The organism is Amycolatopsis sp. NPDC034160 (assembly GCF_055575355.1).
Genome location: NZ_JBVISU010000002.1, coordinates 673,604 through 729,334 on the forward strand (window position 1 = coordinate 673,604; position 55,731 = coordinate 729,334).

55 protein-coding genes, 2 tRNA genes and 1 other RNA gene (2 of these 58 only partly in view) are annotated in these 55,731 nt (G+C 67.9%); 27 read left to right on the top strand and 31 right to left on the bottom strand.

The annotated features are described in order from the left end of the window. Both ACZ54P_RS08095 and ACZ54P_RS08100 read left to right on the top strand, forming a co-directional pair. Positions 1-142, top strand: the 3' end of a protein-coding gene (locus tag ACZ54P_RS08095) for a DMT family transporter (RefSeq protein ID WP_465460779.1). Its footprint begins 755 nt before the window's first position; only the last 142 of its 897 coding nucleotides appear in the window; the start codon falls outside the window, past its left edge; it ends in the stop codon at positions 140-142. A 5-nt stretch (positions 143-147) separates the two neighbouring features. Then, entirely contained in the window at positions 148-1,176 is a 1,029-nt protein-coding gene (locus ACZ54P_RS08100) for a 3-deoxy-7-phosphoheptulonate synthase (RefSeq protein WP_465460864.1), read from the top strand. A 75-nt stretch (positions 1,177-1,251) separates the two neighbouring features. Here the strand turns inward: ACZ54P_RS08100 and ACZ54P_RS08105 are convergent, their stop codons facing one another. From ACZ54P_RS08105 to ACZ54P_RS08125, 5 genes are read right to left on the bottom strand one after another with little or no spacing between them, the layout of a single operon-like run. Next, positions 1,252-2,469 (bottom strand): acyl-CoA dehydrogenase family protein, encoded by a 1,218-nt coding sequence (locus ACZ54P_RS08105; protein WP_465460780.1) that lies wholly within the window; start codon positions 2,467-2,469, stop codon positions 1,252-1,254. Next, the gene (locus ACZ54P_RS08110) at positions 2,466-3,335 is read right to left on the bottom strand and encodes an SDR family oxidoreductase (RefSeq protein WP_465460781.1); all 870 of its coding nucleotides are present in this window, start codon (positions 3,333-3,335) and stop codon (positions 2,466-2,468) included. Before ACZ54P_RS08110 ends, ACZ54P_RS08105 begins: the two co-directional genes overlap by 4 nt. 11 nt (positions 3,336-3,346) lie before the next feature. Continuing rightward, on the bottom strand, positions 3,347-4,192 hold the full coding sequence (locus ACZ54P_RS08115) for a MaoC/PaaZ C-terminal domain-containing protein (protein ID WP_465460782.1): 846 nt from the start codon (positions 4,190-4,192) through the stop codon (positions 3,347-3,349). After that, entirely contained in the window at positions 4,189-4,620 is a 432-nt protein-coding gene (locus tag ACZ54P_RS08120; protein ID WP_465460783.1) for a type II toxin-antitoxin system Rv0910 family toxin, read from the bottom strand. The genes ACZ54P_RS08115 and ACZ54P_RS08120 overlap by 4 nt, the downstream gene beginning before the upstream one ends. A gap of 17 nt (positions 4,621-4,637) precedes the next feature. Beyond that, positions 4,638-5,831 carry a lipid-transfer protein gene (locus ACZ54P_RS08125; RefSeq protein WP_208616216.1) on the bottom strand — a complete coding sequence of 398 codons (1,194 nt, stop codon included), beginning with the start codon at positions 5,829-5,831 and terminating at the stop codon, positions 4,638-4,640. A 182-nt stretch (positions 5,832-6,013) separates the two neighbouring features. On the opposite strand from ACZ54P_RS08125, the gene ACZ54P_RS08130 reads away from it, so the two are divergent. The 3 genes from ACZ54P_RS08130 (at position 6,014) to ACZ54P_RS08140 (ending at position 8,741) form a co-directional block, all read left to right on the top strand. Continuing rightward, a complete protein-coding gene (locus ACZ54P_RS08130) occupies positions 6,014-6,961 on the top strand; it encodes a hypothetical protein (RefSeq protein ID WP_465460784.1) in 948 nt (315 codons plus the stop codon). A 9-nt stretch (positions 6,962-6,970) separates the two neighbouring features. Beyond that, positions 6,971-7,678, top strand: coding sequence for an RraA family protein (locus ACZ54P_RS08135; RefSeq protein WP_465460785.1), 708 nt, complete (start codon positions 6,971-6,973; stop codon positions 7,676-7,678). A gap of 178 nt (positions 7,679-7,856) precedes the next feature. After that, entirely contained in the window at positions 7,857-8,741 is an 885-nt protein-coding gene (locus tag ACZ54P_RS08140; protein WP_465460786.1) for a LysR family transcriptional regulator, read from the top strand. Positions 8,742-8,814: 73 nt separating this feature from the next. Here ACZ54P_RS08140 and ACZ54P_RS08145 read toward each other — a convergent pair whose 3' ends face one another. Together ACZ54P_RS08145 and ACZ54P_RS08150 are read right to left on the bottom strand one after the other, a co-directional pair. Further along, the gene (locus ACZ54P_RS08145) at positions 8,815-9,612 is read right to left on the bottom strand and encodes a DsbA family protein (RefSeq protein ID WP_465460787.1); all 798 of its coding nucleotides are present in this window, start codon (positions 9,610-9,612) and stop codon (positions 8,815-8,817) included. 2 nt (positions 9,613-9,614) lie between these two features. Continuing rightward, positions 9,615-10,103, bottom strand: a complete 489-nt coding sequence (locus ACZ54P_RS08150; RefSeq protein ID WP_465460865.1) for a MauE/DoxX family redox-associated membrane protein — start codon at positions 10,101-10,103, stop codon at positions 9,615-9,617. A 91-nt stretch (positions 10,104-10,194) separates the two neighbouring features. Between ACZ54P_RS08150 and ACZ54P_RS08155 the strand changes: the two genes are divergently transcribed. Both ACZ54P_RS08155 and hrpB read left to right on the top strand, forming a co-directional pair. After that, positions 10,195-11,022: a glutamate ABC transporter substrate-binding protein gene (locus ACZ54P_RS08155; RefSeq protein WP_465460788.1), complete on the top strand. Its 828-nt coding sequence runs from the start codon at positions 10,195-10,197 to the stop codon at positions 11,020-11,022. Next, positions 11,019-13,406, top strand: coding sequence for an ATP-dependent helicase HrpB (gene hrpB, locus ACZ54P_RS08160; protein ID WP_465460789.1), 2,388 nt, complete (start codon positions 11,019-11,021; stop codon positions 13,404-13,406). Before ACZ54P_RS08155 ends, hrpB begins: the two co-directional genes overlap by 4 nt. 4 nt (positions 13,407-13,410) lie before the next feature. Here hrpB and ACZ54P_RS08165 read toward each other — a convergent pair whose 3' ends face one another. Continuing rightward, positions 13,411-14,199 carry an ion transporter gene (locus ACZ54P_RS08165; protein ID WP_465460790.1) on the bottom strand — a complete coding sequence of 263 codons (789 nt, stop codon included), beginning with the start codon at positions 14,197-14,199 and terminating at the stop codon, positions 13,411-13,413. A gap of 135 nt (positions 14,200-14,334) precedes the next feature. Between ACZ54P_RS08165 and ACZ54P_RS08170 the strand changes: the two genes are divergently transcribed. From ACZ54P_RS08170 to ACZ54P_RS08180, 3 genes are read left to right on the top strand one after another with little or no spacing between them, the layout of a single operon-like run. Further along, entirely contained in the window at positions 14,335-15,252 is a 918-nt protein-coding gene (locus ACZ54P_RS08170) for an ABC transporter ATP-binding protein (protein ID WP_465460791.1), read from the top strand. Beyond that, the gene (locus ACZ54P_RS08175; protein ID WP_465460792.1) at positions 15,249-16,283 is read left to right on the top strand and encodes an alpha/beta hydrolase family protein; all 1,035 of its coding nucleotides are present in this window, start codon (positions 15,249-15,251) and stop codon (positions 16,281-16,283) included. Before ACZ54P_RS08170 ends, ACZ54P_RS08175 begins: the two co-directional genes overlap by 4 nt. After that, positions 16,280-17,026 (top strand): ABC transporter permease, encoded by a 747-nt coding sequence (locus tag ACZ54P_RS08180; protein ID WP_465460793.1) that lies wholly within the window; start codon positions 16,280-16,282, stop codon positions 17,024-17,026. Before ACZ54P_RS08175 ends, ACZ54P_RS08180 begins: the two co-directional genes overlap by 4 nt. A 162-nt stretch (positions 17,027-17,188) precedes the next feature. On the opposite strand, the gene ACZ54P_RS08185 is transcribed toward ACZ54P_RS08180, so the two are convergent. Next, the gene (locus tag ACZ54P_RS08185; RefSeq protein ID WP_465460794.1) at positions 17,189-17,734 is read right to left on the bottom strand and encodes a TetR/AcrR family transcriptional regulator; all 546 of its coding nucleotides are present in this window, start codon (positions 17,732-17,734) and stop codon (positions 17,189-17,191) included. Between the two features lie 43 nt (positions 17,735-17,777). Between ACZ54P_RS08185 and ACZ54P_RS08190 the strand changes: the two genes are divergently transcribed. Further along, positions 17,778-18,899 carry an FAD-dependent monooxygenase gene (locus ACZ54P_RS08190; RefSeq protein WP_465460795.1) on the top strand — a complete coding sequence of 374 codons (1,122 nt, stop codon included), beginning with the start codon at positions 17,778-17,780 and terminating at the stop codon, positions 18,897-18,899. Here ACZ54P_RS08190 and ACZ54P_RS08195 read toward each other — a convergent pair. Both ACZ54P_RS08195 and ACZ54P_RS08200 read right to left on the bottom strand, forming a co-directional pair. Beyond that, complete coding sequence (locus tag ACZ54P_RS08195) at positions 18,844-19,518, bottom strand: response regulator transcription factor (protein ID WP_465460866.1); 675 nt, start codon at positions 19,516-19,518, stop codon at positions 18,844-18,846. The genes ACZ54P_RS08190 and ACZ54P_RS08195 overlap by 56 nt on opposite strands. Beyond that, on the bottom strand, positions 19,493-21,097 hold the full coding sequence (locus ACZ54P_RS08200; RefSeq protein WP_465460867.1) for a sensor histidine kinase: 1,605 nt from the start codon (positions 21,095-21,097) through the stop codon (positions 19,493-19,495). The genes ACZ54P_RS08195 and ACZ54P_RS08200 overlap by 26 nt, the downstream gene beginning before the upstream one ends. Before the next feature lie 116 nt (positions 21,098-21,213). On the opposite strand from ACZ54P_RS08200, the gene ACZ54P_RS08205 reads away from it, so the two are divergent. Both ACZ54P_RS08205 and ACZ54P_RS08210 read left to right on the top strand, forming a co-directional pair. Beyond that, positions 21,214-21,423 carry a hypothetical protein gene (locus tag ACZ54P_RS08205; RefSeq protein WP_465460796.1) on the top strand — a complete coding sequence of 70 codons (210 nt, stop codon included), beginning with the start codon at positions 21,214-21,216 and terminating at the stop codon, positions 21,421-21,423. Then, positions 21,420-22,178 (top strand): hypothetical protein, encoded by a 759-nt coding sequence (locus ACZ54P_RS08210; RefSeq protein WP_465460797.1) that lies wholly within the window; start codon positions 21,420-21,422, stop codon positions 22,176-22,178. The genes ACZ54P_RS08205 and ACZ54P_RS08210 overlap by 4 nt, the downstream gene beginning before the upstream one ends. 27 nt (positions 22,179-22,205) lie before the next feature. Here ACZ54P_RS08210 and hutI read toward each other — a convergent pair whose 3' ends face one another. The 5 genes from hutI to hutH are packed head-to-tail and all read right to left on the bottom strand — an operon-like array spanning position 22,206 to position 29,037. Then, complete coding sequence (gene hutI / locus ACZ54P_RS08215; protein WP_465460798.1) at positions 22,206-23,372, bottom strand: imidazolonepropionase; 1,167 nt, start codon at positions 23,370-23,372, stop codon at positions 22,206-22,208. Next, positions 23,360-24,664: a formimidoylglutamate deiminase gene (locus tag ACZ54P_RS08220; RefSeq protein ID WP_465460799.1), complete on the bottom strand. Its 1,305-nt coding sequence runs from the start codon at positions 24,662-24,664 to the stop codon at positions 23,360-23,362. Before ACZ54P_RS08220 ends, hutI begins: the two co-directional genes overlap by 13 nt. After that, positions 24,661-25,857, bottom strand: a complete 1,197-nt coding sequence (locus tag ACZ54P_RS08225; RefSeq protein WP_465460800.1) for an allantoate amidohydrolase — start codon at positions 25,855-25,857, stop codon at positions 24,661-24,663. Before ACZ54P_RS08225 ends, ACZ54P_RS08220 begins: the two co-directional genes overlap by 4 nt. Continuing rightward, positions 25,854-27,506, bottom strand: coding sequence for a urocanate hydratase (gene hutU / locus ACZ54P_RS08230; RefSeq protein ID WP_465460801.1), 1,653 nt, complete (start codon positions 27,504-27,506; stop codon positions 25,854-25,856). Before hutU ends, ACZ54P_RS08225 begins: the two co-directional genes overlap by 4 nt. 4 nt (positions 27,507-27,510) lie before the next feature. Beyond that, a complete protein-coding gene (gene hutH / locus ACZ54P_RS08235) occupies positions 27,511-29,037 on the bottom strand; it encodes a histidine ammonia-lyase (protein WP_465460802.1) in 1,527 nt (508 codons plus the stop codon). A 177-nt stretch (positions 29,038-29,214) separates the two neighbouring features. Between hutH and ACZ54P_RS08240 the strand changes: the two genes are divergently transcribed. Beyond that, complete coding sequence (locus tag ACZ54P_RS08240; RefSeq protein WP_465460803.1) at positions 29,215-30,000, top strand: IclR family transcriptional regulator; 786 nt, start codon at positions 29,215-29,217, stop codon at positions 29,998-30,000. Here the strand turns inward: ACZ54P_RS08240 and ACZ54P_RS08245 are convergent. Then, complete coding sequence (locus ACZ54P_RS08245; protein WP_061981184.1) at positions 29,988-30,203, bottom strand: hypothetical protein; 216 nt, start codon at positions 30,201-30,203, stop codon at positions 29,988-29,990. The two genes, ACZ54P_RS08240 and ACZ54P_RS08245, sit on opposite strands and share 13 nt — an antisense overlap. 414 nt (positions 30,204-30,617) lie before the next feature. Here ACZ54P_RS08245 and ACZ54P_RS08250 point away from each other — a divergent pair, with 414 nt between their 5' ends. Then, positions 30,618-30,824: a hypothetical protein gene (locus ACZ54P_RS08250; protein ID WP_465460804.1), complete on the top strand. Its 207-nt coding sequence runs from the start codon at positions 30,618-30,620 to the stop codon at positions 30,822-30,824. Between the two features lie 381 nt (positions 30,825-31,205). Here the strand turns inward: ACZ54P_RS08250 and wzt are convergent, their stop codons facing one another. Continuing rightward, complete coding sequence (gene wzt, locus ACZ54P_RS08255; protein ID WP_465460805.1) at positions 31,206-31,946, bottom strand: galactan export ABC transporter ATP-binding subunit Wzt/RfbE; 741 nt, start codon at positions 31,944-31,946, stop codon at positions 31,206-31,208. 84 nt (positions 31,947-32,030) lie between these two features. On the opposite strand from wzt, the gene ACZ54P_RS08260 reads away from it, so the two are divergent. Continuing rightward, on the top strand, positions 32,031-32,678 hold the full coding sequence (locus tag ACZ54P_RS08260; protein WP_465460806.1) for a TetR/AcrR family transcriptional regulator: 648 nt from the start codon (positions 32,031-32,033) through the stop codon (positions 32,676-32,678). Positions 32,679-32,694: 16 nt separating this feature from the next. Here ACZ54P_RS08260 and ssrA read toward each other — a convergent pair. Further along, positions 32,695-33,067, bottom strand: a transfer-messenger RNA (tmRNA) gene (gene ssrA / locus ACZ54P_RS08265). 152 nt (positions 33,068-33,219) lie between these two features. On the opposite strand from ssrA, the gene ACZ54P_RS08270 reads away from it, so the two are divergent. From ACZ54P_RS08270 to ACZ54P_RS08290, 5 genes are all read left to right on the top strand, one after another. Further along, complete coding sequence (locus ACZ54P_RS08270; RefSeq protein ID WP_465460807.1) at positions 33,220-33,915, top strand: sensor domain-containing protein; 696 nt, start codon at positions 33,220-33,222, stop codon at positions 33,913-33,915. Further along, positions 33,912-35,051, top strand: coding sequence for a sensor histidine kinase (locus ACZ54P_RS08275; RefSeq protein ID WP_465460808.1), 1,140 nt, complete (start codon positions 33,912-33,914; stop codon positions 35,049-35,051). Before ACZ54P_RS08270 ends, ACZ54P_RS08275 begins: the two co-directional genes overlap by 4 nt. Positions 35,052-35,103: 52 nt before the next feature. Then, positions 35,104-35,745, top strand: coding sequence for a response regulator transcription factor (locus ACZ54P_RS08280; protein WP_465460809.1), 642 nt, complete (start codon positions 35,104-35,106; stop codon positions 35,743-35,745). 132 nt (positions 35,746-35,877) lie between these two features. Beyond that, positions 35,878-36,129 (top strand): hypothetical protein, encoded by a 252-nt coding sequence (locus ACZ54P_RS08285; protein ID WP_465460810.1) that lies wholly within the window; start codon positions 35,878-35,880, stop codon positions 36,127-36,129. 93 nt (positions 36,130-36,222) lie between these two features. Further along, positions 36,223-37,548 (top strand): acyltransferase family protein, encoded by a 1,326-nt coding sequence (locus tag ACZ54P_RS08290; protein ID WP_465460811.1) that lies wholly within the window; start codon positions 36,223-36,225, stop codon positions 37,546-37,548. Here the strand turns inward: ACZ54P_RS08290 and ACZ54P_RS08295 are convergent. From ACZ54P_RS08295 to ACZ54P_RS08330, 8 genes are all read right to left on the bottom strand, one after another. Continuing rightward, on the bottom strand, positions 37,538-38,434 hold the full coding sequence (locus ACZ54P_RS08295; protein WP_465460812.1) for an amidohydrolase family protein: 897 nt from the start codon (positions 38,432-38,434) through the stop codon (positions 37,538-37,540). The genes ACZ54P_RS08290 and ACZ54P_RS08295 overlap by 11 nt on opposite strands. After that, the gene (gene smpB / locus ACZ54P_RS08300; protein WP_061981176.1) at positions 38,431-38,913 is read right to left on the bottom strand and encodes an SsrA-binding protein SmpB; all 483 of its coding nucleotides are present in this window, start codon (positions 38,911-38,913) and stop codon (positions 38,431-38,433) included. Before smpB ends, ACZ54P_RS08295 begins: the two co-directional genes overlap by 4 nt. Positions 38,914-38,965: 52 nt before the next feature. Continuing rightward, positions 38,966-39,859: a permease-like cell division protein FtsX gene (gene ftsX / locus ACZ54P_RS08305; protein WP_465460813.1), complete on the bottom strand. Its 894-nt coding sequence runs from the start codon at positions 39,857-39,859 to the stop codon at positions 38,966-38,968. Positions 39,860-39,910: 51 nt separating this feature from the next. After that, positions 39,911-40,600: a cell division ATP-binding protein FtsE gene (gene ftsE, locus ACZ54P_RS08310; RefSeq protein WP_005168409.1), complete on the bottom strand. Its 690-nt coding sequence runs from the start codon at positions 40,598-40,600 to the stop codon at positions 39,911-39,913. A gap of 135 nt (positions 40,601-40,735) precedes the next feature. Beyond that, positions 40,736-41,839 carry a peptide chain release factor 2 gene (prfB, locus tag ACZ54P_RS08315; protein WP_143104776.1) on the bottom strand — a complete coding sequence of 368 codons (1,104 nt, stop codon included), beginning with the start codon at positions 41,837-41,839 and terminating at the stop codon, positions 40,736-40,738. A gap of 66 nt (positions 41,840-41,905) precedes the next feature. Then, the gene (locus tag ACZ54P_RS08320) at positions 41,906-42,406 is read right to left on the bottom strand and encodes a PadR family transcriptional regulator (RefSeq protein ID WP_465460814.1); all 501 of its coding nucleotides are present in this window, start codon (positions 42,404-42,406) and stop codon (positions 41,906-41,908) included. A gap of 279 nt (positions 42,407-42,685) precedes the next feature. Continuing rightward, positions 42,686-42,759, bottom strand: a tRNA-Met gene (locus tag ACZ54P_RS08325). Between the two features lie 83 nt (positions 42,760-42,842). Continuing rightward, positions 42,843-43,436, bottom strand: a complete 594-nt coding sequence (locus tag ACZ54P_RS08330) for a TetR/AcrR family transcriptional regulator C-terminal domain-containing protein (RefSeq protein WP_465460815.1) — start codon at positions 43,434-43,436, stop codon at positions 42,843-42,845. Positions 43,437-43,530: 94 nt separating this feature from the next. Between ACZ54P_RS08330 and ACZ54P_RS08335 the strand changes: the two genes are divergently transcribed. Beyond that, positions 43,531-44,982, top strand: coding sequence for an FAD-dependent monooxygenase (locus ACZ54P_RS08335; RefSeq protein WP_465460816.1), 1,452 nt, complete (start codon positions 43,531-43,533; stop codon positions 44,980-44,982). Between the two features lie 233 nt (positions 44,983-45,215). Here ACZ54P_RS08335 and ACZ54P_RS08340 read toward each other — a convergent pair. Beyond that, positions 45,216-45,289, bottom strand: a tRNA-Met gene (locus ACZ54P_RS08340). Positions 45,290-45,356: 67 nt separating this feature from the next. After that, the gene (locus ACZ54P_RS08345) at positions 45,357-48,371 is read right to left on the bottom strand and encodes a UPF0182 family protein (protein WP_465460817.1); all 3,015 of its coding nucleotides are present in this window, start codon (positions 48,369-48,371) and stop codon (positions 45,357-45,359) included. A gap of 155 nt (positions 48,372-48,526) precedes the next feature. Here ACZ54P_RS08345 and ACZ54P_RS08350 point away from each other — a divergent pair, with 155 nt between their 5' ends. Then, positions 48,527-49,075, top strand: coding sequence for a PPA1309 family protein (locus ACZ54P_RS08350; RefSeq protein WP_465460818.1), 549 nt, complete (start codon positions 48,527-48,529; stop codon positions 49,073-49,075). A gap of 124 nt (positions 49,076-49,199) precedes the next feature. Here the strand turns inward: ACZ54P_RS08350 and ACZ54P_RS08355 are convergent, their stop codons facing one another. Then, on the bottom strand, positions 49,200-50,204 hold the full coding sequence (locus ACZ54P_RS08355; RefSeq protein WP_465460868.1) for a YlbL family protein: 1,005 nt from the start codon (positions 50,202-50,204) through the stop codon (positions 49,200-49,202). Positions 50,205-50,407: 203 nt separating this feature from the next. Here ACZ54P_RS08355 and ACZ54P_RS08360 point away from each other — a divergent pair, with 203 nt between their 5' ends. Next, positions 50,408-51,751, top strand: coding sequence for a zinc-dependent metalloprotease (locus tag ACZ54P_RS08360; protein ID WP_465460819.1), 1,344 nt, complete (start codon positions 50,408-50,410; stop codon positions 51,749-51,751). 6 nt (positions 51,752-51,757) lie between these two features. Here ACZ54P_RS08360 and ACZ54P_RS08365 read toward each other — a convergent pair whose 3' ends face one another. Further along, positions 51,758-52,324 (bottom strand): M48 metallopeptidase family protein, encoded by a 567-nt coding sequence (locus ACZ54P_RS08365; protein ID WP_465460869.1) that lies wholly within the window; start codon positions 52,322-52,324, stop codon positions 51,758-51,760. Positions 52,325-52,487: 163 nt separating this feature from the next. Between ACZ54P_RS08365 and ACZ54P_RS08370 the strand changes: the two genes are divergently transcribed. From ACZ54P_RS08370 to ACZ54P_RS08380, 3 genes are all read left to right on the top strand, one after another. Continuing rightward, the gene (locus ACZ54P_RS08370) at positions 52,488-53,522 is read left to right on the top strand and encodes a hypothetical protein (protein ID WP_465460820.1); all 1,035 of its coding nucleotides are present in this window, start codon (positions 52,488-52,490) and stop codon (positions 53,520-53,522) included. A 77-nt stretch (positions 53,523-53,599) separates the two neighbouring features. Further along, positions 53,600-54,940, top strand: a complete 1,341-nt coding sequence (locus tag ACZ54P_RS08375) for an ABC1 kinase family protein (RefSeq protein WP_465460821.1) — start codon at positions 53,600-53,602, stop codon at positions 54,938-54,940. Positions 54,941-55,082: 142 nt separating this feature from the next. After that, positions 55,083-55,731, top strand: partial view of a hypothetical protein gene (locus ACZ54P_RS08380; protein ID WP_465460870.1) — the 5' portion only. The gene runs 266 nt beyond the window's last position; the window shows 649 of its 915 coding nt (coding positions 1-649); the start codon lies at positions 55,083-55,085; its stop codon lies beyond the right edge, outside the window.

Genomic DNA, 55,731 nt, shown 5'->3' on the forward strand with positions numbered 1-55,731 from the left:
CACCTATGTGGTCCCGGTGATCGTGATCGCGCTGTCCTGGCTTTTCCTCGACGAGATCCCCACTCTGCTCGCCATCCTCGGCGGGGCTCTTTGCCTTGCCGGCGTAGGCCTTTCCCGGACCAGGAAACGGAGTGCGCGGTGACCGCGATGCCCGATCACGAACTGTTGCCCAGTCCGGCGGAACTGGCCGCCGAACATCCCGTTCCAGCCCGGTTGATCGACGGAATCCAGGAACATCGCTCGGCGATCGTCGACGTGCTCAACGGTCGCGATGGACGGGTGCTGGCCGTTGTCGGCCCGTGTTCCGTCCACGACCCGGTCGCGGTCCTCGACTATGCCGCCCGGCTGGCAGCGTCGACCGAACCCCTGAAGGATCACTTACTCGTCGTGCTTCGGGCATACCTGGAAAAGCCGCGAACCGCTGTCGGCTGGAAGGGCCTGCTCCACGATCCCTGGGTCGACGGCTCCGAAGACATCGCCGGTGGACTGCGCATCGGCCGCCGATTCCTGATCATGGCCGCGGAAACCGGTTTACCGCTGGCGGGGGAATTCGTCGAGCCGATGCTCGCCCCCTACCTGAGCGATCTCCTCAGCTACGGTGCCATCGGAGCGCGGACGGTCGCCAGCCAGCCACACCGGGAACTCGCGTCCCGGTTGCCGATGCCGATCGGGATCAAGAATGGTCTCGACGGTGACTTGTCGGTCGCCACCGCGGCGATTCACTGTGCCGGCACCGCGCAGCGGCATCCGGCGGTGAACGAGCACGGAGCTCTCGTCGTGCGAAGTTCGCCCGGCAACCCGACGGCACACCTGATCCTCCGTGGCACCACGGCCGGAACCAACTACGACTCGGCGAGTGTGGACGCGGCCGTTGGGGAATTACGTGCCACGAGGTCGTTGGACCGTGTCGTCGTGGACGCGTCACACGGCAACTCCCGCAAGGATCACCGCCGCCAAGTCGGCGTCGTCGCCGACATCGCCGGCCGAATCGCCTGTGGTGAGCGGGGAATAGCGGGGATCATGATGGAGTCGTTCCTCGAGGGGGGACGACAGGACCACCCGGCGCCTTACGGGGTGAGCATCACGGACGCCTGTCTCGACCTGAGCAGCACCATATCCGTGCTGGAGTCACTCGCTGACGCCGTGCGAATGGGCCGCTCGGTCGTCGCCGGTTGACCTCACGCGCGTGTCATGAGGGGTCCCCATGGGACAGATTTCGTCCCATGGGGACCCCTCATGACACTCTGGCGCTCAGCGACCCAGCAGGCCCTTCGCGATGTGCGTCACCTGGATCTCGTTGCTCCCCGCGTAGATCATCAGCGACTTCGCGTCCCGCGCCAGCTGCTCGACCCGGTATTCGGCCATGTACCCGTTGCCGCCGAACAACTGCACGGCCTCCATCGCGACTTCGGTGGCGGCCTCCGACGAGTACAGCTTCATCGCCGAAGCCTCGGCCAGCGTCGGCATCTTGCCCGCGCGCAGTGTCTCGATCAGCTGGAACACCATGTTCTGCACGTTGATCCGCGCGACCTCCATCTTCGCCAGCTTGAGCTGGATCAGCTGGAACCGCCCGATCTCCTGACCCCACAGCTTCCGGTTCTTCGCGTAGTCCACGCAAAGCCGGTGGCATTCGTTGATGATCCCGAGCGCCAGCGCCGCGACCCCGATCCGCTCGACGGCGAACCCGGACTTCACCTCGGCCTTGCTGTCACCGTCACGGCCGGTCTCGGATTCACCGAGCAGCCTGTCCCGCCCGAGCCGGACGTCGCTGAAGAACAGCTCGCCGGTCGGCGACGACATCATGCCCATCTTCTTGAACGGCTTGCCCTGCGTGAGCCCGGGCATGCCCTTGTCCAGCACGAACGTCAGCACCTTGCGGTCGCGGACGGCCGCGCCGTCGCCCTCGTCGAGCTTCGCGTACACGATGATCGTGTCGGCGTACGGGCCGTTGGTGATGAACGTCTTCTGTCCATTGAGGACGTACTCGTCGCCGTCACGCCGCACCGACGTCTTCATCCCGCCGAAAGCGTCCGAGCCGGAGTCGGGTTCGGTGATCGCCCACGCGCCGACCTTCTCGAAGGTCGCCAGCCCGGGCAGCCAGCGTTCCTTCTGCGCCTGCGTGCCCTTCGTCAAGATCGTCTGCGCGGTCAGCCCGATGCTCACCCCGAGCGAGGCGACGATGCCGAGGCTGACCCCGGCCAGTTCGCTCACCGCGATGAGGGCCATCGCCTCCTGCCCACCGAACGCCAAGCCGCCACCCGACCCGGACCCAGGTGACTTCGCCAGCAGCTTCGACACCGATTCCCGCGCGAGCGCGTCGATGCCGAAGGAGGCGAACATCTTGCGGATGATGTCGTACGGCGGCAGCGTGCCGCTTTCCAGCGCGTCCAGCTGCGGCCGGATCTCCTTGTCGACGAACTCGCGGATCGCGTCCCGGATCAGCAGTTCGGTCTCGGACCACTCGATCACGGCAACCTGGCCGAGATGTCGTCGATCGTCCAGGCTTCCTCGGTTTCGATCACCTTGACGTCGTGCCAGCCCGCGAGTTCCGAGATCGCGCCGCCCTGCACCGCGAACACTTTGCCGGTGAGCGGGCACTTCTCGGTGGCGAGGTAGGCCACGAGCGGCGAGATGTTGGCCGGAGAGAACGCGTCGAACTCCCCTTCTTCGACCTCCTGCGCGAAGATCGCGCCCATGCCCGGCGTCGCCAGGGTGAGCCGGGTACGCGCGATCGGCGCGATCGCGTTGACCCGGACGCCGTAGCGTTCCAGTTCCTCGGCCGCGACCAGCGTCAACGCGGCGATGCCCGCCTTCGCCGCGCCGTAGTTCGCTTGTCCCGCGTTCGGCAACGTGGTCCCGGACGCCGACGCGGTGTTGATCACCGAACCGGCCACCTGCTCACCGGCCTTGCTCGCCGACTTCCAGTACGCCGCCGCGTGCCGCAGCACCGCCGCGTGCCCCTTCAGATGCACGGCGAGCACGGAATCCCACTGGGACTCCTCCATCCCGGCGATGAAGGCGTCGCGCAGGATGCCCGCGTTGTTCACGACGACGTCCAGCCTGCCGAACTCACCCACCGCCTGCGCGACCAGCTCCTCCGCGCCCGCCCAGTCGGCGACGTTGGCCGTGTTCGCCACGGCCTTGCCACCCGCCGAACGGATCTCGTCGACGACCTCCTGCGCCGGACCGGTGTCGGCCCCGCTGCCGTCGTTCGCCCCGCCGAGGTCGTTGACCACGACGCTCGCGCCCTCCCGCGCGAACAGCAGCGCGTGCTCGCGGCCGATCCCGCGTCCGGCGCCGGTGATGACGGCGACCCGCCCGTCGAGTGCTCCCATGGCTTTTGCTCCTACTCCGCGAATTCCGCGAGACCGTCTTTGAGCACGACGGTTTCGCCGACGGTGGTTTCGAACGCGTAGCTTCCGGCGCCCGCGCGCCAGATGGACGTCGTGAGGTCTTGCCCTGGCAGCACCGGCTTGGCGAACCGGACGGCGAACCGCTTCAGTCTGTCCACATCGGACCCGGCGACCTCGGTCAGCAGTGCCCACGAGGTGAACGCCATGGTGCACAGGCCGTGCGCGATGATGCCTGGCAGCCCCGAATCCTTCGCGACCTCTTCGTCGAGGTGGATCGGCATCGGATCGCCCGCGGCGGGCGCGTACCGGTAGGTCTGGTCGTCGTCGACGTGCTGGCTGACCTTCGCCACCGGTGCCTGCGAGCGCAGTGTGTCGTCGAACTTGTGCTCCGGCCCGAGTTCGCCGCGTGTCTCGCCGGTGTCGAACCCGCGCACGAACAACGTCACGTACTGCTCGTTGACCAGGTCGCCGTCCTCGGTGCGGCATTCGAGGTGGATGGTGCCGCGCGTGCCGTTCGGCAGGCCCTCGTAGCCGGTCATCCGCGCCCGCGACACGAGCTTGTCGCCGGGACGGATCGGCCGGTGGAACCGGAATTCCTGTTCCCCGTGCACGATCCGGCCGAACAACCCGACCGGCACGACCTCCAGCGCGGGTTCCATCAGTGACTCGAACACGGGCACGATCGCGAACACCGGGCTCGCGACGTCCCCGGCGAGATGCGCCGGGATCGGGTCGTTGGTGGCCTTCGCGTATTCGATCAGCCGCTCGCGGGTCACCTCGAACCGGGACTCGTCGGTCCACTTGCCGAGCCCGCCGGGATCGAACCGGTCCTCGGTCACGCGACCAGCGCCTTGAAGTTCTCCAGCGACGCGTCGAGGTTCTTCTTGCCGTCCTTCTCGACGGCCTTGCCGAGCGCGCCCACGATCATCTGTCCGGCGAACTCGGCGTCGATGCTCGCGAGCGATCCCTCCCCGGACGGCTCCACGGACAGCTCGAACTTGACCTTCACCCCGGCCATCCCGGTCCCGGAGATCGCCAGCTTCGACGGCGCCTCGAACTCGTCGACGGTCCAGGTGATCGTGTTCGGCATCCCGAGCATCGTGACGACTTCGGAAGCCTGCGCGCCTTTCGAGAATTCGGCCGGGACCTCGCCCTTCCACTTGGTGTGAATGGTCAGCCACTTCTCGAAGTTGTTGGGGTTGGAGAACTCCGCCCACACCTTGTCGGGAGCGGCGGGGAGTTCGACGGAGGCACTGATCTTGCCCATGGTTGTTCCTTTCGGGATCAGCGCTCGGCGCGCTGGTAGGCGGTGACGACGGCGGCGCCGCCGAGTCCGATGTTGTGTTGCAGTGCGGCTTCGACGCCGTCCACCTGGCGCTTGTCCGCGGTACCGCGGAGCTGCCAGGTCAGCTCGGCGCACTGCGCGAGACCGGTGGCGCCGAGCGGATGTCCCTTGGAGATCAGCCCGCCGGACGGGTTGACGACCCACTTGCCGCCATAGGTGGTGTCCCCGGAGTCGACCAGCTTCCCGGCTTCCCCTTCGGCGCAGAGTCCCAGCGCTTCGTAGAGCAGGAGTTCGTTGGCGGAGAAGCAGTCATGCAGTTCGATGACCTGGAAGTCTTCGGCGCCGAGCCCGGCCTGGTCGTACACCTGGCGCGCGGCCTGGACGTTCATGTCGTAGCCGATGATGTTCTTCGCGGTGCCGTCGAAGGTGCTCGCGAAGTCGGTGGTCATCGCCTGTCCGACGATCTCGACCGCCTGCCCCGCCAGGCCATGTGAGTCCACAAAGGACTCACTGGCCAGGATCGCGGCGCCCGAACCGTCCGAGGTCGGCGAGCACTGGAGCTTCGTGAGCGGGTCGTAGATCATCCGCGAGTCGAGGATGTCCTGCAGCGAATAGCTTTCCTGGAACTGGGCGTACGGGTTGTTCACCGAATGCCGATGGTTCTTCTCGCCGATCTTGGCGAAGTGCTCGGCGGTCGTCCCGTAGGTCTTCATGTGCTCGCGGCCCGCCGCGCCGAACATCCACGGCGCGGGCGGGAACAGCACCTCGGAGATCTCCGCGAGCGCCTGGAGGTGCCTGCCCATCGGCTGTTCGCGGTCGTCGTAGGTCGAACCGAGCGACCCCGGCTGCATCTTCTCGAAACCGAGCGCGAGCACGCAGTCCGCGCGACCGCCCCGGATCGCTTCCGCGGCCAGGTAGAGCGCGGTCGACCCGGTCGAGCAGTTGTTGTTGACGTTGACCACCGGGATGCCGGTCATGCCCAGTTCGTAGACCGCCCGCTGCCCCGAGGTCGACTCGCCGTAGACGTAGCCGACGTAGGCCTGCCGTACCTCGTCGAAGGAGATCCCGGCGTCTTCGAGCGCCTTGGTCCCGGACTCCTTCGCCATCTGCGGGTAGTCCCAGCCCTCGCGGCGGCCGGGTTTCTCGAATTTCGTCATGCCGACGCCGACGACGTACACCTTGTTGCCCACCACGACGCTCCTTGCCCTTGCCGGGTCGCTGCCGCCTCTGAAGATACAGACAGGACTGTATTTATCAACCCCTTACATACAGGACTGCACGGATGTTACTTAGGGCACGTTGCGTGTCAGGTGACGCAGACAGGCGGCTCCCGCCCCCGTTAAACAGGACAAACACCACTCATAGGGGGTATTCGATGAGAAGAACGAGCATGGTCCTGGCCGCGACCGTCGCCGCCGGACTGCTGTCGGCGGGCACGGCATCGGCGAGCGATTGGACGATGAGTTACCTGCCCACGCCCGGCGGCGACGCTCTTCGGCTCGTGGCCACCGACGGCGCCGGAAGCTACGCGGGACACTTCGACGGCGGTCTGCTCACCTGGTCCGGCGGGGCCGTCCACAACCACGGCATCCCGGCGGGCTACAACACCGTCGACACCATGGACGAGAACGCGTCGGGGACCGTTCTCCTCAACAGTTACGCGATCTCCACCCGGACCAGGCGCTCGTTCGTCTTCGAGAACGGCGCGTTCCAGGTCCTGGAGAACGTGCCGGGCTACTCCCAGACTCGGGTCACCGGCATCAACGACCGCGGCGACATCGTCGGCACGGTGTTCAACGACCCGCGATACGGCTCCTGGGCGGCGTTCTGGCCGGGCGGCGACCGCGCGCACCCGGTGCGGTTGGACTCCCCGCCGCTGCTCAGCCCGGTGGACGTCGACCACGACGGCACGATCCTGATGCAGGAACAGGTCGGCGGTACCTGGCTCTGGAAGGACGGGGTGGCGCGGCAGCTCGTGCTCCCCGACGGCATCCGTGAGTCACGCGCCCTCGCGATCCGGGGCGGCAAGGTACTGGCCGACCTCGAAGGCGGCCCCCGGGTGTGGACCGCTTTCGACACCTCCGTACCGGTGCCAAGCGGCATGACGGCGAACGCGCTCACCAGCTCGGGACAGGTGGTGGGTTGTATGAGAACCCCGGACTATTCGACGATTCCCGCCGTGTGGTCACTCGGCGGCCAGGTCGAGACGCTTCCCGCGCCGTCCCGCGGCTGCGCCACTATCGCGGGCGAGAACGGGGAAGTCGCGGGCGCCCTCCCGGAGCACGGGCCTTACGACACGCCCGTGGTGTGGCGCCGTGGCTAAGGTCGGGGGATGGATCCCGAGGAGCTTCGGCAGCGGTTTTCCCTGCTGACCACCGCGCATCTGACCGACGGCTGCGTCCGCGCCGGCGTCCCGGTCCGCTGCGCGCCGGCCGGAACGCACGCGATCGTGCCCGGCAGCCGCGTCGCCGGGCGGGTCACCCCCGCCCGGCACGTCGGCAGCGTCGACGTCTTCCTGGAGGCGTACGAAACCGCGAACCCCGGCGACGTCCTGGTCGTCGACAACGGCGGCAGGCTCGACGAAAGCTGCGTCGGAGACCTCGCGGTCCTCGAAGCGGAGGCGGCCGGGATGAGCGGCGTCGTCATCTGGGGCCTGCACCGCGACACCGCCGACATCAAGAAGATCGGCCTGCCGGTGTTCAGTCTCGGCTCGATCCCGACCGGCCCGCTCTCGGTCTCCGCCCGCCCGGACGGCGCACTGGAATCGGCCGTCGTCGGGGAGTGGACGGTGACCCGGGACCACTTCGTGTTCGGTGACGAGGACGGCGTGCTGTTCGTCCCGGCCGACCGCGCCGACGAGGTCCTGGACCGGGCGGAAGCCATCCGCGACACCGAACGGCGGCAAGCCGAGCGGATCCGAGCCGGAGAGACGCTTCGCGAACAGGTGCGCTTCGCCGACTTCCTCGTGGAGCGCGAGAAGTCACCTTCGCTGACGTTCCGGGAGCACCTGCGGGCGGTCGGCGGCGCCATCGAGGAGTAGCAAGGGACCTTTGCTATCGCCGCTGGTCTTGAGTGGTAAGTGAGGTCATTGAGGGGTGCGGCAAAGGTGACAGGTCGGAGCCTGGTCCGTGAAGGCCTCCTTCCCTACTCTCAAGGTAGGCAAGGAGGCCTTCACGGCGCGGTGACTCATACGCCACCGGATCGATAACCTCGGGATTATGGAACTGCGGGACATCGAGATCTTCCTGACGCTGGCCGACGAGCTGCATTTCGGCCGCACCGCCGAACGGCTGCATGTCTCGCAGGCCCGGGTGAGCCAGACGATCAAGCAGGTGGAGCGCCGGATCGGCGCACCTCTGTTCGCCCGCACCAGCAGGCGGGTCCAGCTCACGCCGATCGGCAGGCGGCTGCGGGACGACCTCGGGCCCGCCTACCGCGCGCTGCACGAAGGCATCGAACGCGCGGTCACCGCCGGACGCGGGATAGGTGGCGTCCTCCGGCTGGGCTTCGAGGCACCCGGCGTCGCCGACCTCACCGAGAGCCTGCTGGACCGCTTCCGGCAGCGTTACCCGGAAACGGACTTGCTGATCCGGGAGGCGGATTTCGCCGACCCGGTCGCGATGCTGCGCTCGGGCGAGATCGACGTCCTGGTGACCCTGCTTCCGGCCGACGAAGCCGATCTCACCACCGGTCCGGCCGTGTACCGCGAACCGATGGTGCTCGCGGTGTCGTCGAAACACCCGTTCGCGCACCGGAAGTCGGTGACTCTGGACGATCTCGCCAGGGACACCGTCCTCCGCGCGGCGCATCCGCCGGAGCCGTACTGGGTCGAGGAGCCGAGGCAGTGGCTGACCCCGGCCGGACATCCGGTGACCCGGGGCAAGCCGTTCGCGACCTTTCAGGAACTGCTCGCCGCGATCGCCACCGGCGCCGGGATCTGTCCCCTCGCCGCGCACGCGCAGGAGTACTTCAGCCACCCGCGAATCCGCTTCGTGCCCTTCGCGGGCTCACCCGACGTCGAGTGGGGCCTCGTCTGGCCGCGCTCCGCCGAGACAGCGCGCGTACAGGCCTTCGCGAACGTCGCCTCCTCCGCCCGCCCCTGACTCCCGCGGAAAAAGGGAGCAAGGGACCTTTGCTATCACCCGGCCCCGCCCACCGCCCCCGACCAGCGTGAAACTAGCCGACGACCTTCTGCACCCAGTCGGCCTCGAGCTTCACGACCTGGCCGTTCGAAGCGACGGTCGGCGTGCCGAAACCGGGCCCATTGCCGAAGTCCTGCTGCAAGGACGGATCCGTGGAGGTCTTCTTGTACGCGTCCTGGATCTGCTGCTCGTAGACACCGGTGTTGACCGCCGTGGCGAAAGCCGGGTCGGTGATGCCGACGTCCTGGCCGAGCTTGATCAGCTGCCCCTTGTCGAACCCGCGTCCGCCTTCCTGCGGCTGGTCCTTGAACAGCGCGTCGTGGAAGGCGAGGAACTTGCCGGCGTCGGCCGCGGCGAGCGAGGCGTTGGCGGAGTCCATCGAGTACCCCGGCGGGTCGGAGCGCTGGTTGAGCATCGGCAGCATGTGATAGCGGACCTGCAGGACGCCGTTGTTGACCTGCTCCTGGATCTGGTCCTTGAACTTCTCCTCGAACTGCTTGCAGATCGGGCAGAGGAAGTCGGCGTAGACGTCGATCGTCTTCTTCGCCTCCGGCTTGCCGACGACCACGACGGCCCCGTCACGCTTTTGGACGACACCGGGCGCGACCGTCGCCGACGCCTGCGGCTGGATCACCTTCCCCTCGGTGCTGTCCTTGCTGGACGTCGTCCAGATGACGCCACCGATCACCAGCGCGGCGAGTACGACCACGGCGACCGTGATCGCGACGACCTTCTTCTTGTCGCCGCCGGCGACGCCCCTGGCCTGTGCCACCGAGCGCGCCGACGTCTGCTGCTGCTTGCGTTTCCGAGCGTTGCGCTCAGCTCCACCCACGATTATTCGTTCCCTTCAGCGATACCCACATAGTCGTCGTCCGCGGGGGCACGAGAGTTCCCGAGCCAGCCGTCCACGGAGAACCAGGTCCGCGGCCGGACGATCAACCAGACGCCCAGCAGCGCGAACCCGAGGTCCCTGGCGATCTCCTGCGGATACTGCGTCTGATCCGCGGCGATCTGACCGCCACCGCCGAAGCAGCCGCAGTCGATGCTCAGCCCGCGCGCCCAGGATTGGGCGATCGCGGCGATGAGCACGGCGAGCAGCAGCACCGACAGCACCGACACCCAGCGGGTCACGAACCCGGCGAGCAGGAACAGGCCGAGCGCCAGTTCGACGAGCGGCATCCCGATCGCGACCGGGCGGACGAGCCCGTCCGGCAGGACGTCGAACGCCTGCACCGCGATGTAGGTCTGCCCCGGATCGCTGATCTTCAGCGCTCCGGAAATCAACCAGACGGCGGCGAGTCCGAGCCGGGCAAGGGTGCCCACGGCGTCGAGTACGACTTGGGGCGGTCTACGCACGGGCCTAGGCTAACGGGCAACCCTGAGAACAAGGTGAGGCGGCGGACGGAGGCACCCGATGAGGGGACGTGCCCTGCTGGCGGCTTGCTTGCTGCTGGTCACCACGGCGGCCTGCGGACCGGAGGCCGGTCCGGCGGATTCGCTCGTCGCCCGCGCCGTCGGAGCCAACGAACTCACCATCGGCATCCGCTTCGACCAGCCGGGGCTTTCCAAACGGACGGTCGACGGCCGCTACGTCGGTTTCGACGTCGACGTAGCCAAGTACGTCGCGAGCGAATTGGGTGTCGACGCGGATCGCATCACCTGGCACGACAGCCGACCGTCGACCCGTGAGACGGACATAACATCCGGGCTCACGGATCTGATGGTGGCGACCTACTCGATCACCGAGAAACGCAAACAGGTGGTCGCCTTCGCCGGACCCTATTTCGAAACCGGCCAGGATCTGCTGGTCCGTCTCCGGTCGACCGACATCACCGGCCCGGAGAACCTCAACGGCCGCAAACTGTGCGCCGTGGGCGGCACCACCTCGGCCGAGCAGGTGCGCGACAAGTTCGCCCAGGCCGTCCAGCTCGTCGAATATCCGCGCTATCAGGATTGCGTCACGGCGTTGCTCGCGGGGCAGGTCGACGCGGTGACGACCGACGACGTCATCCTGGCCGGATACGTCGCGCAGAATCCGGAGTTGCTGAGGGTCGTCGGCAAGCCGTTCTCCGCCGAGAAATACGGCGTCGGCCTGCGCAAGGGCGACAACGAAGGGCGGGCGGCGGTGGCCAGGGCCATCCAGAAGATGATCTCGTCCGGCGAGTGGCTCGCGTCGCTGAACCGCAACATCGGCCCGTCCGGTTACCGGATCCCGCCTCCACCGCAGGTCACCGAGCAGTGACCCTTCCCGATCTGCCGGTTCGCGCCGTCCTGCCCGAACTCCTGGCCGCCCTCGACACGCACGGCACCGCGGTACTCGTCGCGCCCCCTGGCACCGGCAAGACCACCTTGGTGCCGCTCGCGCTGGACGACGGCGAAGGCCGGGTGATCGTCGCCGAACCGAGGCGGCTGGCCGCACGGGCCGCGGCGGCGCGGATGGCGTCCCTGCTGGGCGAACGGGTCGGCGAGACCGTCGGTTATTCGGTGCGCGGAGACCGAAAGGTGTCGTCTTCGACGCGGATCGAAGTGGTCACTTCCGGGTTGCTGGTCCGGCGGGTGCAGGGCGACCCCGAACTTCCCGGGGTTTCGACCGTGCTGCTCGACGAATGCCACGAGCGCCACCTCGACGCGGACCTCCTGCTCGCGCTGCTGCTGGACGTGCGCGCCGGGCTGCGGGACGACCTGCGCCTGCTCGCGACATCGGCCACCGTGGCGGCCGGGCGGCTGGCCGCCCTGCTCGGGGACGCGCCGGTGATCATCGCGCGGGCACGGACCTATCCGGTCGACGTCTCGTATGAGCCACCCGCGCGCGGCGAGCGGATCGAGGCGACCGTGGCCCGTGCGATCCACAAAGCACTGTCCGAAGGGGACGGTGACGTCCTCGCGTTCCTGCCCGGCGTCGGCGAAATCGCCAGGGTGAGCGGACGGCTCAGCGACCTGGACGCCGACGTGCTGCCACTGCACGGACGGCTTTCGGTGGCGAGCCAGGACGACGCGCTGCGACCGCGTGCCCGTCGCCGGGTGGTGCTCTCGACGTCGGTCGCCGAGTCCAGCCTGACCGTTCCCGGCGTACGCGCGGTGGTGGACTGCGGACTGTCCCGCGTACCCCGTGTCGATCATCGGCGTGGCCTGCCGGGGCTGGCCACGGTCCGCGTTTCGGCGGCTGTCGCGGAGCAGCGCGCCGGCCGGGCCGGACGGGAAGCGCCTGGGCGCGCCTACCGATGCTGGGCCGCGCACGAACAGGGTTCTCTGCCTGCCTACCCCGAACCCGAAATCCGCACGGCCGAACTGGCCCGGTTCGCTTTGGAGCTCGCGTGCTGGTCCACTCCGGACGGTTCCGGGCTCGCCTGGTGGGACCCGCCCGGGGAAGGCGCGCTCGCCGCCGGTCGCGCGCTGCTGACGACGCTCGGCGCGACCGCGGAAGACGGCACGGTGACCGAACGCGGCCGGAAGATGGCCGAACTCGGCCTGCATCCGCGCCTGGCGCGGGCACTGCTGGACGGCGCGGCGCGGACCAACGCGCGTTCGGCCGCCGAGGTCGTCGCGCTGCTCGACAGTGGCGGCACGCTGACCGACCTCGAGGCCGAACTACGGCGTGTACGGGGCGACGACCGTTGGAAGTCCGACGTGCGACGGCTTTCCAGGCTGGTGCCCGACGGCGGCGGCGCGCCCGACCCCGCGCTGATCGTCGCGCTGGCGCATCCCGAACGGCTCGCCCGACGGCGTTCCGCGGGTACACCGGTCTATTTGATGGCCGGTGGCACGGCGGCGGAACTGCCGCGCGGCAGCGGACTGGCCGACGTCGAATGGCTGGCGGTGGCCGAAGCGACCCGCGATCCCGGCCGCGCCCAGGGCATCATCCGGCTGGCCGCGCCCGCCGACGAGAACCTCGCCGTCCGCGCGGCACCGAATCTGGTCTCCTCGGCCGACGAAGTGCACTGGTCCCACGGGGACGTCGTGGCGCGTTCGATACGACGGCTCGGAGCGATCGTGCTGTCGGAGAAACCGCTGCGCTCGCCCGCGCCGGACGCGCTTCGCGCCGCGCTGCTGGAGGGATTGCGCACCGAAGGGCTCGGCCTCCTGCGCTGGTCCGAAGACGGGCGACGACTCCGTGAGCGGCTGTTCTTCCTGCATCGGGTGGTGGGTTCACCTTGGCCCGCGGTCGACGAAGCGGCTCTTTTGTCCACTTTGGACTCTTGGCTCGACCTCGGCTCCGCCCGCCGCCGATCGGACCTGGCGTCGATTGACGCGGGTGCCGCGCTGCGCGGCCTGCTGCCGTGGCCCGAAGCGTCGCGATTGGACGAACTGGCGCCGGACCGGCTGGAGGTCCCGTCGGGTTCGCGGATCCGGGTCGACTACTCGGGTGAGCAGCCGGTGCTGGCCGTGAAACTGCAGGAGACCTTCGGCTGGCTCGCGACACCGGAACTGGCGGGGGTCCCCGTCGTCCTGCATCTGCTTTCCCCCGCCGGACGGCCCGCCGCGGTCACCGCCGATCTGGAATCGTTCTGGCGCAACGGTTATGCGGCCGTGCGGGCCGATCTCCGCGGGCGGTACCCGAAGCATCCCTGGCCGGACGACCCGCTGAGCGCCGCTCCCACCCGGCGGACCACGCGGCGCGGCTCCTGACCGGTCAGTCCATCATCTGGTGCTGAGGCCGGGTCGGCAGCCGCTCCGCCAGCTCCTCGTCGTCCAGTTGCTCGCTCAGCCCCAGTTGTACCGCGCTGCGGATCTGCTCCCGGTTCTCCCGCACGACATGCGCGAAGAACTCGTCGGTCCGCGGATCGGTCAGTACTTCGAGGATCACGCGCATCGCGGTGTCGATCACCGAACGGACCACCTCGTCGTGGAACGGCAGCTTCGAAAGCCGTCCCGCCTGCGGATCGTTTTTCAGTTTCTCGGCGATGATCCCCCGGAGCAGGGTCTGGTTTTCGCCGAGTGAACGCGCGAGGTTCTGCGGGTAGTTCCCGGTTTCCAGCACCTTGACGACCTCGTCGAGTACCGCGATCGTGATCGGCTTCTTGATCGCCAGCACGATCGGCCGCGACAGGCGTTCGACCAGCCGCTGCGTGAACCGCTCCCCGAAAGCGCGGTCCGCCGTCCGCGCGAGCCGGATCAGCACCACGATGATCCGCAGCAACCGGAACCCGCGCAGCGCGGGATGCGCGATGGGGATCATGCCGAGGATTTCGTACCAGTTGCGCAGCGGGAACCGCTTTTCCCAGCCGGTGCTCCGCCACCGCCATAGGAATTCCAGCGCGAAGATCCCGCACACCGTCGTGTCGATGATGAACACGCGATGCGCCGTCTCGTCCGAATGCGGGAAGAACGTCACATACACGAGCAGCCCTACGGAGAACACGGCGAGTGCGAGCATCACCAGGTCGAGCGGATTCACGCGCCGTTGTCCACGGGTGGTCATGGCGCCGATTGTGCCTTTCCGCGCTGACTCGTGCCGAACGGCACCTGCCGAAAGTAAGGGGTGACCGATGACTTCGGGGCAATGCCCGCGCGGGCCTCCACGCCGGAAACTGGCATCACACGAAGGAGGACGCGGATGATCACGCTTCGAGGACTCACGAAGCGCTATGGCGAGAAGACGGTCGTCGACGGGCTGACCTTCGCCGTCGAGCCGGGCAAGGTGACCGGTTTCCTCGGTCCCAACGGCGCCGGGAAGTCGACGACCATGCGGATGACGCTCGGCCTCGACGCACCGAGCGCCGGAGAGGTCCGCATCGACGGCAAGAAGTACGCGGACCTGCGGTATCCGCTGTGTGAGGTCGGCGCGTTGCTGGAAGCCAAGGCGCTGCACCCTGGCCGGAGCGCGGGCAAGCACCTCCTGGCGATGGCGCGCAGCAACGGGATCCCGGCGAGCCGGGTGGACGAAGTGCTCGCGACGGTCGGCCTCACCGACGTCGCGGGCAAACGAGCCGGGACGTTCTCGCTCGGGATGGGGCAGCGGCTCGGCATCGCCGGCGCCCTGCTGGGCGACCCCGGTGTGCTGATGTTCGACGAGCCGGTCAACGGCCTCGACCCTGACGGTGTCCGCTGGGTCCGGCAACTGATGCGATCACTCGCCGCGGAGGGCCGCACGGTGTTCGTGTCGAGCCACCTGATGAGCGAGATGCAGCTGACCGCCGACAGGCTGGTCGTCATCGGCAAGGGAAAGCTGCTCGCCGACGCGCCGGTCGACGAATTCATCGCGGGCAATTCGCGGACGTCGGTCGCGGTGCGGGTACCCGCTCCCGCCGAGCTGCGTGCGCTCGAACAGCGTCTGCGCGCACTCGGTGCGAGCACGGAAGCCGATCGGGACGAACTGATCGTGCACGACCTGCCCGTACACCTCGTCGGCGACGCGGTGCACGAACTCGGGATCCGCGTGCACGGGCTGACCGAACAGACCGCGTCGCTGGAGCAGGCCTACATGGAATTGACCGCGTCGTCGGTCGAATACGGAACGGGAGTCGCGGCATGAAGTCACTCATGGTCCTGGTGGCGATGATCGCCGGCCTGCTGGGGGTGCCGGCGGCCGCGTCGGCCTCACCGAATCTGTCGCTGCCCACGCCGGGTGGCCCGATGCCGATCGGGATGCGCACGCTGCATCTCACCGACCAGCACCGAGCCGACCCCTGGGTGCCCGAGAAACGGCGCGAACTGATGGTCAGCGTCTGGTACCCGGCCGTTCCGGTCGGGCGCGCGCCGCTGTACATGACCCACGCGGAGTCGGCGGCGGCGGTCGCCGGACGGAAGCTCGACCTGCCGCCGGACGCGCTGAGCAAGGTACGGGTTCACTCGAGGGAGAACGCGCCTTCGCTGCCCGGGCGTCGTCCCTTGGTCTTGCTTTCGCCGGGCGCGGGAAACAACCGGGTCACCCTGACCGCGGTCGCCGAACGTCTTGCGGCGCAAGGATTCGTGGTCGCCGGGATCGACCACGCCTACGAAGCCTGGGCGACGGAATTTCCCGACGGGCTCCGCCAGTGCGTCGCTTGTGGGCGACCGAACGACCCCTGGCCCGCCGCGATCGCGAACCGTGCGATCGACACCTCGTTTGTCATCGACACCCTGGTGAAGGACCGGCGCTGGTCGATCGACGCCACGAAGATCGGGATGGCCGGGCATTCCGCCGGTGGTTCGGCCACCGCCACGGCCATGGTCGCCGACCGGCGGATCAGGGCGGGCGTGAACGTCGACGGCCCGTTCTTCGGCACCGTTTCCCTCGACCGGCCGATCCTGCTGCTGGCCAGCCCGCTCGGCGAGAAGTACTACAGCCCGAGCTGGGACGAGACCTGGCCGCGGCTCACTGGGCCGAAGGAGCGGTACCTGCTCGAAAACAGCGGCCACTCCTCGGTGACCGACAGCGCGATCCTGACAGATCAGCTGGGCCTGCGAGCCTCGCTGCCCGCCGATTTCGTCCGCAACCAGTACGGCTCGATCGATTCCCGGGAAGCGCTGGACTTCTTCCGCGACCGGCTGACCGCCTTCTTCAAGCAGTGGAGCGCGCGATGAACACGATCTCTTCGGAATGGACCAAGTTCTGGTCGGTCCGCTCCACCTGGTGGTGCCTGATCAGCGGAGTCGTGCTGATGCTCGCCTACTCCGGCGCGCTGGGCCTGGCCGCGAACTCCGGCGTCGAACGCTCGATGGCCCCGCACGCCGTGGTGACCGGAGCGGCGTTCTACCTCACGCAGTTCGCCGTGGTCGCGCTGGCGACGCTGTTCATCACGAGCGAGTACGCCAGCGGCAGCATCCGCTCGACCCTGCAGTGGGTCCCGGTGCGCAACCGGGTCATCGCGGCGAAATCGGCCGTCCTGCTGCCGGTGCTGTTCGGCTACGGCGTCCTGAACACCCTCGCCGGCGTGGCGATCTCTGCGCCACTGATCCCCGCGCGGGATTCTTCGGTGGGCGACGTCCTGGCGACCTCGGCGGGCATGGGCGGCTACTTCGCGCTGCTGGGCCTGCTCTGCCTCGGCCTCGGGACGGCACTGCGGAGCACCGCGGGGACGATCGTGTCGGTGTTCGTGCTGCTGGTGATGATCCCGATGTTCGCCGGCTCGCTCGGCGGGGAGGACATCGTGAACTACTTCCCCGGCTTCGCGGGCGTCAACGCCATGGTCACGTCAGGCGAGCCGAACCCGATCTTTGGCGGCGTCGCGCCCTACGCGCCTTGGGTCGGCATCGCGCTCTGTACGGCTTGGGCGGCGGCCGGTCTCGCGGCCGGTTCCACCGTGCTCCGGCGCCGCGACGCCTGAGGGAGAGCAAGGGACCTTTACTCTCGCTTACTTAGCATGCCTAAGCGAGCGAGAGCAAAGGTCCCTTGCTCTCTTTCTGCAGGTCAACGCGGCCACTGTGTCCTCTGCTCCTTCTGAGCCATAACCGCAGGTCAGCACCCCTGGCGATAGCAAAGGTCCCCGCTACCCCGCCACCCCCAGCCCAGCCAGCACCTCCCCCGCGTCCCGCGTCAGCTCCGCCAGCCCCGGCGGCCGCAGCGACCCGGTCCCGGCCAGCGCGTCGAAGATCGTCCCGTCCAGCCACGCGACGAGCACCCGCGCGTGCCGCTCCGGCTCCGCCGACCCGCGGTCGGCCAGCACCTCGGCACACCTTCGCCGGATCACCAGCCCACCGCGGTCATAGGCCTCGCGCAACTCCGGCCGCCGTGTCGCCTCCAGCGCGAACTCGTATCGCGCCAGCATCCGCGTCCGTCCCTGCGTGATCGCCGCGTACGCGAACCCCGCCAAGTACTCGGCCAGCTTCCCGGGCCGCGGCTCGATGGTCACCTCGTCGAGTTCGACCATCCGCGAGATCGCCAGTTCCAGCAGCGCCGCCCGCGTCCGCGCGTAATACGAGGTCGATCCCGGCGGCAGCCCGGCGCACCGGTCGACAGCGCGATGTGTCAGGCCCCGCATCCCCTCGGCCGCGATCACCTCGATGGCCGCATCCCCGATTATCGCCTTTCGCACTCTACAAGTGTAGTAGTACTCTACAAACGTAGAGGAGGTCGACATGCGCAAAGCGATCGTGGTCGGCGGGGGAATCGGCGGGCTCAGCGCCGCCATCGGGCTGCACGGCATCGGCTGGGAGGTCACCGTCCTGGAACGAGCGCCGGAACTCACCGCCGCGGGCGCGGGCATCTCCCTGTGGCCGAACGCCCTGCGCTCACTCGAAACACTGGGCGTCCGCCTCGACAAGCTCCAAGAACAATCGTCGGGCGGCCTCCACGACCGGAAAGGCCGCCGCATCACCCGATGGGACGCCGACGCGTTCCGCCGTCACCACGGCCGTCCGCTCGCCGCCCTCCACCGCGCCGACCTCATCGCGGGACTCCTCGCCGCCCTGCCCGCCGGAAGCGTCCGCACCGGCACCGCGGTCACCGACGTCGGCGACCTCGACGCGGACGTCGTCATCGCCGCCGACGGAATCCACAGTGGACTCCGCAAGCAGCTGTGGCCACGGCATCCCGCACCGGTCTACAGCGGCAGCACGGCCTTCCGCGCCGTGACCGCACTCCCGCACCCGACGGACCTCAGCACGAGCTGGGACGACGGCGCCGAGATCGGCGTCATCCCGCTCCACGACGGCCGCGTCTACTGGTGGGCGAGCTACGTCGCCGAAGCAGGCATCCGGCACGAAGACCCGAAGGCCTATCTCCGTGAACGTTTCGGCGGCTGGCACGAACCGATCCCGCGGCTCATCGACGCCACCACACCCGAGACGCTGCTCCACCACGACCTCTACCTGCTCGGCACTCCTCTGCCGTCCTACGTGAAGGGGCGGGTCGCGCTCCTCGGCGACGCCGCGCACGCGATGCCGCCGTTCCTCGGCCAAGGCGGTTGCCAGGCGATCGAAGACGCCGTCGTCCTCGCCGCCGCGCTCAGTTCCACCGAAGACGTCGACGCGGCGCTCAAGAGGTACGACGAGCAGCGCCGCCCGCGCAGTCAGTCGGTCGTCAAGTCGTCGATTCAGGCGGGAAAAATGGGGCCACAGTTGCGGAACCCGCTCGCCGTGGCCGTACGCAACAGCGTCTTCCGGCTGCTTCCCGGCGCGCTCACCGCCCGCATCGGAGCCGGGGTCAGCGGCTGGACGCCTCCGGTTCCCCGCCGACCAGCCCCGCCTCGTACGCGGTGATCGCGGCCTGCACCCGGTTCCGCGCGCCGAGCCGGTTGAGGATGGTGCTCACGTAGGCCTTCACCGTGCCCTCGACCACGAACAGCTTGCCCGCGATGTCCGCATTGGACAGTCCGGAACCCAGCAGTGCCAGCACTTCCTGTTCACGCGGGGTCAGCTTGCCGATCAACGCCTTCGCCTCTTCCGCGCGGGAAACCTGGTTGCCGGAGAAGCGGGCGATGACCCGCTGCGCCACCTTCGGCGAAAGGAACGCCGCGCCACCCGCGACCGCGTGGATCCCGGACAGCAGTTCCCGCGGATCACCGGATTTCAGCAGGAAACCGCTCGCGCCGAGACCGAGCGCGCGTTCGATGTAGGTGTCCTCGCCGAACGTGGTCAGCATGATCACGCCGACTTCGGGCAGCAGCCGCCGGATCTCCTCCGCCGCTTTCAGCCCGTCCATGACCGGCATCCGGATGTCGAGAAGCACGACGTCCGGCCTGGTCGCGCGCACCTGCTCGACGGCGGAACGGCCGTCCCCGGCCTCCGCGACCACTTCGATGTCGGCGTCGGCGGCCAGGATCGCCGACACGCCGGCCCGGATCATCGCCTCGTCATCGGCCAGCACCACCCGGATCATCCGGGTTCCCCCTTTGCTCGTCTTCACTGATCACGTCCTTCGCCACGAGTTTCCCGTCGGCGAAGCACAGCCGGTAGGCCTCGTAGTTTAAGTTGAACACGGTGCGCTCGGTGCCGTAGTACTCGCATGTCGCTCCCGCGGGCACCGGCGGCTCCACCGTCCGCGGCCGCGCGATCCGCTGACCGCCGGGCAGGACGGGCGCGATCTCCGCCCGCGTCTGACCGACCCGGATCCGCTCGTAGGCTCCTCTGGGGAGTTCGGAGCCGTACCACTGGACGAGGAACACCACCCCGCTGATCCCGACCACCAGGCCGAAGAGCCCGATCGGCACGACCACCGCCTGGATCAGGCTGCGCCGGACGTCGCGGCGGGCGCGTTCCAGTTCCCTGGCCGATGTCGACTGCCCGACCTCCGCGTCCATCGCCGCCTGGCTCTCCGGCGATTCCTCCGAAGGCGCCGCGTCGTGCGGCAGGGTGGCGCTGACCTCGAACCCGCCGCCGCTCGGCGCCGCCCGCAATGTCCCGCCGACCAGCCGGACCCGTTCACGCAGGCCGATCAGGCCGCGGCGTCCGGACGACCGTCCGGGCAGTGGACCCGCGGGCGGCGGCGCGTTGGTGACCACGACGTCCGTCTGCCCCGCCGAGCGCACGACCCGGACGGTGACGGCGGCTCCCGGCGCGTGTTTGACGACGTTCGTCAAGGACTCCTGGACCACGCGATACGCCGCGCGGTCGACCATTCCCGGCTCGCCGTCGACGGGTGCGTCCACAGAGGACTCGATCAGCACGCCGGACGCCCTCGCGCGGTGGAGCAGTTCGTCGATACTCTCGTCGACCGGCACGGTCGGGGCGTCGTCCTCGCGCAGCACGCCGATGATCTCGCGCAGCCGTTCGGTCGCCGTCGCGGCGCTCTGCCGCAATTCGCCGGCGGCCTGCCGCTGGAGCTCGTCGAGTCCGCCCGCGACCTCCAGCGCCGCGGCGCGGACCGCGATGAGACTCAGCTCGTGGCCCAGCGAATCGTGCATGTCGCTGGCGATCCTCGTCCGTTCACGCAACCGCGCGCGGTCGGCGATGAGCCGCTGACGGCTCTCCATCTCCTCGGCGCGGCGCCAGCCGTCGCGCGCCATGTCCTCGCGCTGCCGGATGTAGCGGCCCAGCAACCACGGCGTCACCGAGGCGAAGACCAAGATGCCGAGCAACGCACCCCATGCCGAGAAGCCGTCCTCGCTCCACAGCAGCGCCACCGGGACCGCGATCACGGAGACGATCGCGAAGACACGCATCATCGGCTTCGCGACCGGCTGCCGGTAACCCGCGAGGTAACTCACGGCGACGAGGAGGAATCCCTCCCAGATCGGCACCCGGCCACCGAAGCTGCCCAGCACGATGAAGCTCGCGAACATGGCGATGGTGAGCGAGACCAGCGGGTACCGCCTCGACACGGCGATCGCGGCCGTGGTCGCGGTGAGCCCGAAGAGCAGTTCCCAGTGCTTCGTGCTGGATCCGGCGTCGATGGTCACCCAGCCACAGAGCCCGAGCCACAGCGCGACGTCCATGACCAGTCGCCGCCCGCGCCGCACGGGCTCCTCTGCGTCCTTCACAGACTTGGACGCTACAAGCCGTGACGAGCGGACCGCCATGGACGAAAGTAAAGGTCCCCTGCTTCCCCTGGTTTCATGAGGCATGATGATCCACCATGGCCGAGCGCACACTCTCCGGTCAGCTAGGCGGTCCTGTCCCGGCAGGCATCGAAGCGCTGGCCGAACACGAGAAACAGGACCTCTCCGACGCGTTGCGCGACGCGCGCCACCGCCAGGCCAAGGCCTTGGCCGAAGCGGGCGAAGAGGGCCTGAGGTACGTACCCGCCCTTCTGCGGGGCACCGTCCGCAAGGTGGTGGGCCTGTGACCAACGAAAACTTCGCCTCGCAGGCGGAGATCCTCAAACTCGCGCGCGTCCTCGGCACCACGCCCGAGCGACTCGCCTACCTCGACCGCGTGGACGCCGCCGAACTCCAGACGTTCCGTGAGCAGGTCACGGACACGCTGTTCGACGCGAACCGCGCCGCCCTCGAGCGGATGGCGATGGCGAGCAAGCTCGTCCCCTCCCCGATTCTGGCGAAGATCGCCGAGAAGGTCTTCGGCCCGCTTCTGTGCGCCCGGATCGCCGGACTGGTGGACGTCTCCCGGGGCGTTGACGTCGCGAAGAGGCTGAAGCCGCGGTTCCTCGCCGACGTCGCGGCCGAGCTGGATCCGCGCCGAGCGAGCGCGATCATCGCCCGGATCCCGCTCGACACCGTCGTCGCGGTCGCCGGGGAACTAGTGCGCCGCGAGGACTGGATCACCGTCGGCCGGTTCGTCGGTCACCTGCCCGATCCGACGGTGCGGAAGGCCCTCGACGTCATCGGCGACAAAGCGCTGATCCGGATCGCCTTCGTCCTCGACGACAAGAACCGGATCGACCACGTCCTCGGCCTGCTCTCCGCGGACCGGTTCCGCGGCCTCCTGCGGGTCGCGGCCGCCGACGAAGGCCTGTGGCCGCCTCTGCTCGACCTGCTCACCCACCTGAGCGAGAAGCGGATCGAACAGTGGTCGCACCTGCTCGGCGAACTCCCGCCCGCCCTGCGCGAGCGCGTCGAAGACACCCTCGGCCAGGCCTCCTGATCCCGCCGGGGGAGCAAGGGACCTTTGCTATCGTTTTGCGGCGAAACCGCTGGTCAGCAGCCTCCCGCGCCGCCACACGGCGGCCGTCAGCGGCACCCCGGGCCGATACGCGAGGTGCGTGACCGAAGGCGCTTCGAGCACCTGAAGGTCCGCCCGCGCGCCAGGCCGGATCACCCCGACGTCGTCCCTCCGCAGGGCCCGAGCGCCGCCCGCCGTCGCCGACCAGACGGCCTCCTCGATCGTCATCCGCATCTGCAGAACCGCGGTCGTCACGCAGAACGCCATCGACGTCGTGTACGAGCTGCCCGGATTCGCGTTGCTCGCCAGCGCGACCGTCGCCCCGGCGTCGAGCAGCCGCCGCGCCGGAGCCAACGGCTGCCGGGTCGACAGGTCACACGCGGGCAAAAGGGTCGTGACAGTGTCCGAAGCGGCGAGAGCCTCTACGTCCGCTTCGCTCAGGTAGGTGCAGTGGTCGACACTCGCCGCCCCCAGCTCGACGGCGAGCCCTACACCCGGCCCCTCCCCCAGCTGGTTCCCGTGCACGCGCAGCCCGAGGCCGCGTTCCCGTGCCGCCTTCAGCACCCGCCCGGACTGTCCCTCGTCGAAAGCGCCGGTCTCGCAGAACACGTCCGCCCACCGCACGAGCGGCGCCACGGCGTCGAGCATGTCACCGCAGACCAAGTCCACATAGGACTCCGCGTCCGCGCCCGGTGGCACCAGATGAGCGCCGAGGAAGGTGACCTCGTCGGCCACGTCGGCGGCGATCCGCGCCGAGCGCACCTCGTCTTCGACGTTCAGCCCGTATCCGGTCTTCGTCTCCAGACACGTCGTGCCCTGCCGCGCCGCTTCGTCGACGTGACGCCGCAGGTTCGCGGCCAGCTGCTCGTCGGAAGCCGACCGCGTCGCCTCGACAGTGACCGCGATACCCCCGGCGCTGTACGCCTTCCCGGCCATCCGCGCCTCGAACTCGGCCGTCCGGTCCCCGGCGAAGACAAGGTGGGTGTGGCTGTCCACCCAACCGGGCAGCACCGCGCGACCGTCGACGTCGACCCGCTCGTCCGCGTCCGGCGCGTGCGCCGCCGAACCGGCCCAAGCGATCGTCTCGCCCTCCACGATGACGGCCGCGTCGCGGAGTTTGCCCAGCTCGGCGTCGTTCGTGGTGAGCTCGCCGATACCCGTGATCAGGACTGCCACAATGCCTCGATCTCCTTGGCCAAGACCGTTTCCGGCCGGTCGATCAGCTGGTGTGCGCCATCGCGGACGATCTCACGCCCGGCGATCACGACGTTCCGCACGTCCGCCCCGGACGCGGCGAAGACCACCCCGGACGGCTCGATTCCCGCGGTCCGCACCGAACCGAGGCCGACCGTCACCAGGTCCGCACCCGCGCCCGGAGCCAGCTCGCCGACCCCGTCCCAGCCGATCGCGCCGTGATCCGTCGCCGCCGCGAGCAGTTCCTCCGCGGTGAACCTGCCGCGCTTCTCGCTGGCGAGCCGCTCGTTCAGTTCCAGTGCCCTGGTCTCCTCGAACGCGTCGACGACCGCGTTGCTGTCACTCCCGACGCACAGCCGCACACCCGCGTCCAGCAGCGTCCGCGCGGGACCGATGCCGTCGCCGAGATCCCGTTCAGTCGTCGGGCAAAAGCAGGCACGACTCCCAGCCTCGCCGAGCCATTTGACGTCGCCCGGTGTCAGGTGCGTCGCGTGCACCGCGGTGAGCCGTTCGCTGAGCACGCCGTTGTCCCAGAGCAGCCCCGTCGGAGTCCAGCGATAAGCCGCCATGCACTGTTCGTTCTCGGCCCGCTGCTCGGAGAGGTGGATGTGCAACGGCCGATCCGCCGGCGTTCCATTGTCCACTTCGGACAGTTGGTCTTCGGGAACGGCACGCACGGAATGGATCGCGCCACCCACCCGGAACGTCTCGTCTTCCCGCAGCTCGCCGACCCGCCGCGCCCAGTGCGCCGCGGAACCGTCGGAGAACCGCTTCTGCACCTCGTCGGGCTCGACGCCGATGCCGCCCGTGAGGTAGCACGTGTCGAGCAACGTCAGCCGGATCCCGGCGTCCCTGGCGGCTTGCCGTAGCGCCTCACCCATCGCGTTCGGCTCGGCATAGGGCTTTCCGCCTGGAGCGTGGTGCAGATAGTGGAACTCGCCGACACTCGTGTACCCGGCCAGCACCATCTCGGCGTAGACGCCCCGCGCCAGCCGGTAGTACGAGTCCGGATCGAGCCGCGACGCGAGCGAGTACATCCGCTCGCGCCACGTCCAGAAGGTCCCGCGGTCATGGTGCGTCCGGCCGCGCAGCGCACGATGGAACGCGTGCGAGTGCCCGTTGGCGAAGCCCGGCAGAGCCAGTCCACTCAGGACGGTCCCTTCACGAGACGCGTTCGCCGTCACGGAAACGATCGTCCCGCCGTCGACCTCGATCCGGACGGCATCGGCGATCTCGTCCGGCAACCAGGCCCGTTCACACCAATATGTCGTCATGTCGACAGTTTCTCCAGGACGTCCGCGAGCGCACGAGCGCCGTGGTCGACATCCTCCGCCTCCGAGAACTCCTCCGGGGAATGGCTGATGCCGGTGGGATTACGCACGTAGAGCATTCCGGACGGGACGAACCCGGCGAGGATCGCCGCGTCGTGTCCGGCGCCGGTCGGCAGCTCCGGCGGTCCGCCGAGCCAAGTGCCCAGGTCACGGCGCAGCGCGTCGTCGAAGACCACGTCGTCCGAGTACGACTCCCTGGCGACCTCGACCCGGCAGCCCTCCTGGCTTGCCGCTTCCTCGGCCAGCTTCGCGATCTCCGCGACCAGTTCCGGCGTATCCGTGCCCGGCACCCTTGCGTCCAGCCACAAGTCCACAGTGGACGCGATGACGTTGGTGCCGCCGGGAATCGGCACGAGCCTGCCGACCGTGGCCCTGGCGTCGGCCGTCGCCTTCGCCATTTTCCGCACGGCGAGAACGGTCTCGGCGGCTGGGATCATCGGGTCGCGACGGTCGCCGATCAGTGTGGCACCAGCGTGGTTTCCCTGCCCCTGGAAGGAGAATCGCCACCGGCCGTGCGCGATCACCGTACTCCCGACGGCGACCGGCGAGCCGAGATCGATCAGCCCGCGCCCCTGCTCGACGTGCAGTTCGAGGAACCGCCCGATCAAACCGAGTCGCTCGGCATCGCAGCCGACCTGCTCGGGGTCGAGCCCGGATTTCGCCGCCGCTTCGGCGAACGTGACGCCGTCGGGATCACGCAGGCCACGCGCCTTGTCCGCGTCGATGGTCCCGGTCAGCAGCCGTGAACCGAGGCACGGGACGCCGAAACGGCCGCCCTCCTCTTCCGCGAAGACCACGACGGCGAACGGCTTGGCCGGGCGGAATCCCTTGGCCTGCAAGATCTCGACCGCGTCGAGTGCGCTCGCGACACCGAGCGGTCCGTCGAAGGCCCCGCCACCGGGCACCGAATCGAGGTGGCTCCCGGTGACCACCGCGTCCGGGCCGGGAGTGCCCCACCAGGCCCAGATGTTGCCGTTGCGATCGGTCTCGACACCCAGTCCCAGCCGTCCCGCGCGCTCGACGAACCAAGCGCGCAGTTCCGTCTCGGCCGCGTCGAAGGCGTGGCGCGAGTACCCGCCGCGCTTCGGATCGCGGCCGACGTCCGAGATCTCCGCCAGCAGCGAGGACGCGGTCACTCGGCGTCCCGCATCGGCACGCGCACGCCGCGCTCGTCGGCGACGTCGGCCGCACGGTCGTAGCCGGCGTCAACATGCCGGATGACACCCATGCCCGGGTCGTTGGTGAGCACGCGCTCGAGTTTCTGCGCGGCCAGCAGGGTTCCGTCGGCCACGCTGACCTGACCGGCGTGGATGGAGCGGCCCATGCCGACGCCGCCACCGTGGTGGATCGACACCCAGCTAGCACCCGACGAGGTGTTGACCAGCGCGTTCAGCAGCGGCCAGTCGGCGATCGCGTCGGAACCGTCGGCCATGCCCTCGGTCTCGCGGTAAGGCGAGGCGACGCTGCCCGAGTCGAGGTGGTCGCGGCCGATCACGACCGGCGCCTTCAACTCGCCGCTGGCGACCATCTCGTTGAACCGCAGGCCCGCGAGGTGCCGCTCGCCGTAGCCGAGCCAGCAGATCCGCGCCGGAAGTCCTTGGAAGGCGACGCGTTCACCTGCCAGCTTGATCCAGCGCGCGAGGGATTCGTTCTCCGGGAACAGTTCCAGCATCGCGCGGTCGGTCGCCGCGATGTCCGCCGGATCGCCGGACAGGGCCGCCCAGCGGAACGGGCCGTTCCCCTCGCAGAACAGCGGGCGGATGTAGGCGGGCACGAACCCGGGGAAGTCGAACGCGCGCTCGCAGCCGCCGAGTTTCGCCTCGCCGCGCAAGGAATTGCCGTAGTCGAAGACCTCGGCGCCCTTGTCGAGGAAGCCGAGCATCGCTTCGACGTGGTCGGCCATCGACTCGCGGGCGCGCTCGGTGAACTCGTCGGGCTTCTTGTCCGCGTAGTCCTGCCACTCGTCGACGCCGATGCCCTTGGGCAGGTAGGAAAGCGGATCGTGCGCGGAGGTCTGGTCGGTGACGATGTCGACCTCGACGCCACGGCGCAGCAGTTCGGGCAGCACCTCGGCGGCGTTGCCGACCACGCCGACGGACAGGGCGCGCTTCTCCTTCTTCGCGGCCTCCACGCGGCGGATCGCGTCGTCGAGATCGTCGGCGACCTCGTCGAGGTAGCGGGTCTCGACGCGGCGGTGAGCGCGCTGCGGGTCACATTCGATGACGAGCGCGACGCCGTCGTTCATCGTGACGGCCAGCGGCTGCGCGCCGCCCATGCCACCGAGGCCGGCGGTGACGGTGAGCGTGCCCTTGAGGCTGCCTCCGAACCGCTTCTTCGCGACAGCGGCGAAGGTCTCGTAAGTGCCCTGCAGGATTCCCTGCGTGCCGATGTAGATCCAGGACCCCGCCGTCATCTGGCCGTACATGGTCAGGCCCTGTGCCTCCAGGCGGCGGAACTCCGGCCAGGTCGCCCAGTCGCCGACGAGGTTGGAGTTCGCGATGAGCACCCGCGGCGCCCATTCGTGCGTGCGGAACACACCGACCGGCTTGCCGGACTGGACGAGCAGGGTTTCGTCCTGCTCCAAAGTGGTCAGTTCACGGGTGATCGCGTCGAAACTGGCCCAGTTGCGGGCGGCCTTGCCGGTGCCGCCGTAGACGACCAGGTCGTCGGGGCGCTCGGCGACCTCGGGGTCGAGGTTGTTGTGGAACATCCGCAGCGCGGCTTCGGTCTGCCAGTTCTTCGCGGTGAGCGTGGTGCCTCGGGCGGCACGGACCGTGCGGGACATAAGCTCAGACCTCCAGTTGGGCCGCGGCGAGGACGGTACCCGACGCGACGAGTTCTTCGGCGGCGGCGATCTCCGGCGCCAGATGACGGTCGGGGCCGGGGCCCTCGACCTTGGTACGGACCAGATCCCGGACCCGGCCGGTGACCGGCGACGGGACGAGAGGCGCGCGCATGTCGAGTGCCCGCGCGGCGGTGAGCAGTTCGATGGCGAGGACCGTGTTGAGCCCCTCGACGGCCTTGCGCAGCTTGCGCGCGGCGGACCAGCCCATGGAGACGTGGTCCTCCTGCATGGCGCTGCTCGGGATCGAATCGACCGACGCCGGCACCGCGAGACGCTTCAGTTCGCTGACGATGGCCGCCTGCGTGTACTGGGCGATCATGTGGCCGGAGTCGACACCGGGGTCGAACGCGAGGAACGGCGGCAGGCCGTGCGAGCGGGCCTTGTCGAGCATGCGGTCGGTGCGACGCTCGGCGATGCTGGCGACGTCCGCGAGCGGGATGGCGAGGAAGTCGAGCACGTACGCGACCGGGGCGCCGTGGAAGTTGCCGTTCGACTCGACCCGGCCGTCGGACAACACGACCGGGTTGTCGACCGCGGAATGCAGCTCACGCTCGGCGACGAGTTCGGCGTGCGTGAGGCTGTCACGTGCGCCTCCGTGCACCTGGGGCGAGCAGCGGAGCGAGTAGGCGTCCTGGACGCGGTTGCAGTCCGGGCCACGGTGACTCTCGACGATCTTGGAGCCCTGTAGCGCGGTCCACATGCGCTGGGCGCTCAGCGCCTGCCCGGGGTGCGGGCGCAGGGCCTGGAGGTCGGCGGCGAAGGCGCGATCGGTGCCGAGGAGCGCTTCGACGCTCATCGCCGCGGTGATGTCGGCGGTGTCGAGAAGCTTGCGCAGGTCGGCCGCGGCAAGCAGGAGCATGCCAAGCATGCCGTCGGTCCCGTTCGTGAGGGCGAGGCCCTCCTTCTCCGCGAGGACGATGGGCTCGATCCCAGCGTGCTTCAGCGCTTCGCCGGCCGGGACGACTTCACCCCTGTACGCGACTTCGCCCTCTCCCATCAGCGCGAGCGCGACAGCGGCCAGCGGCGCGAGGTCGCCGGAGCAGCCGAGGGAGCCGTATTCGTGCACAAGCGGGGTGATTCCAGCGTTGAGCAGGGCCGCAAGCGTTTGCGCCGTCTGCGGGCGGACCCCGGTGTAGCCGCTGGTGAGGGTGCGGAGGCGCAACAGCATCAGCGCGCGCACGACCTCGGTCTCGACGACCGGACCGGCGCCCGCCGCGTGGGAGCGGATCAGCGACCGCTGGAGCGCGGTGCGGCTCTCCAGCGGGATGTGCCTGGTGGCGAGCGCACCGAAGCCGGTCGACACGCCGTACGTCGGCGTCTCAGCATGGGCGAGGTTGTCGATGTGCTGACGCGTCGCGGCGAGGTTCTTCTCGACCGCTTCGCTGACCGCGACGGGCGAGTGGTCACGGGCGACCGCGACGACCTGTTCGGGCCGAAGCGGTTCGGTCCCCAGAAGTACGGTTTCCGGCATAGCCCCATTGGACAACGCCAAGGCCGCTGGTGGGCGGCCCCAACCGGTGGTTGTGTCTGGTATCCAAGACACAGCGGAAGAGAGCAAGGGACCTTTGCTATCGCTTACTTAGGCATGCTCAGCAAGTGATAGCAAAGGTCCCTTGCTCCCCCGGGGTCGGGCGAAGAGGAGGTCGAGATGGGTGAGAGCAGCGAAGTCCCTGCGCTGCGACGCGGCCTGGGCATCCTTCGCGCCCTCGCCGCGCGGCCTGGGCCGGTGTCCGCGGCCGCGATCGCGCGCGAACTGGGCCTCCCGCGCTCGACGACGTATCACCTGCTCGCCGAACTGGAGGCCGCCGGTTTCGTGACGCACCTGCCCGCCGAACGTCGCTATGGACTCGGCATCGCCGCGTTCGAACTCGGCTCGGCCTATTTACGGCACGACCCGCTGGAACGGCTCGCCGTCCCGTTGCTGCGCAAACTCGCCGACCGCGTCGGGCACACCGCGCATCTCGGCGTCCTGCACGGCAACGAGTCGCTTTACCTGGTCAAAGAACGCCCCACGCGTCCGGAAACGCTGGTCACCGAGGTCGGCGTCCGGCTGCCGGGTCAGCTCACGGCGTCGGGTAGAGCGATCCTGCGGCACCTGCCGTCGCCGCATGTGCGCGCGCTTTTTCCGGCCGCGTCCGCGTTCGTCCTGCGTACCGGCCGCGGCCCAAGCACCCTCGCCGAACTGCGCCGCACGCTGAACGCGGAGGGCAGGCTCGGCTGGGCGGTCGAAGACGGCCACGTCACCGAGGGATTCGCCTCGGTGGCCTGCCCGGTCTTCGACCACGGCGGCCGGCCGATGGCCGCGATCAGCGTGACCCTGCGCCACCTTTGCCCAGGGGCGGAAGGGTGCGAAGAAACCTGGCCTGACCTCGCCGAGGAGGTCCGCTTGACCGCGGCCGAACTGACTACCCGGATCGGGGGTCAGGTGCGCTGAGCGTGCCTTTTCTGGACTCCCTCGAGACCGAGCATCGCCAGCAGTTCGGCGCAGTCGAGTGCGTCCGAAGAGTGCCCGGCAACGGTCCTCGCGGCCCTGCCGTTCTGCACGGTGAGGCGGATTTCTTCCTCAGCCCGCACACCTGCCATGCGGCTCTGGTCTTCTGCGGGATCGGGACGACTGGAATGCCTAGCCCAGGTCATCTGACACCTTCTTCCGGCCCTCCGGCGACACGGGGTCGGTTCGAAAGAGGGCCATGGTCGGACACACAGCATGACATCCCACCTCGCGACCGTTCCCGGCGCGGGTGAATTGAGATGAAAATGACCTTGGTTGTACTACTCTCCGTGATCCAAAAAAGTCTCGAGCCGGGCATTGAACGGCTCACCTGTATCGGGCACCAGATGCCCCATCCCGCCACGACGCCGCGGCGCGCGCCTGTTCTGTTCGCGATCTCGTCGGCGACGATTTCGTACTCCCGCCGATGAGCACGAGCATCGAGAATTCCGCTGACGCCAACACATTCAGCGGCAATTTCGCGTCTCCCGGCGGTCGCATCACGGCCAGGGCGCGTGCCCCGCGCCGCAACGTCTGTGGCACCGGACCCGGGATCGGCAGTGGCACACCCGCGAGCGGGAAAACGCCTCGAAGACTTCGCGAGGGTCTTCCAGCGGACCGTCGAGGAACCTTCAGGCTCCGCGTCCCACGCGTCGACGACCTCGTTCCCGCGGACCACCCCGGTCGCGGGCGGCTCGACCACGGTGAGCGACCGGACCATCTCAGCACGTCGGGCGGCCGCCACCATCACGACGATCGCGCCATAGGACAACCCGATGGAAGTCCTCGAAAATCAACGCCGACAACATCGAATGACCAGAACATCCACGGACACCCCGGTTATTGATTTCCACGAGAACCGCATTCTGCTCCGCGTGCAATTGACGCTTCAAAAACTTCGATCTCCTGTTTGCGGGCGTGCAGCGTCGCAGTATCGGCACGCCACCACTCGGAGCACACCTGGAACTGTTTTCGCTGGCCAGGCCCTCAACGATGCCGAAGGTCGAACACGTGTACTAGCCCGATTTGCGTAACGACCAGCTGCCCCTCGATTCACCCGACGGGTGAACAAAGGCCGCAAGCTGAATACGCAGACTCTCGTGAGTGGTAATGACGGTTCTAACCGTCATTACCACTCACAAGACCGGTCACGGCCGCCCTTTGTAAGCCGCGATGACCTCAGGCAACGACCCTTGCCTGCGTATCCGGCCTTCGTCCATCCAGAGCGCGGTCGTGCACAATTCCATCAGCAATTCGTCAGCGTGCGACGCGAACACCAGCACCCCGGAGCGCTGCGCGAGATCCACCAGCCGTTCGCGCGCCTTGGCGAGGAATGCCGAATCGATCGCGCCGAGGCCTTCGTCGAGGATGAGAATTTCGGGATCGATGGTGGTCACCACACCGAGGGCCAGCCGCACGCGCATTCCTGCGGAGTAGGTCCGCAGCGGCAGGTGCAGGTAGTCGCCGAGTTCGGTGAACTCCGCGATGTCGTCGATCTTCTTCTCCATCCGCTTGCGGCTCATGCCGAGGAACAGGCCCCGGATGAGGATGTTCTCGTGGCCGGACACTTCGGGATCCAGGCCGACGCCGAGGTCGAACACGGGCGCGATCCTCCCGACGACGTGCGTGCTACCTCGTGTCGGCTCGTAGATACCGGACAGCAGCCGCAGGAGGGTTGATTTGCCGGCACCGTTGTGCCCGACCAGGCCGACTCGGTCGCCCTCGCGCAGAGACAGGGTGATGTCCCGCAACGCCTCGATGATCGGGACTTTCGCTTCGGTACCGATCTTGCCGCCGACCTTGCCGAGCACCCGTTTCTTGAGCGACCGGGTCTTGGCGTCGAAGATCGGAAAGTCGACGTAGGCGCCTCGCACCTCGATACTCACCATGCTCCCACCCTCCTACTGTCAAATGCGAACGGAAGTTATCATTCGCATTCAAACAGGGATCCTGAGGGGAGTAAGGTGCGGCCAGTGACTCAGCAGTCCATCGAGCAGGGCTTCCGCCCGCCCCAACAAGCACGCAGCCGCGCGTCCCTGCAGAAGGTGCTGGCCGCCGCCGAGCACGTCCTGGCCGAGGGGGGCATCGAGAAATTCACCATCGCGGCGGTCGCCGAGCAGGCAGGCATGTCGGTGGGTGCGATTTATCGCCGCTTCGCGGGCAAGGAGCAGCTGCTGTACGCCGTCAAGGACCAGTTGCTCGGCCAACTGGAAGTCAACGTCAGTGAAGCGCTTCGCTCATCGGCGCCAAAGCTGAACGAGGTCGTCAGCGCGTTCACCCACGCGCTCGCGCGCACCTTCACCCACCACGGCCGGATCTTTCCGGAGCTGCTCGACAGCCAGCGCACCGATGGGCGCGAACGGGGACTGGAAACACTCGCCGCGATCCAGCGGACCCTCGTGGAAGCCGTGCGGCCCTGTATCGAGGAGATCGGTCGGCCTGACCGCGCACTGGGCGTCCAGCTGGCGGCTCGCACCATCATCGGCTCCTGCGTGCACCGTGCCGCCACCTGCCGGTTTTGGACGGACGACCTGTCCTGGACCACGTGGGCGACCGAAACGACCGAGATGACGCTCGCCTACCTGACGGAAAAAGAGAAGCGGCCCCACCCCGAGGGGTAGGACCGCTTCTGCCGTCCAGTGGAGGTGCCGGGAATTGAACCCGGGTCCTCTGGCGTATCACCAGGGCTTCTCCGTGCGCAGTCCGCTATGTCTCTACTTGGCCCCTTCAGTCACGCGAACAAGCTGAAGTGACGAGCCCAGCCACTGTTTGTTTCCCAACCACACCCCGTAGCCGAGTGTGGCGGTAAGCCTCCTAGCTGATGCCGGTGACCGGGTCGGAGGCGACCCCGGACCGACAGAGTTGCTCTACTGCTTAGGCAGCAAGAGCGAACTCGCGCTGGCTCTTAGGCTCGGCGCTTATTGGTTTGCGATGACGCTTACGGTGGTCTCTCGCCTGCACCGGCACGCTTCTCCTGATTCAACGTCCAAAGTCGAAACCGTTCACCCCCTTGTAGGGACCTGTCCATCATAACGCGGACGGCAACAGGGTTATTTCCGGCGGGTGGGGCTAGCCCCACCCGCGAGATGCCCGCGCACACCATGTCGTCCGCCCCTCCGCAGGACGATGCTTGTCCCATCGACTTCGGAAGGGAGCACGACCATGAGTTCGCTAGCGGCCGAGCGGGAGCTGAGCAGGTCCGATCCGTCGTTCGGCGGCTCGCTGGCCTACCTGCTGATGAACCTGCCGATGGGCGTGCTGGCCTTCGCGCTCCTGATGTCGTTCTTCTGGCTGGGCGTCGGCACGGTGATCATCTGGATCGGGGTGCCCATCCTCGCGCTGGTGATCCTGTCGGTCCGCGGGGCGGCCCGAATGGAACGCGCCAGGGTGTACGCGCTGTTGGACCGCTACATCGACCTGCCGTACCTCCCGCTGCCCGTCGCCGGCCAGTCCGTGCGCTGGAAGGCACGGTTGAAGGACACCTCCACCTGGCGTGACCTGAGCTACTTCTTCCTGCTCTTCCCGCTCGGGATCGTCGAGTTCGTGCTGGTCACGGCCTTCTGGTCGACCAGTCTCGGCCTTGCCGGACTTCCGATCTACTACCGCTTCCTCCCGGGCGGCGAGTACCGCTTCCCCAGTTGGGACCTGCCGTGGTTCACCGTGGACTCGACGGTCTCGGCGTTGCCTTGGGCGGCTCTCGGCGTGCTGTGCATCGCGCTCTCGGTAGCGTTGACGAAAGCGCTGGCAGGGATGCATGCCCGGCTGGCGACGGCGTTGCTCGGGCCGACCCACGCCCAGCGCCGCCGCCTGGAGGAGTCCTGGGGCGAGGTTTCGACGATGAGCACGGTGACCGGATGACGATCGACCAGCAGGTGCGGCATGTGGAGATTCCGCGCCCGAGACCGCTGAAATCGATCGTCTACATGATCGTCAGCTGGTTCTTCCGGATCCTCCAGTTCATTCTGATCGTCGTCGGCCTCACGGTCGGGATCGCGACCGCGGTGGTGTGGATCGGCTTCCCGATCCTCATGGCCACGACGAACTTCATCCGCTGGTCCGCCGACCGCGAGCGCGGCTGGGCGCGGAAGATGCTCGGTACGCCGCTGGAGCCGGTCGAACGGCTCCCGGTGGAGGGCCTTTCGCTGGTCAAGCGCTGGATGACCCGCCTGACCGACCCGACGACGTGGCGCGACCTCGCTTACCTGATGCTCGCGTTCCCGCTGGCCTGCGTGGAACTCCCGATCGCGCTCGCGTCGATCGTGCTGCTGCCGATGGCGCTCTGGGTGACCCCGTGGCTCGCCTGGCTGCACGGCAACCTGGCGTTCTCCTTCCTCGGCCCGAACCGCACCCAGCGGCTGGAGCAGAAGGCGGAACATCTGCAGGCGTCGCGGGCCCGCGGTGTCGATGCCGCCGAAGCCGAACGCCGCCGGATCGAACGCGACCTGCACGACGGCGCACAGCAGCGCCTGGTCGCCGTCGCGATGAGTCTCGGCCGCGCGAAGTCGAAATTCGACCATGACCCGGCCGCCGTGCGCGAGCTGATCGACGAAGCGCACCTCGACGCGAAGCTCGCGGTGTCGGAACTGCGCGACCTCGCCAGGGGCATCTACCCGGCCGTGCTCGGCGACCGCGGCCTCGACGCCGCGCTCTCCGCACAGGCCGCGAAGTCGCCGATCCACGTCGACGTCGAGGTGGACGTCGAACCGCGGCCGCCCGCGGCGGTCGAGACGACGGCGTACTTCATCGTCGGCGAGACACTGACGAACATCGCGAAGCACTCGGGCGCGACCGAAGCGGGTGTGAAGGTGTGGCGTACCGACTCGATGGTGATCGTCGAGATCACCGACAACGGACACGGCGGCGCCGAGGTCCGGCCCGGTGGCGGACTCGCCGGGCTCGCCGACCGGGCGGCGACGATCGACGGCGTGATCACCGTCGTCAGCCCGGTCGGCGGCCCCACGGTGATTCGTGCGGACCTGCCCTGTCAGTGGTGACCGGCTCGTGAGTGAATAGGCTCTGCCATTCATTCACGACGCTGGGGGCAGCATGCGGGTTGTCATCGCCGAAGACGCGGTTCTGTTGCGTGAGGGGGTGATCCGCCTGCTCGCCGACGAGAACATCGAGACCGTCGCGGCCGTGGACAACGGCGACGACCTGCTGGTCGCGGTCAAGGAGCACCGACCGGATCTCGCGATCGTCGACGTGCGAATGCCGCCCACCTTCACCGATGAGGGTCTGCGGGCCGCGCTGGGCGCCCGTGACGCCATCCCAGGGCTCCCTGTCCTGGTGCTTTCGCAGTATGTCGAGGAAAGCTACGCGGTCGAACTACTCTCCGGCGGCGCCGGCGGCGTCGGCTACCTGCTCAAAGAGCGCGTCGCGGACGTCGGGGACTTCCTCGACGCGGTGAAGCGGGTCGCCGGCGGTGGTACGGCCATCGACCCGGACGTCATCGCGCAACTGATGGCACGAGGCCGCAAGAACCCCCTCGATTCCCTGACCGCCCGCGAGTCCGAGGTACTCGGGTTGATGGCGCAGGGCCTGTCGAACACCGCGATCGCGAACTCGCTCGTCGTCTCGCACGGCGCCGTCGAAAAGCACATCGGCAACATCTTCTCGAAGCTCGGCCTCGAAGCGAGTTCGGTGGAACACCGCCGGGTCCGCGCGGTTCTCACTTATTTAGGGCGCTGACCTGCACAACGAGAGCAAGGGACCTTTGCTATCGCCGCTCGGGGACGCTGAAGTAGCTCTTGGTGGCGAGGCCGTCACTCACCTAACATTGGCAGACTGTTGGTGAGCGACGAGCCGAACCGAGGAGGACCCATGACCGACAGGCCCTCCCATAGCGTCCGCTTCTTCGGAGGTCCGCTCGACGGACGTGTCCAGGAACTCGGCGACACCGAGCCGATCGCGGGCACCGTCCTCAAGCACGTCCATCTGCACGACGGGCCGAAGATCGAAACCCGCTACGAACTCGGCCTCGCCGAGGACGATTGCTGGGAGTTCCGCCTGTGCGCCGCCCCGGTCCCGGAGCCCGCGCCACGGCCGGAGCCCGAACCCGACGGCGTGGGGTAGGGAAAACTCCACCTCCGAAGGGCGAAAACTGGAAGGCGGATACGGCGGCCCGCACCGCTGTTTCCGAAGCCCTGAACCACCAGGCTTCTTGGCATGCACACGAGCCAGAAGCGAGGCCGGGACCGGTTCCTCGACATCGTCCGAGCGGTCGCGATCCTCGCGGTCGTCGTTCAGCACTGGGGCATGCCGGTGCTCTCCTACGCCGACGGCCACCTCTCCACCGGAAACGCCCTCGCGACGCCCGGTTGGTGGGTCATAACCTGGGCCTCGCAAGTAATGCCGCTCGTCTTCTTCGCCGGTGGCGCGGCGAATCTGATCTCGTTCACCCGGGCGGAAAGTTCCCGGTCCTGGCTCGCGGCCCGCCTCAAGCGGCTGATGCTCCCGGTGCTGCCGCTCGTGGCCGTCTGGCTCTTCGTCCCGGACATCCTGCGCGGCATGGGCATCCCGGAGCAGCCCCTGCAGATCGGCGGCGCGATCGCCGCACAACTGCTGTGGTTCCTGGCCGTCTACGTGCTCACCGTGCTGCTCACCCCGCTGATGGTCGCGGCACATCGCCGCTGGGGCCTCAAGGTCCCGTTCGCGATGCTCGCCGCCGCCGTCCTCGTCGACATCGCCCGCTTCAACGACCTCGGCCTGATCGGTTTCGCGAACGCGATCTTCGTCTGGGTCGCCGTGCACCAGCTCGGTTTCCACTACACGCAAGGCCGTCTCGGCTCGATCGGCCGCCGCACCGCGTTGGGCATGTCCGCCGCCGGTTTCGGCATCACCGCGCTGATGGTCGCCTTCGGCCCTTACCCGGCCAGCATGATCGGCATGCCGGGCGCACCGGTGTCGAACATGAGCCCGCCGACCGTGCTGCTGGCCTTCCTCGCGATCGGCCAGATCGGTCTCCTGCTGGCCTTCAAGCCGCAGCTGAACGCACTGGCCGCCCGCCCGAACCTTGACGCCGCCCTGAAGTGGATCGGCCCGCGGTTCATGAGCGTCTACCTGTGGCACATGCCCGCACTGATCGTCGTGTCCGGTGTCGCTGTCTACGGCCTCGGTTACTCGACGCCTGAACCGGGTTCCTTGCTGTGGCTGACCATGGTCCCGGCTTGGCTCGGCGCCTGCGGACTGGTGCTCCTCGGTCTCCTGCGGCTCTTCGCCCGCTTCGAAACGCAGAGCTCCGGCCCCGCCTCGACCGCACACACTCCTCAGCTCGTCCTGGCCGGCCTGGCGATCTCCGGCGGCCTGCTGGGACTGGCCGCGCACGGCTTCGCCCCGCTGAGCGACGGTCTGGCGCAGGGACCGGTGCCGTGGGTGGCACTGGCGACGGGCGGTTTTTACCTGGCGGGCAAGCAGATCCCGGTCTCGGAGCTGGGGACGCGGCTGCTCGGCCGCGCCGTCTCGGTCACCGAGCTGGCGCAGCTCAAACGCTGAGCAGCTTCGCGGGGGTGTCGTGCAGCACTGCCCGCAGGAACGGCTCACCGAGGCGATCGTCGGCGGCCCAGCCGGCGATCGCCTGTAGCTGTGTGGCGTAGGAGTACGGGATGTTGGGGAAGTCGGTGCCGAGCACGACGCGATCGGGGAACTCCGCCAGCAGGTCCGTCCAGTCCGACGGAAGCGGGTTGCCGCGCAGGGTGAACTCCACCCCGACCATCGTGGTGTCGAGGTACACGCGCGGATACTTCCTGGCCAGCTCGAACGCGAAGTCGATCTCCGGCATACCGGCGTGCGCCAGGACCAGCGTCAGATCCGGATGCCGCACCAGAATCTCTTCGAACAACCGTAACCCGGTGTAGGCGCCCTTTAGCGGACCGTGTCCACAGTGGACGACCACCGGGGCGCCCGCGTCGGCCAGCGCGCCCCAGACGCCGTCCAGCAGTTCGTCACGGGGGTCGTAGGCGCCGACCTGGACGTGTGCCTTGAAACAGCGGGCGCCCGCGCGCAGTGCTCCGTCCACAACGGACACGGCAGCGGGTTCGGGATAGAACGTCCCCGTCGGCACGGCGTCCGGGACGCGCTCGGCGAACTCCAGCGCCCAGGACGTCAGCCATTCGGCCATCCCGGGTTTGTGCGGATAGACCAGCGGCGCGAACTTGCGCACACCCAACGAACGCAGGGTTTCGATCCGCTCCTCTTCCGAAGTGCGGTAGTGCACCGGCCAGGCCATGCCGTAGTGCTCCTCGGCCTGGTCGAAGTAGGCCCACACCTTGTCCATGACCGGCTTCGGCAGGAAATGGAGGTGGATGTCCACGAGCCCGTCGATGCCCAACGCCGAGATCCACTCAGGGATGTCGGCGTCCGAGGCCGGTCCGTGGATCAATCGTTGTACCGGCCCTTCAGCGCCCGGCCCAAGGCCCGGCTGATGGTGCGCTCCGCGTCGCGCTTGGAGATGTCCTGCCGCTTGTCGTAGGACTTCTTGCCCTTGGCCAGTGCGATCTCGACCTTGACCTTGCCGTCCTTGAAGTACATCGACAGCGGGACCAGCGAAAGACCACTCTCCTTGGTCTTGCCGATGAGCCGCTCAATCTCCTGGCGGTGCAGCAGCAGTTTCCGGGTGCGCCGCGGCGTGTGGTTCGTCCAGGTGCCCTGCACGTACTCCGGGATGTGCACGTTGCGCAGCCAGACCTCGCCGTCGTCCACCGTGGCGAACGCGTCGGCCAGCGATGCCCGTCCCTCACGCAGGCTCTTCACCTCGGTACCGACGAGCACGAGACCGGCTTCGTAGGTGTCGAGGATGGAGTAATCGTGGCGAGCCTTGCGGTTCGACACGATCACCTTGTGTCCACGTTCCTTGGGCATAGCGGCGACTCTACGTGATTTCCTGTGTTCGAGCAGGTGGTTATCGGACGGATCAGTGGCGCACGTACAGGCGCAGCGTCACATAGCCGGTGATCGCCGAGATGACCACCGAGACGGCGAGCAGGATCGGCGCCACCGGGAACAGCAATTCGAGCATGCTGATCGCCGGGAACACGTCCCCGGTCAGTACGAGGTCGAGCAGGAACACCTTGGTGAGGATCAGGAAGACGATGCCGATGAGGGCACCGACAAGGCCGGCGACCACCGCCTCCAAGAGGAACGGCAGCTGGGTGTACCAGCGGGTGGCGCCGACCAGGCGCATGATGCCGACCTCGGTGCGCCGGGTGAACGCCGACACCTGGATCGTGTTGGCGATCAGCAGCAGTGCCGCCAGCGCCATGATCACCGCGGCGCCGAAGGCGAGGTTCCGGACGGCGTTGAGCGCGTTGAACACGCGGTCCAGCGCCTTCTGCTGGTCGTCGACCTTGCTGACGCCCGGTTTGCCGGTGTACTCCTGGATGATCGCCTGGCTGCGCTCGGGGTTCTTCAGCTTGACGTGCAGCGACGCGGGCAGCGCGTCCGGACCGGTGAGCGCGAGCAGTTCCGGCTGGCTCTCGAACATCTTCTTGAACCGCTCGAAGGCCTGCGCGCGGTTCTCGTACACGACGGACTCGACGCCGTCGTTGCCCTGCAGATCCTGGCGCAGCGACTGGCAGGCCGACTGCGAGCAGTTCGGGTCACCCGCGCTGATGTCGTTGACCAGATAGACCGAAACCTCGACGTCGGAGAGGAAGTTGGCCTTCATCTTGTCGATCGTGCCGACGGCCAGCAGGCCGATGCCGAGCATGGCGAGGGAGACCGCGGTGGTGAGGATCATCGCGATGGTCATCGTGACGTTCCGGCGCAAGCCGGTGACTACCTCGCTGAAGACGAAACTGGCGCGCATCGGGGTTGATGTCCCTTGGAAGTCGTGGGTAACGGAGGAGGGCGGGGCCGGTCAGCGGCCGATACCGTAGACGCCTCGGGCGTCGTCACGGATGACCTTGCCGAGCTGGAGTTCGACGACCCTCCGCCGCATCGAGTCCACGATCGAATGGTCGTGGGTGGCCATCAGCACCGTCGTGCCGGTGCGGTTGATCCGCTCCAGCAGCAACATGATGTCCTGGCTGGTGTCGGGGTCCAGGTTCCCGGTCGGCTCGTCGGCGAGCAGCACGAGCGGGCGGTTCACGAACGCGCGGGCGATCGCGACGCGCTGCTGCTCACCACCGGAGAGTTCGTTGGGCAGGCGGTCGGCCTTGCCGTCGAGGCCGACGAGTTCGAGCACCTCGGGCACGACCTTGCGGATCGTCGGGCGCGGCTTGCCGATCACTTCGAGCGCGAAGGCGACGTTCTCGGCGACGGTCTTGTTCGACAGCAGGCGAAAGTCCTGGAAGACGCAGCCGATGGTCTGCCGCAACCGCGGCACCCGGCGGCGGGCGAGCTTGGCGACGTCGAAGTTGGAGACCATCACGCGACCCTTGCTCGGCACCTCTTCGCGCAGCAGGAGGCGCAGGAAGGTCGACTTCCCGGATCCCGAGGGACCGATCAGGAAGACGAACTCACCTTTGTCGATCTCGACCGACACCCTTTCGAGGGCGGGACGGGTCGAGGTCTTGTAGACCTTGGAAACCTCTTCGAGCCGGATCACGGTTCGGCATACTACCCATGCCGCCCGTTAAGCCCGGGTAGCCCGGTCCCGGCGGCCAAGCGAGCAAGGGACCTTTGCTATCACTCTCTCCCGGAAAGTGATAGCAAAGGTCCCTTGCTCTCTCACGCAGGGTCGTCACGCGGCTCCGGACTGCTTGCGCCAGCGGATACCCGCCTCGAGGAAACCGTCGATCTCACCGTCGAGAACGGACGACGGGTTGCCGACCTCGAACTCGGTCCGCAGGTCCTTGACCATCTGGTACGGGTGCAGCACGTAGGAGCGCATCTGGTTGCCCCAGCTGGAGCCGCCGTCCTTGAGCGCGTCCATCTCGGCGCGCTCCTCTTCCTTCTTCCGCAGCAGCAGCCGCGCCTGGAGGACCTTCATCGCCGCCGCCTTGTTCTGCAGCTGCGACTTCTCGTTCTGGCACGACACGACCACGCCGGTCGGGATGTGCGTGATCCGCACCGCCGAGTCGGTCGTGTTGACGCTCTGGCCACCCGGGCCGGACGAGCGGTACACATCGACGCGAATGTCCTTCTCGGGGATGTCGACGTGGTCGACCTCCTCGACCTCGGGCATCACCTCGACGTGGGCGAAGGAGGTCTGGCGACGGCTCTGGTTGTCGAACGGCGAGATGCGCACCAGCCGGTGCGTGCCCTGCTCGACCGAGAGGGTGCCGTAGACGTAGGGGGCGCTCACCTTGAAGGTGGCGGACTTGATGCCCGCCTCTTCGGCGTAGGAGATGTCGTAGACGTCCGTCGGGTAGTTGTGCCGCTCCGCCCAGCGCAGGTACATCCGGAGGAGCATCTCGGCCCAGTCGGCCGCGTCGACGCCGCCCGCTTCGGACCGGATGGTGACCACCGCGTTCCGCTGGTCGTATTCACCCGACAGCAGCGTGCGGACCTCGAGCCCGTCGATGTCCTTGGTGAGCGACGTGAGCTCGGACTCGGACTCGGCCATGCTGGCGGAGTCACCCTCGGCCTCGGCCAGTTCATACAGGACGCCCAGGTCGTCGAGCCGCTGCCGCAGCTCGGAGATACGTCGCAGCTCACTCTGCCGGTGTGACAACTGGCTGGTGACCTGCTGCGCCGCTTCGGGGTCGTCCCAGAGGTTCGGGCTGGAGGCCTGTTCCTCCAGCTCAGCCACCTGGGCACGCAGCGCATCCAGGTCCATCACCGACTCGATCTGCGTCAGCTTGCCGGTCAGGTCCTTCAGTGCCGCATCGAACTCATCACTCACGTCGGCCAAGGTTACGGCAAAACCCACGACCGGTTGCGGGGAACCGGTCGTGGGCACCTGTCCGGGTCAGGACTGGGGGATGGAATCCAGCAGTTTCAGTGCCGCTTTGGCCTGCGCCTGCGCGAATTCGGCGACCGCCTTGGCGTACGGGCCGTCGGCGGCCTTGGTGGCGGCCTTCGCCTCGTCGAGCTGCTGCGTGTAGCTGGCTCGCGCCGACTCGAGCAGGGCTGAGCGCTGCTTCACCGTCAGCGAACCGGCGTGCACGAGACGCAGGATCAGCGGGCTGCGGAGGTGGTCAGGACCGGCTTCTGAGGACAGCCACGTCTTGAACGCCTTCTTGCCCGCCGCGGTGATGACGTACTGCTGGCTCGACCGCGGACCCTGCTTGCCGAGGCGGACGAGGCCCTCCTTCGACAAGGCGGGAAGCTCCCGGTACACCTGGCTGCGGGTCACGCTGAAGAAGGCGCCGAAACGCTCACCCGCCCCCGCGACCAGCTGCCCGCCCGTGGCGGGACCGTCGTGGAGAAGACCGAGCAGTGCGGCGGCTGTTGCATTCAATTCGGACACGTCATCTACGGTCCCACTTTTCGGAACCTGTGTCCACTGTGGTCAGCACATCTGTCCATTGTGGCTAGTGATATGCGCTCATTCGGCCCAACGCACTACGCCTGTCCACAAAGGACCGAACACGCTGCGCGACCGGGCTTCGCCACGGACAGCGGCACGCTTCCCCCGCCCCGACCAACGACGGTGAGTGATCGACCCGGACGGCGCACGCGCCACGGAACCGGAAATAGAAGAAGCGCGTGCCTGCGATTTCCGCAGACACGCGCTTCGTTTTCTCTGTAGCGGGGACAGGATTTGAACCTGCGACCTCTGGGTTATGAGCCCAGCGAGCTACCGAGCTGCTCCACCCCGCGTCGTTGTGTTAATAGATTACATGGGGCCGGAACCGGGTTTCACGGGGGTACCCTTAACTTCCCGGTGAGCCTTTGACCAGCCTTTATGGCGCGACTTTGTCATCCAGCCAAGCGAAGACGCCGTTGAGCACCATCGTCAGCCCGTCGCCGAACCTGGCCTCGACATCGTCATCGAAGACCCACGCCGTGGGCGTGAGGTCGTAACGCGGGTCTCGTTCGCCCGGAACCGGGTAGACGGCCTGCTCCTCGATGGTGAAGCCCACGACGTAGCTGTAGACGGTGAACAGTGCTCGGCCGGCCAGGTACGGCTCCAGTCCCGCGTCGACCCGCCCTTGCAGTGGGTTATCGGTGAGCAGGGCGGAATCGGTCAGAAACGTCCCCGAGAAGACCTTCGCGCCGTCACGGTAAGCGAGCATCATCCGGCGCATCTGCTGCGACGCCAGCTCAAGCGATTCCCGCTCCCCCATACCTTCCGGCGTACGGCCCGGCATGGCATCCGCGTACATCTGCGTCGCCATCTCGTCGAGCAGCTCCTGCTTGTTCTTCACGTGCCAGTAGAGCGCCGGCGCCTTGACCCCGAGGTCCTGCGCGATCAGCCGAAGCGTGAGCCCGTTGAGACCGACGTCATTGAGCAGCCGAAGCCCGGCGTGGATGATGTTCTGCCTGGTCAGAGCCACTTTTGCACTCTCTTCCCGTACTACCGTCTTGACAATTTAACGATGTTAAGGGCACGCTTGGGCGCAAGTCAATTTAACGTCGTTAAGGAGTGGTATGAACAACCTGAGGACCGACGTGATCGTGGTCGGGGCCGGGCCGACGGGACTGACGCTCGCGAACGAACTGGCGCTCGCCGGCGTCGATGTGGTGGTACTGGAGCGCCTTCGCGAGCGCACGGGCCTCTCGAAGGCACTGAACCTGCAGCCGCGCACCTCGGAAATGCTGGAACTACGCGGACTTCTGGACGGTGTCGAGGAACGTTCGTTCGCGACGGTGCGGGACGGGCATTTCGCAATGATCCCCGTCGTCTACGACGGTTGGGACACTCGATTCCCGTTCCAGCTGGGGATTCCGCAGGCGAAGGTAGAAGAGTTCTTGACGGAATGGCTTGCCGCACAAGGAAGAAAGGTGCTGCGCGGCAGCGAAGTACTCACTTTCGTACAGGACAAGGACTCTGTATCTGTCCGGTACCGAACAGACGGCGGCGAAGCAAAGCTGTACGCGAAGTTTCTCGTCGGTTGCGACGGCGCACGAAGTGTTGTGCGCAAAGGACTCGACATGGACTTTCCCGGCGTGGACGGCGAAGGTTTCGGCGTGGTCGCGGACGTCTTGTTCGACAAGGTGCCTGACGTCGCACAAAAGCAGTGGCGAACGATGCGGAACATCGGCGAGCCGACCGGCGCGACCACGTTCAAAGGCCTGATCCCGTTGGGAGAACCGGGTCTCTACCGGTTCATCTACGGCGACCGGGCCTCTCGGCCAGCGGACATGGGGTCCACCGTCTCCCGCGACGAAGTCCGGAAGGCACTGCTCGACTCGTACGGCGACACCGCGACGGTGTCGGAAATCCGGTGGGCGTCGCGGTTTTCCGATGCGGCGCGGCAGGCCGCGCACTACCGGGACGGGCGGGTGCTGCTGGCGGGCGACGCCGCGCACATTCACTTCCCGGCCGGCGGGCAGGGGTTGAACCTGGGCGTACAAGACGCCATGAACCTGGGCTGGAAGCTGGCCGCGACCGTGCACGGCTGGGCCGGTGACGATCTCCTCGACACCTACGAGGCCGAACGGCACCCGGTGGGCGCGCAGGTGCTGCACAACGTCGCGGCCCAACTGGGGCTGACTCCGCGGTCTCACGAGTCACGCGCGCTTCGCGCCCTTTTCGGCGATCTGGCCGCGCTTCCCGAGGTGAACCGGTATCTGTCGGGCATGGTCTCCGGTCTCGGGATCCGCTACACGACCTACGGGACCGCGCATCCCGCGCTCGGCTCGCGGCTGAACGACCAGGACGTCCTCACCGAAACCGGCCCGCTCCGACCGAGCACCCTGTTCCGGACGGGCGACTTCGTGCTCCTGACGACCACGACCGCCCACATCGACGCCGCCCGCTCGTGGACCCCGCGTTTGACGACCCAACTGGTCACCAGCCTGCCGTGGCCCGCGACCGAGGCCGTGCTGTACCGCCCCGATGGCTACGCCTGCTGGGTCGCCCCCGCCCCCACGCGATAGCAAAGGTCCCCCGCTCCCCCTTCGGGCCCGCGCGATACCAAAGGTCCCCCGCTACCCACCGGCGATACCAAAGGTCCCTTGCTCCCCCGCAGCTCGGCCACCTGCGCAACCGACTCACTTCGGGGTCCAGGGGGCGAAGCCCTCCCTGGCGGGGGTCCGGGGGTTCGACCCCCGGGGTGAAATGCGAAGGAGGCGTGGTCTGCGATTTCCGCAGACCACGCCTCCAACCTCTGTAGCGGGGACAGGATTTGAACCTGCGACCTCTGGGTTATGAGCCCAGCGAGCTACCGAGCTGCTCCACCCCGCGTCGTGACACCTACCTTACGCCTGCGTTTCCAGCAGGCGCAAAGCAGGTGCCCTTTTGGTAACCGACGTCACCCTCCGGGCTGGCCGGTGGGCGGCGGCGCGCTGCTGGCGGGCGGATTATTGGCCGGAGGATTGGCCTTGGCCGCCTCGTAGGCCCTGTACGCGGCATCGAGTGCGGCGAGAGCAGCACCCTGATCCGCGTAGTTGCCCCCTTGCTGGGCCGCCTTGAACTTGCCCCAGGCGTCGTGCATCTCGGCCGCGGCCTTGTCGAGCGCCGGGTTGCCGCCGGCAGGTGGCTGCTGCGGCGGTGCCGTGCCGGGCTGTGGCGGAGTCGTGGGCCCGGGGGTGCCACCGCTCTGAGGCGGTGTGACCCCTGAACCTGTGCCCGCGCCGAAGACCTGGTCGAGGGCTTCGTTGAGCGTCGGCGCGAAGCCGATCTTGGTGCCATAGGAGACCAGAACGCGCGCCAGCTGCGGATAGCTCAGCTGGTTCCGTTGCCGGATGTAGACGGGTTCCACGTAGAGGAAGCCGTTGGCGACGGGCAGCGTGATCAGGTTTCCGTAGGTGACGGTGACGTTCGGGTTGTTGAACAGGGTCCGGTCCTGTGCGACCCGTGGGTCACTTTGGAATCTGTTCTGGACCTGGACGGGACCATCGACCTGGGTGGAGCCACTGGCACCTGTCGGCAGTCTGAGGACCCGCATCTTCCCGTAGTCCTCGGGGTCCGAGGACACCGACATCCAGGCCGCGAGGTACTGCCGCTGGAGACCGGTGAGCGAGCTGGTGAGCTGGAACCGTGACTTGCTGTCGCCCGGCGCGGTGGCCAGGACGTAGTAGCCGGGCTGGTTGGCGATGCCGGACGCGGACGCGTTCAAACCGCCTTCCTGCGTCGGGTCCTGCGGAACGCTCCAGAACGCCTGCTGGGCGTAGAACTCCGCCGGGTTGTTCACGTGGTACTTCGAAAGGAGTTCCCGCTGCACCTTGAAGAGATCTTCGGGGTAACGGAAGTGCGACCGCAGATCCGGTGAGATCTCGCTGCTGGGCTTGATCAGCCCCGGGAAGACCTTCTTCCAGGCGTTGAGCACCGGCTCGTTGTCCTCGACGCCGTACAGGCTCACGGTGCCGTCGAACGCGTCGACGGTGGCCTTGACCGAGTTACGGATGTAGTTGATCGAGGCGTTCGACTGACGGGTGGTGCCGGTGAGCGAGTCGTTGGTGGCCTGCCCGAGCTGGGTCTGCTGGGCATACGGGAAGTTGTTCATCGTCGTGTAGCCGTCGACGATCCACTTGATCTTGCCGTCGACGACAGCCGGGTACGGGTCGCCGTCGAGGGTCAGCCACGGGGCGATCTTGGCGACGCGATCCCGCGGCTCGCGATTGAACATGATCTTGGATCCGTCACCGATGGCGTCGGAGAACAGGATGTTCCGCTCGCCGTACTCGGCGGCGAAGACGAGCCGGTTGAACCAATTGTCGATCGGTACGCCGCCGGAACCCTTGTAGATGTAGGCACGGTCGACGGCCGTGTCGTACTCGCCGGGCGCCTGACCGACCTTGCCGCCGACGATCGCATACGCGGCGTCGGTCGCGAGTTCGCCGTAGTAGATGCGGGGTTCGTCGACCTTGATACCCGGCTTGGACGGGTCGGTCGCACCGGCACCTGTCGGGTTCTGGGTGTCGCTGGTGGTGGCGATCGGGTAACCGCCGTCGGAGTTGGCGTCCTTCAGCGCGCGGTCGATCGTGTTCGCCGGCGCGGCGACGAAGCCGTTTCCGTGTGTGTAGACCAGGTGCTTGTTGATCCAGTTCGTCTGGTTGCCGGCGAGGCCTTCGGTCTTGATCTCCTTGGCCGCGACGATGTAGTCCTGCGTGACACCGTTGAGGGTGTAGCGGTCGATGTCCAGCTTGGACGGGAAGCCGTAGAAGTTCTCACGGCCGACGCGCTGGGTGAAAGTGTCGCTGAGGATGTTCGGATCGAGGAGCCGGATGTTCGGGACGGTCCCCTTGTCCGCTTTGATCTCCGAAGAGGTCGCCTCGGACTTGCCGGTGTAGTCCTTGTACTCGACGTTGGTGAGACCGAACGCCTGGCGCGTCGCGTCCATGTTGCGCTGGATCGACGCGGATTCCTTCTCGTTCGCGTTGGGCTTCACCGAGAACTGGTCGAGCACCGCGGGCCACGCGACGCCGACGAGCACGTTCGACAGGATCAGCAGCACCAGCGCGATCGCCGGGAGCTGGAGGTTGCGCAGGAACGCGCCGGCGAAGAACGCGACAGCACAGATCACCGAGATGCACAGGAGGATCAGCTTCGCGGGCAGGACCGCGTTCAGATCGGTATAAGTGGCGCCGTTGAACAGCGGCAGTCCCCGATCGGAGAGCAGAAGGTTGTACCGGTCGAAGAAGTACTCGACCGCCTTCAGCAGCACGAAGATGCCGATGGTGATGGCGAGCTGGGCGCGGGTCGGGCCGGCGAGCTGGCCGCCCTTGCCCGCGAGCCGGATGCCACCGAAGACGTAGTGCGAGATCAGCGCGCCGAAGAAGGCGATGACGACCGCGATGAACAGCCAGCCCAAGAGCCAGTTGTAGAACGGCAGGTCGAAGGCGTAGAAGCCGACGTCATTGCCGAACTCGGGATCGGTCTGACCGAACGGGGTGCCGTTGAGGAACAGCTGAACGACCTGCCAGTCGGCCTGCGCTGACGCACCGGCGATGAGGCCGGTGAGCACCGGAATGCCGATGCCGAACAGCCGGATCCGGCCGACGATGGCGGACCGGTAGCGCGCGAGCGGGTCGTCGTTGCCGGAGATCGGCACGAAGACCGGCCTTGTCCGGTACGCGATCATCAAGCTGATCGCCAGCGCACCGCCCACCAAGAGTCCTACGGCGAAGAACAAGATGACACGAGTGATCAACACCGTGCTGAACACCGGCCGGGCACCGACCTCGCCGAACCACAGCCAGTCGACGTAGGTGTCGAGCATTCTCGCGCCCAGCAGCAGCGCCAAGATGACTACGGCGGCGATGATGAGCAGGATCCGGCTGCGCCGGGACAGCTTCGGCAGGCTCACGGGGGGCCGAGTGGCCACTGCACACGCTCCTGGTTTGGTGAACTTTGCGCGGGGCGCGCGTACCGCGTGCGGCCCCTGATGCTCTAACTCTACGGATGCGGTCGGAAGTTCCCGGAACCCGCCCAAACCGGACTCGGAAGGCTGCCGTCATGACCGCCTGGAACGATGAGCCAATGGCACCGAGTGAGCAGCAGGGCGTGGCCGGCCTGGCCCGCGAAGTCGAGGAGTTCGTCGCCTCTGGAGGATGGGATCAGCCGCCGCAGCTGTTCGCGCTGGTCCCGACAGCGGCACTGCTGGATGAGCAGCCCGAGTTGGCCGGGCAACTCGACCCGTCCGCCCCGCTGACGCCAGTCGCCCAGGAGTCGCTGCCGGACGGTGACCTCGGCGAAGCACTGGCGCAGATCGCGTGGCCGGACCTCGTACTGGGTTGCGCCCTCGCGCAAGAGATCATCGTGCTTCCGCCGGACGCCGAAGCCGAGCTTCCGGCCGTGCCCGAGACCGATGCCGAACGCCTGCGCCAAGCGGCCGCCGACCACCCGCGCCGCACCGAAGCCCGGCTCGTGGCCGCGGTGCTACGGGACGGCGCCGGAGCGTGCGTCATGCGGCTTCGCGGTGCCGGGCAGTCCGAAGAATCCGGTGACGTCCCTGTCGACGAGATCATCGAGAACCCGGAGCTGGCTCCTAACCTGCTCGAAGCCCTGAAGGCGACGCTGCAACCCTGACCGGCAAAAGAGAGCAAGGGACCTTTGCTATCGCCGACCCGGACGCGGGCCGGAGCGATAGCAAAGGTCCCTTGCTCTCGTCAGACCCGTAGGCGATAGCAAAGGTCCCTTGCTCCCCCGCGGGTCAGCATGAGGCGGTGGGTCTGCCCGCTTTGAGGTTCTCGAGCTGCGCGATCGCCTCGTCCAGCGTGGACACCTTGATCAGGTTCAGGCCATCGGGAGCGGCGGTCTTCGCCTCGGCACAGTTGTGCGCGGGCACGAGGAAGTCGGTGGCTCCGGCCTCGCGGGCGCCGACCACCTTGAACGAGATGCCGCCGATCGGATCGACGACACCCTTCTCCGAGATCTTGCCCGTCCCGGCGATATGCCTGCCACCGGCGAGGTCGCCGGCTTCCATTTTGTCGACGATCGCGAGCGCGAACATCAGACCGGCCGACGGGCCGCCGACGTCTTGCAGGGAGATCTTCACATCGAACGGGACGTCCGCGCGGTCCACCGCGGTCAGGCCCATGAAGCCTTCCGGGCCGTCGGGCCGCTGCGCGAGCGTGAGCGGCACGGTGCGCTCGGCCTGACCGCCGGACTTGAAGGTGATCTGCACGGTCTGCCCCGGCTTGGTGCCGTTCAGCGCGGCCCGCACATCGGTCGCCTCTTTGACCGTCTGCCCGTTGACCACCATCAGCCGGTCGCCCGGGGCGAGCACTTTGTCCGCCGGGCTGCCGGAGACGATCGTCTCCGCGAGCACCTTCACCGGGAACTTGCGGCGCAGCGCGGCGACCTGAGCGGCGGTCTGCGAGTCCTGCAACTGCTGAATGTTCTCTTGGCGGACCTGTTCGTTGGTCTCGCCTGGCTTGAAGTACTCCTCACGCGGCGCCAGCGCGTACCGGCCGCTCGCCCAGAGCCCGAGCGCGTTGAACAGCGTGATGCCGCCATCGCGCAGGGAGACCGTCGTCATGCGGAGCTCACCGGAGGTCTGGAAGACCTCGTGCCCGTTGACCTGGATCACCGACTGCCCGGCGGCGTCTTTGCCGAGCGTGTCGTAGGTCGGGCCGGGACTGATCGCCACATACGGCACCGGGATGAAGAACCCGACCAGCGCGAAGACCACGAACAACACTCCGCTGACCAGCAGCGTCCAGCCTCGCCGGGTCAACCGCCGTTCGGAGCGGTCCTGGTCACTCGCGGACCCCGCACGGCTCCGCGCTGCTGTGGTCTCCTCCGAGGGCTCTGTCACGCGTGACAGCGTACGGTGACGGTGTTCGCTTCTCGGTGAAGGCCACGCTCATCACTCCAGTTGACGAGCTCTGGGTCCCAGGACCCGCGTACGGTGGTGCCATGAGCAAACCCCCGTTCGGCTTCGGACCGCCCGATCCCGACAAACGAGGCGAGAACGAGCCGTCGGACTCCGGCGGCCAGCCCTCCGGCGCCGAGGCCTTCAATCAGCTCGGTCAGATGCTCAGCCAGCTGGGCCAGATGCTCAGCCAGGCCGGCAGCTCGACCGGGCCGGTCAATTACGACCTGGCGAAACAGATCGCGCTGCAGAACCTCAGCAGCAGTAACGGCGGCGACGTCGAACTCGGCTTTTCGCCGTCCAGCGGCGGCGACTCGAGCACGGCGGTCCGTGACGCCGCGCACCTGGCCGAGCTTTGGCTCGACGGCGCGACGATCCTGCCAGCCGGCGCCTCGACGACCGTCGCGTGGTCCGCGCGTACCTGGGTCGAAAAGACCCTGCCCACCTGGCAACGCCTCTGCGACCCCGTCGCCCAGCAGGTCTCGGGCGCATGGGTCCAGGCCCTGCCCGAGGAGGCCAAACAGGCCGCCGGCCCGCTCCTCTCGATGATGGGGCAGATGGGCGGGATGGCCTTCGGCTCCCAGCTCGGCAACGCCCTGGCTCAGTTGGCTTCCGAAGTGCTCACCTCCACCGAGGTCGGCCTTCCGCTGGGCCCTGCGGCCACCTCCGCGCTCCTGCCGGCGAACATCGAGAAGTTCACCGAAGGCCTGGAACTGCCGACCAGCGAAGTGCTGGTCTTCATCGCCGCGCGCGAGGCCGCCCACCAGCGGCTGTTCGCCCACGTCCCCTGGCTGCGGCAGCGCCTCCTCGCCACCGTCGAGGAGTTCGCCAGCGGCATCTCCGTCGACACTTCGGCGCTGGAGCAACTCGCGGGCCAGATCGACCCGTCGAACCCCTCCAGCATCGAAGAGGCCATGTCCTCCGGGCTGCTCGAACCGCAGACCTCGCCCGAGCAGAAGGCGGCGCTGAACCGCCTCGAGACACTGCTCGCGCTGGTCGAAGGCTGGGTCGACGTCGTTGTCGCCGAGGCCATCGGCGATCGCCTCCCGGGCGCGGACGCGCTCCGGGAGACGCTGCGCCGACGCCGGGCCACGGGCGGCCCGGCCGAGCAGACCTTCGCCACCCTGGTCGGGCTTGAGCTCCGACCGCGGCGGATGCGGGCGGCTTCTTCGCTGTGGAAGCTGGTCGGCGACCAGCACGGCATCGAGAAGAGGGACGGACTCTGGTCCCACCCCGACCTCATGCCGACCGCCGAGGACCTCGACGAGCCGCTCGATTTTTCCGAGCGTCTCGGCGATGGCGAGTCGACCCTCGACGGCATCGACCCGATCGCCGAGATCGAACGCACCCAGCGTGAGAAGGACAAGGGCGACGAAGACAAGAAGTGAGGCACGTCAGTCCTCCGCCGCGATGCCCCAGCCGGCGGCGGAGGACAGGCCCTCCAGATAGCCGATGGCGCGCTCGGTCTTGGGATAACGGCGAACGAGCTCCCAGAACGCCGCGTTGTGCCCTGGTTCTTTCAAATGCGCGAGTTCGTGCACGAGGACGTAGTCCAGCACCCAGGCCGGCACCCGGCGCAGACGATTACTGACCCTGATCGTCGCGTCGACCGGCGTGCAGGACGCCCACCTCGTGCGCATCGGCGGCACCCAGCGAACGCTCGCGGGTATCGCCTTTCCGTCCAGATACTTCGCCGAGAGCACGGCGCAGCGCGCCAGCAGTGCCTCGTCCGAGGCCTTCGGCGGAGCTGCCCGCTTCGGGCCTGTGCGCAGCAGCTTGCGCTGCATCTCGGCTACCCAGTGCTTCTCCTCGGCCCGGGTCATCCGGGCCGGGATCAGCACGACGAGGGTGTCCTCGTCCCAGTACGCGGTGACGGTCCGGTGGCGGCGCTGGCTACGCCGTACCTCGACCTTGTGTTCGGGAGCGTCCGACGGGGGAATCGTCTTGTCCCGGCTCCTCAATGAGGGCATCCGTGCTTCGACCACTCGACCACGGTAAGGCCAGTCACCGACAACTCCGAGAACCGAAAGGTCACAGCCCTGAGTTATCCACAAGGGGACCCACCTGTGGATAACTCGGGTTTTTCTTAGTGAACGGTTAGCGGGCCGGTGCGATCCTGCGATCATGAACCTTCGCGAACCGGATCTGCGATCGATCGCCTTGCCCGCCTTCCCTGCCTTGCTTCCCGGCCTCGATGTGCTGGAACGCGGGAACGGCGAGATCCAGATCGGCCTCGACCCCGCCCACGCCGTGGTGATCGCCGGAGTCGCCACCGAGGTGGCCGAAGCCGTCCGCGGACTGGACGGGAAACGAGCCGCCGACGACATCGTGCTCGCGCAGAGCGAACACGACGAACAGTTGCGGGACCTGATGACGGACCTCACGGCCCGCGGGCTCGTGACCGACGCCGGGGAAGCCGGACGGCATCCACGGCCAAGACCGGAGACGGGACTGTGGTCGCTCCGCGCCCGCCATCATCAGTCGGCCGTGACGGCGCGTCGCAAGCGCACCGCGGTGGCTGTCCACGGTGACGGACGGCTGGCCGTGGCCATCGCCGTACTGCTCGCCAACGCCGGAATCGGACACATCGACATCCGAGCGACTGGCACGGTTCTCGCACGAGATCTGGGTTCGGGTTACACCGAGGCCGAAATCGGCATGCCGCGCCGGGAAGCGATGGCGCAGGTGGTGCACCGCGCCGGGGCGAACACGTCGACCACCCGGCTCTACGCGGACCGGCAGCCAGAACTCGCGCTGCTCGCCGACGCCGTGGTGCCCGCTCCCGAAGTGGTCGATGAGCTCGTTCGAGACGGTGTAAGCCACCTGCCGGTGCGCGTACGGGACGGAGTCGGCATCGTCGGACCGCTGGTGGTACCTGGCCGAAGCAGCTGCTTGCGCTGCGCCGACCTGCACCGTTCTGGACTCGACAAGTCCTGGCCCAGGGTGGCGAGCCAGCTCGCCGGACGCGTGCAACGACCGGATCTCGGCGCCGTGCAGGCGTGCGCCGCGCTGGCCTCCGCCCAGGCACTCCGGCTGCTCTCACCCGACGACCAGGCGCCGCCCGCGTGGAACGCCACCCTCGAGATCGACTTCTTCGACGGCGCGATCCGCCATCGCGATTGGCCGCCGCACAGCGGATGCGGATGTGGCGCTCGGTGATGCCGCGAGCGACGTAGCCCACACGCACGCCCTCGACAGGCTGCGCGCGCGGAGTGAATCAAGGCAGAATCGCGAAGGTGACCGACTCCCGCAGCGCCGAGGACCGTGAAACCGACATCCCCCGCAAAGGGGCTGCGCGCACGGCGAAGCTGGCCAGTATCCCGCTCGGCATAGCGGGCCGGGCGGTCGGCGGCTGGGGCCGACGACTGACCGGGCAGAGCGCCGAAGAAGTCAGTGCGACCTTGTCCGCGAAAGCAGCGGAACAGCTCTTCGAGGTCCTCGGCACGCTCAAGGGCGGCGCCATGAAATTCGGCCAAGCTCTCAGTGTCTTCGAGGCCGCGGTGCCGGACGAGATGGCGAAGCCCTATCGCGAGGCCCTCACCAAGCTCCAGGCCGCGGCACCGCCCATGCCGACCCGGCAGACCCACCGAGTCCTCGCCGAGCAGCTGGGACGCAGCTGGCAGCAGCGGTTCGCCGCCTTCGACGACGAGCCGGCAGCGGCCGCGAGCATCGGCCAGGTCCACCGTGCGACCTGGCACGACGGTCGCGAAGTCGCCGTCAAGGTCCAGTACCCCGGCGCCGACGACGCGTTGCGGAGCGACCTTCGCCAGCTTCAGCGTTTCAGCAGGCTGTTCCAGGCCTTCGTGCCGGGAACCGAAGTAAAACCGCTTCTGGCCGAACTGGCCGAGCGGATGAACGAAGAGCTCGACTACCAGGCAGAAGCCCAAAACCAGCGTGCCTTCGTAAAGGCTTTCGAAGGCGTCCCCGGCTTCCTGATCCCCCGGGTGGTCGCCAGCGCGCCGAAGGTCGTCGTCACGGAGTGGGTCACCGGAACGCCTCTTTCGAAGATCATCGCTGGCGGCGACAAAGAGGCGCGGGACCGCGCCGGCCGTCTGCTCACCGAGTTCCACTACTCGTCGCCGGAACGGGCCCGGCTCTTGCATTCGGACCCGCACCCCGGCAACTTCATGCTGACCGCCGACGGTAGGCTGTGCGTGATCGACTTCGGTGGGGTGTCCCGGCTGCCCGAAGGCATTCCGCAGCATCTGGGCGAGATGACCAGGCTGGCGCTCGACGGCGAGTCTACGAAGCTGATGCGGCTGCTCAGGGAGTCCGGCTTCATCCGGGCGGACACGGATCTGCAGGCCGACGACGTGCTCGCCTACCTCGCACCGTTCACCGAACCGCTGGCAGGAGAGACGTTCCACTTCACCCGCCGCTGGATGCAGCGTCAGGCGGGCCGGGTCGGGGACACCCGCGGCCGGGATTTCCGGATCGGCCGCTCACTCAATCTGCCGCCCGAGTACCTCATGATCCACCGGGTCACCGCCGGATCGACCGGCATCCTCTGCCAGCTCGACGCGGAGATCCCCGCCCGCGCGATCGTCGAACGGTGGCAACCCGGCTTCGCGGCCTGAGAAGTTATCCACAGGGATCGTTGCGACAGAGCCAAAATCAGGGGCGCTCGGGCGAGTTGTCCACAACTTTGGAGAAGCGGTTCCACCCGGACGGCCCAACGGTCATCCTCGATACATGACCACTACACGAAGCGCTCGACTGATGGCGCTTAGTAACACCTGCGAGTCCGGGATCATCACCAGCCGCGAGCTTCGCAAAGCAGGTGTGACCGCGCGTCACGCCGCGAAGCTCTGCGGGCCCGGTGGTCCTTGGCGAAGGCTGATGCCGGGTGTGATCCTGTTGCGCGACTCCGCGCCCACCCGGCTTCAACTGCTACAGGCCGCCGTCGCACGGTTCGGACCGGACGTAGTGGTGACGGGCGCTGACGCACTTCGCGCGCGAGGCGTCGACTGCCCGGTGACGCGCGAGATCCACCTCCTCGTCCCCGACTACCGGCGCATGCCGGCGGAACCCGGCATGTTGCCCCGACGAACCACGCGGATGCCGCCGCCGACCTTGATCGACGGCGTCGCGTTCGCCCCTCCCGCCCGCGCGGCACTCGATCTCGCTCGCCTGGAGCTCGATCCGGCCCGGATCGACGAGCTGATCTTGCTCCCGCTGTATTGGGGCCTATGCACGCTGGAAGAGCTGAAGGAGGAGCTCGATGCCGGTAACCGGCGAGGCTCAGCCGCGGTGCGTGCGGCTCTGCGCCGTGTCGATCCCGAAGAGACCTACGCGTGCGGACTGGCGAAGCAGGCGCTCGACGGCTGCCCGCTGCCCTCGCCATCGTGGAACGTGACGATCTGCGACC

Excerpts from the sequence above, each read along its gene's own strand:
- ACZ54P_RS08100 (WP_465460864.1), top strand. The coding sequence starts at position 148 with ATGCCCGATCACGAACTGTTGCCCAGTCCGGCGGAACTGGCCGCCGAA.
- ACZ54P_RS08110 (WP_465460781.1), bottom strand. The coding sequence starts at position 3,335 with ATGGGAGCACTCGACGGGCGGGTCGCCGTCATCACCGGCGCCGGACGC.
- ACZ54P_RS08120 (WP_465460783.1), bottom strand. The coding sequence starts at position 4,620 with ATGGGCAAGATCAGTGCCTCCGTCGAACTCCCCGCCGCTCCCGACAAG.
- ACZ54P_RS08130 (WP_465460784.1), top strand. The coding sequence starts at position 6,014 with ATGAGAAGAACGAGCATGGTCCTGGCCGCGACCGTCGCCGCCGGACTG.
- ACZ54P_RS08135 (WP_465460785.1), top strand. The coding sequence starts at position 6,971 with ATGGATCCCGAGGAGCTTCGGCAGCGGTTTTCCCTGCTGACCACCGCG.
- ACZ54P_RS08140 (WP_465460786.1), top strand. The coding sequence starts at position 7,857 with ATGGAACTGCGGGACATCGAGATCTTCCTGACGCTGGCCGACGAGCTG.
- ACZ54P_RS08155 (WP_465460788.1), top strand. The coding sequence starts at position 10,195 with ATGAGGGGACGTGCCCTGCTGGCGGCTTGCTTGCTGCTGGTCACCACG.
- ACZ54P_RS08165 (WP_465460790.1), bottom strand. The coding sequence starts at position 14,199 with ATGACCACCCGTGGACAACGGCGCGTGAATCCGCTCGACCTGGTGATG.
- ACZ54P_RS08170 (WP_465460791.1), top strand. The coding sequence starts at position 14,335 with ATGATCACGCTTCGAGGACTCACGAAGCGCTATGGCGAGAAGACGGTC.
- ACZ54P_RS08175 (WP_465460792.1), top strand. The coding sequence starts at position 15,249 with ATGAAGTCACTCATGGTCCTGGTGGCGATGATCGCCGGCCTGCTGGGG.
- ACZ54P_RS08180 (WP_465460793.1), top strand. The coding sequence starts at position 16,280 with ATGAACACGATCTCTTCGGAATGGACCAAGTTCTGGTCGGTCCGCTCC.
- ACZ54P_RS08190 (WP_465460795.1), top strand. The coding sequence starts at position 17,778 with ATGCGCAAAGCGATCGTGGTCGGCGGGGGAATCGGCGGGCTCAGCGCC.
- ACZ54P_RS08195 (WP_465460866.1), bottom strand. The coding sequence starts at position 19,518 with ATGATCCGGGTGGTGCTGGCCGATGACGAGGCGATGATCCGGGCCGGC.
- ACZ54P_RS08205 (WP_465460796.1), top strand. The coding sequence starts at position 21,214 with ATGGCCGAGCGCACACTCTCCGGTCAGCTAGGCGGTCCTGTCCCGGCA.
- ACZ54P_RS08220 (WP_465460799.1), bottom strand. The coding sequence starts at position 24,664 with ATGACGACATATTGGTGTGAACGGGCCTGGTTGCCGGACGAGATCGCC.
- hutU (WP_465460801.1), bottom strand. The coding sequence starts at position 27,506 with ATGTCCCGCACGGTCCGTGCCGCCCGAGGCACCACGCTCACCGCGAAG.
- hutH (WP_465460802.1), bottom strand. The coding sequence starts at position 29,037 with ATGCCGGAAACCGTACTTCTGGGGACCGAACCGCTTCGGCCCGAACAG.
- ACZ54P_RS08240 (WP_465460803.1), top strand. The coding sequence starts at position 29,215 with ATGGGTGAGAGCAGCGAAGTCCCTGCGCTGCGACGCGGCCTGGGCATC.
- ACZ54P_RS08245 (WP_061981184.1), bottom strand. The coding sequence starts at position 30,203 with ATGACCTGGGCTAGGCATTCCAGTCGTCCCGATCCCGCAGAAGACCAG.
- wzt (WP_465460805.1), bottom strand. The coding sequence starts at position 31,946 with ATGGTGAGTATCGAGGTGCGAGGCGCCTACGTCGACTTTCCGATCTTC.
- ACZ54P_RS08270 (WP_465460807.1), top strand. The coding sequence starts at position 33,220 with ATGAGTTCGCTAGCGGCCGAGCGGGAGCTGAGCAGGTCCGATCCGTCG.
- ACZ54P_RS08275 (WP_465460808.1), top strand. The coding sequence starts at position 33,912 with ATGACGATCGACCAGCAGGTGCGGCATGTGGAGATTCCGCGCCCGAGA.
- ACZ54P_RS08280 (WP_465460809.1), top strand. The coding sequence starts at position 35,104 with ATGCGGGTTGTCATCGCCGAAGACGCGGTTCTGTTGCGTGAGGGGGTG.
- ACZ54P_RS08285 (WP_465460810.1), top strand. The coding sequence starts at position 35,878 with ATGACCGACAGGCCCTCCCATAGCGTCCGCTTCTTCGGAGGTCCGCTC.
- ACZ54P_RS08290 (WP_465460811.1), top strand. The coding sequence starts at position 36,223 with ATGCACACGAGCCAGAAGCGAGGCCGGGACCGGTTCCTCGACATCGTC.
- smpB (WP_061981176.1), bottom strand. The coding sequence starts at position 38,913 with ATGCCCAAGGAACGTGGACACAAGGTGATCGTGTCGAACCGCAAGGCT.
- ftsX (WP_465460813.1), bottom strand. The coding sequence starts at position 39,859 with ATGCGCGCCAGTTTCGTCTTCAGCGAGGTAGTCACCGGCTTGCGCCGG.
- ACZ54P_RS08335 (WP_465460816.1), top strand. The coding sequence starts at position 43,531 with ATGAACAACCTGAGGACCGACGTGATCGTGGTCGGGGCCGGGCCGACG.
- ACZ54P_RS08350 (WP_465460818.1), top strand. The coding sequence starts at position 48,527 with ATGGCACCGAGTGAGCAGCAGGGCGTGGCCGGCCTGGCCCGCGAAGTC.
- ACZ54P_RS08360 (WP_465460819.1), top strand. The coding sequence starts at position 50,408 with ATGAGCAAACCCCCGTTCGGCTTCGGACCGCCCGATCCCGACAAACGA.
- ACZ54P_RS08370 (WP_465460820.1), top strand. The coding sequence starts at position 52,488 with ATGAACCTTCGCGAACCGGATCTGCGATCGATCGCCTTGCCCGCCTTC.